Raw genomic sequence first — 57,671 nt, 5'->3', positions numbered from 1 at the left:
CGGCCGCCTCCCAGTTGATGGTGCGGACCGGGCTGCTAAGTACGACGTCGTCGCCCAGTTCCGCGGCGATCAACAGGGAGACCTGCTGCATCCCGCCGATAACCCGCTTGTCAAGGATGAAGTCTTCGTCCGTCAGGTTGGAGAAGGAGCCTGCCGAGGCTGCCATCAGCACCGCTTGCAGGGCCGAGAAAGCGTGGGCCGGCTTCGTCAGCATGCCGCCGGCGATGAAGAGGCCGATATTGTTGCAGGCCTCCTCGTCCGTGGAATTCTGGCGCAGCCAGTGGTGGAAGGAAATGGTGTCCAATTCGCGGGCCTTCGGGTGGGCCCATGGCTCCTCCGGGCCGATCTCCGCGGCGAGGCCGTCCAGGATGGCGGTGAGCTTCTCCATTTCGGCCGCAGTGGTCTCGCTTACGGGGAAGGACGCACCGGTGTAGCGGGTGCGGGTGCCGTCCGGCGAGAGGTACACCGATTCGCCGTCGCGGTAGCGGGAGTACATTTTCAAGCCCAGCTCGTCCAGGAGCCCCATGAGGGCGGTCTGGTCCGGGGACACCCACTGTCCGCCGATTTCCAGCATGGCGCCGTCAATCGTGTCGGTCCACGTACGGCCACCGACGCGGTCGCGTGCTTCGAGCACGGCAACGCTGAGCCCGGCCTTCTTCAACTCGCGGGCGGCCGTCAACCCCGACGGACCGGCACCGACAATTACGACGTCGCGATCAAGATTCAACATGATGTCCTTTCTGTGGCCGTCCCCGTTGGCTGACCAATAAATGAATGACGTTCATTTATCTCAACTGTAGCTGGATTGGCCCCGGCTGTGAAGACCCAAATGGAATAATGCTGATGACACTGCTTCCAGAAAGGTCAGCGATGCCTGAACCCACCCCCACTCCCGGCGAGACCAAAGCGCGCCGCAGGGCGGGTCGGCCAATGGCGGCGGTCCTCGACCAGGACGGCATCACTGCCGCGGCCCTGGAACTGATCAGCAAGAAGGGCTACGACGGCCTCACGATGGCCGCACTCGCGCGCTCCCTGGGCGTGGCGCCGTCGGCCCTTTACAACCACGTCTCCTCCAAGGACGAGGTCCTTAAGCTGGTTGAAGAGGACCTGATGTCCAAAGTCGACTTCGGGGGTTTCAGCACGCTCCCGTGGGAGGAGGCCGTCCGGCAATGGGCCTATTCCTACCGCGGCATCTTCGCAAGGCACACCCCGCTGATCTCGGTGATCGCGGTTCTTCCCGTGACGGACGCCCCACAGACCCTCGCCATGTACGAGGCCGTTACCGAGGGCTTCCTCCGTGCCGGCTTCCCGGAGCAGCAGATCATCCCGAGCATCGTGGCCCTTGAGGCCTACATTTTCGGCGCCGCTTTCGACGCGAACGCGCCGGCGGACATTTTCGATTCCGGCCGCTTGGCCGACTCCACGCCGCACTTCACCTCGGCTGTCCGTAGCCTCGGGCCCGAACGGAACAACTACCCGTCCGACCTCGCGTTCAGCATGGGCTTGGATGCGCTGATCACCGGCCTCGGCGCGCTGCGGGTGTAGCCCAACTGACTCGCAGTTGTTGTCGTTATGAGGGCTCATAACGACAACAACTGCGAGTCAGTTGGGAGTTACGGGGTTTGGTGAGTTAAACAAAGGAACCCCGGTCAGAGACCGGGGTTCCTTTGAATTGCGTGCGCGAGGGGGGATTTGAACCCCCACACCCTTTCGGATACTGGCACCTGAAGCCAGCGCGTCTGCCGTTCCGCCACTCGCGCGCAACTTCCTTCGCCCGGGCCGCACCAGGTTTCCCCGGCCTCACCCCTGCGAAAGCAGCGAGATCAAGCATAACGGACAACCTGTTGAAAACGCCAATCGCCCAAGGTCGGGGCAGTAAAACCCCGGGATCCCCCGCTTTGCCGGTCCCCCGCACGGTGCTGAAATCACGCGAGAAGCGTCGCGAAATGATGCGGGCCGCCGAACTTTTCCGGCCTTCCAGGCGTTGTGGAATAAGGCCATTCACAGTCTTGCCCAGTAGTATCGGGGTTGAAGACAGGCTCCTTGCGTGCGCTCCGGCCACTGCGGGGATTCGTCTTGGCTACTGATATCGCAGAGTCAACGAAACGGAAGGAGAAGGACCATGGGCTTGCTTGACAGGGTTGAACGTGGCATAGAAAAGGCCGTCCGCGGCGTCTTCTCCACCGGCTCGCGGGCAAAGGTGGAGCCGGTGGAGATAGCCAGCAAGCTACGCCGTGAACTGGACAACAAGTCCATCACCATTTCGGCCGGCCGCACCTTGGCTCCCAACATCTTCGATGTCCTCTTGAGCGATGCGGACTTCACGCGCGCCCAGGAATGGGGAACCCCACTGGCCGAAGAATTGTGCGACGTCGTCATCCAGCACGTGCGCAGCCAGGGTTACATCCTGCAGGGTCCGGTACGGATCTCTTTCCGTCACGACGAGGCCCAGCGCGAAGGCCATTTCGAAATCACGTCCAGCACCGAGAAATCCAACGGGGCTGCCGCGCCCGCTGCTCCCCGGCCAGTCGTTCCCGCCGCGCCAAACCGCGAACCCACACGGCTCCAGCCTGTCCTGGACATAGGCGGACAACGCTATTCCCTCAACGCGCCTTCGATCGTGCTGGGCAGGTCCTCCGAGGCCGACATCCTGGTGGACGATACCGGCGTCTCGCGCAAGCACTTGGAAATCCAGACGGCAGACGGGGTCATCCACGCCGTCGACCTCGGTTCCACCAATGGAAGCTACGTCAACGGCCACAAAGTGGACGGCAGTGTGGAATTGACTGACGGATCCACCATCACCATGGGACGGACCAAGATCATCTTCAGACTTCTCCCCCAGCCTTCTGGTGGGCGCCCGTGAGCGACATCAGCGAACTGACCATCACCGCACTCCGCTTCGGCTTCCTGCTGTTGCTGTGGGTCCTGATCTTCAGCATCGTCTCGACCATGCGCCGCGATCTCGTGATCGGCCGCAAAGCCGCAATGGGGACTCCGACGGCACGCGAGTTACGCAAGAATCCGGAACTCGCCCCCGCGCCGCCCCAGCCCGTGAAGCAGCAGGCGCACCAGCTCGTCGTCGTTGAGGGACCACTCAAGGGGACCACGCTTCCTCTGGCCGCGAGCCCCATTTTGCTGGGCCGCGCACAAGAGGCCACCTTGGTCCTCGAGGATGATTATGCTTCGGGCAGGCACGCACGCTTGTTCCCGCAAGGCAGCCGCTGGTTCATCGAAGATCTCGGTTCCACCAACGGCACCTACCTCGCCGATCAGCAACTGACCCGCGCCCTGCCGGTGGAGCTTGGCGTCCCCGTGAGGATCGGCAAGACGGTCATCGAATTGAGGCCGTAGCCCATGGCTTCCCCGCATGCCTCCGAGGGCAAGTCGCTGCCTCCGGAACTTCCCCTCATCATGCGCTACGCGGCGCGGTCCGACGTCGGGCGTGTCCGCTCGAAGAACGACGACTCCGCGTACGCCGGCCGGCACCTTGCCGTCGTCGCGGACGGCATGGGCGGGCATGCGGGCGGGGACGTCGCCTCAGCGTCCACCGTGCTGGACATGATCCACCTCGATCATGATTCCTACCCGGACGGCGCGGAAACAGTCCTGGCAGATGAAATCCAGACCGCCAATTCCCTCCTCTCCGAGCTTGTCCACGTTGACCCGAAGCTCGCAGGCATGGGCACCACGGTCACTGCCCTGCTGCTCGAAGGCAGGCGGCTGCACTTCGCGCACATCGGCGATTCCCGGGCCTACCGCTTGCGCAATGGCAAATTCGAACAAGTCAGCGTGGACCACACCTTCGTCCAGAGGTTGATTGACGAGGGCCGCCTGCGCCCGGAGGAAGCCGAAACCCACCCGCACAAGAACGTCCTCATGCGCGTTCTGGGGGACGTGGACGCCAGCCCCGAGCTGGACCTGGACGAGCTCGACGTCGAACCCGGCGAACGCTGGCTCCTTTGTTCCGACGGCCTGAACTACGTCCAAGGCGCCGTCGTGGAGCAAGTAGTCCGCGAAACCAAGGACCTTGCCGAATGCGCAGAGCTCCTCATTGAGCTGACCCTCGCCAACGGCGCTCCGGACAACGTCACCGTGGTGCTGTTGGAAATCGTGGAGGAGACAGGCGACAACCTCAGCACGGCCGCCGTCGACGTCGTCCCGGAAGCGCCGGCGCCAGCGAACGCGGCCGAAGCGGCGAAAGCCGCACCGCGCAAGGACGGGCACGGCAGCGATGCCAGCGCCCCGGCTAAAGAGTCCGGGACCAACGCCCCCGCAACGGGCCGGGTCCCGCCGCGGGAAACAACGTCCGACGCCGGGCCTTCCGCCGCCGCGGCAAAGCCCACCGCCGCCGCGGAGCCCGAAGCGGGCGCTCCCGCAAATCCCGCCGGGACTACCGAACCTCCGACGGCGACAGACCCCCACCTTGGCGAGCACTTGTCGGCCGAGATCCTCCGCGAGGAGCTTTCGAGCCGCCCGCACGAACTGGTCGGTGCCGCCGCAACCGCCGCCGATACGGGTTCGATCCCCACCATCGCAGGGCGCAGTGTTGCACGCCGTGCCGCCACTGTACTGACCCACAAGGCTGAACAGGACCGTCAGGATCCCCAGCCCATTGTCGCCCGGAAGCGGCGCTGGTTGACCCCGGCCATTGCAGCGGTCTTGGCCATTTTCGTGATCGCCGGGCTGTGGCTCGGTTATGCGTGGACCCAGACCCGCTACTACGTCGGTGAATTCAACCAGCACGTCGCGATCTTCAACGGCATTTCGCAGAGCCTTGGCCCGTTCCAGCTGTCGAAAGTAGAGGCCACGACGAATATCCGCATGGACTCTTTGCCTGAATACACACAACAGACACTTCGCCAGACCGTTCCGGCACGGGATCTCTCCGATGCCCAGCAGATTGTGAAAAGCCTGCAGGAGAACGGCACCACAGGGCTGCCGGCCAATTGCCCGACGGCTACCGCCACACCGACGGCAAGCCCCACCCCTACGGCAAGTCCCACGCCAAGCCCGAGTCCTTCGAACCGGCCAACATCGTCACCGACGTCCACGCCGGTCCCTTCGTGCGCGGTGTCCCGATGATTCTGGCCATTACCGCACCCCAGCCACGCCGCAACGTCGAGCTCGTCCTGCTGGTCCTTGCCCTCGCGGTGGGAATCGGCGCCAGCGCCATGGTCGGGCTCAATAATGCGACCGCGTTCGACGGCGATTTCTGGTTCCAGTCGAGTCTCTTGATCGTGGCAGCATTCGCTTTCCACATGGTCCTCAGGTTTCGCGCAAAATATGCCGACCCGATCATGCTCCCGATCGTCGTTGCCCTCAACGGCTTGGGACTGGCCCTCATCCATCGCATGGATCAGCCTGGCGAGGACACGGGTAACAACCAGTTGCGCTGGACCCTCCTGGCCATGGCGGTGTCAATCGTCGTGATCTGGTTCGTCAAGGACCACCGCCTCCTTCGCCGCTTCACCTTCATCGCGCTGGCGGCCAGCGCAGTTCTCCTTGTGCTGCCGCTCGTTCCGGGCATCTCAGCCGGCGAGGTGCTTGGCGCGAGCGTATGGATCCGTCTCGGTCCCATGACCTTCCAGCCAGGCGAAATCGCCAAAATCACCCTGGCTATCTTCTTCGCAGGTTACCTTTCGTCCAACCGCGACCTCATCCTGCTGGCCGGCCGCAAGATCGGCCCCATGCAATTGCCGCGCTTCAAGGATCTCGGCCCCATGATCACGGCCTGGCTCGTGAGCATCGGCATCCTCGTCTTCCAGCGGGACCTCGGCACGTCGATCCTTTTCTTCGGCTTGTTCATCGTCATCATTTACGTGGCAACAAGCCGGATCAGCTGGGTGGTCATCGGGGGCGCCCTGATCCTCGGTGGCGGATTCCTCGCGTCCAAGTTCTTCTCGCACGTTGCGTTCCGGCTGGACAGCTGGTGGAACGCCTTCACCCCGGAAGTCTTCGACCGGTCCCCGGGCGGCAGCGGCCAGATCGTCCAGGGCCTCTTCGGCATGGCCGACGGCGGCCTCGGCGGCACCGGCCTCGGACAGGGCCGGCCGGACCTGGTTCCGTTTGCGAACAGCGATATGATCGTGGCCCTCATCGGTGAGGAACTCGGACTGGTCGGCCTCTTTGCCGTCGTGCTGCTCTACATGCTGCTCTTCACGCGCGGGTTCCGCGCGGCTCTTGGCGCGCGGGACGCGTTCGGCAAGCTCCTGGCGTGCGGGCTCTCCTTTGCCATCGCACTGCAGTGCTTCGTGGTGATCGGCGGCGTCACGCGGCTCATCCCGCTGACCGGGCTCACCACTCCCTTCCTGGCGGCAGGCGGTTCCTCACTGCTTGCCAACTGGATCATCGTGGGTTTGCTGCTCATGATTTCGAACACCGCGCGCGGCCCGGTGGACACCTCGCCCATTACCCATGCCCCCACAGAGGCGGTGCAGACCTCATGAACCATTCCATACGCAATTCGTGGATGGCAGCCGTTGCCATGTTCGCCCTGCTCTTTGGCGCGATCAGCTATGTCCAGGTCATCGGCGCCGGCGACCTCAATGACAATCCGTGGAACCAGCGCGCTGTCCTGGCGAACTACTGCAACGACCGCGGTGCGATCATCGTGGGCGGCAAACCAGTCGCGGAATCCGTTGCTGGAGACGAAACCTGCAAGTACCAGCGCAGCTACGCCCAGCCGGAGCTCTATGCCGGAATCACGGGCTACTTCTCACGGACCTATGGATCCACCGGGCTCGAGCAGCAGCTCCGGGACGAACTGGCCGGCAGTTCCGACCAACTCTTCCTGGACCGTGTCAGCCAGATTTTCCTCGGCAGCCAGCCAAAGGGCGCCTCGGTGGAACTGACCCTCGATCCCGTGATCCAGAAGCTCGCCTACGACCTCATTCCTGACGGTCAGCGCGGCTCGATCGTTGTCACCAACCCCAAGACGGGCGCGATCATCGCGATGGTCTCCAAACCGTCCTACGATCCCAACCTGATCGCCACGCACGATCCCGCCAAGGAAAAGGCCGGCTACGACCAAATCAACCAGGTTCCCGGCATCAACCTCAACCAGTCCGTGAGCGGACCCACCGGCGAGTTGCTGGCGCCCGGTTCCGTATTCAAGCTCGTCGATACTGCCGCTGCATTGAGTTCCGGGAAGTACAACAAGGACAGTGTCTTGCCGAACCCGGACAGCCTGCCCTTGCCCGGTTCGAACGCTTCGCTGCCCAACTACGCCGGCGGCAACTGCTCAACCCGCAACACGGCCGATTTCCCTTTCGCCCTTGAGCAGTCGTGCAATACGCCGTTCGCGAGCATCGCCCTCGACCTGGGCCAGAAGGCCATCGCGGACCAGGCCAGCAAGTTCGGCTTCGGCCAGGATTTCGGGGACCAGCTCAAGCTTCAGTCCGCGGTCAGCGTCTTCCCCACGAATCTGGACCAGGCCGCGCTGGCCCAGTCCGCCGTCGGGCAGCGTGACGTCAGGGCCACTCCGCTGCAAATCGCAATGATGACGGCGGCCATCGCCAACAAGGGCGTCCAGATGAAGCCGAACCTCATCAAGACTGTGCGGGCACCGGACCTGCGCGTCATCAGCGAACCCAAGCCCGAGGCGCTGCGCACGTCCACCACGCCCGATATCGCCAGCCAGATCACTCAATGGATGACCGACGTCGTATCGCAAGGCATTGCGAGTGGTGCCGCAGTACCGGGAATCCAGGTGGCCGGCAAGACCGGTACGGCGCAACTCGGAGATACAGGTTTGAACAACTCATGGTTTACCGGGTTCGCCCCGGCCAACGACCCGCAGGTAGCCGTCACCATTGTCATGGAAGGCGTTGATGTGTCTACCGGCGCAAAGCTAACCAGTCCGAACGCGAAGAAGATTTTTGAGGCGGTGTTGAATAAGTGAGGCCTACGTCAGGAATCACCCTCGGCGGCAGGTTCCAGCTGACCAGTCGCATTGCGATTGGCGGCATGGGAGAGGTCTGGAGGGCAAAGGACCAGATCCTTGGCCGGATCGTCGCCATCAAGGTACTCAAGGAGGAATACACGGGTGACCCCGGGTTCCTCCAGCGGTTCCGTGCCGAGGCCCGCCACACCGCGTTGCTTAATCACGTGGGGATCGCCAACGTCTTCGACTACGGAGAGGAAGACGGCTCCGCCTACTTGGTCATGGAATTGGTGCCAGGCCAGCCGTTGAGCAGCATCCTGGAACACGAGCAGGTTCTTTCGCCGGACCGCACCATGTCCATCATTTCCCAGACCGCCCGGGCACTGGCCCCCGCGCACGCCCAGGGCCTGGTGCACCGCGACATCAAACCGGGCAACCTCCTGATCACGCCGGACTTCCGCGTCAAGATCACCGACTTCGGCATCGCCCGCCTGGCAGACCAGGTTCCGCTCACGCAGACCGGGCAGGTCATGGGTACCGCCCAGTACCTCGCTCCGGAGCAGGCCACGGGGCAAACGGCCACGGGCTCCTCGGACATATATTCCCTCGGGGTTATTGGCTACGAGTGCCTCACGGGGCATCGCCCGTTCTCCGGCGAATCCCAAATCGCCATTGCGCTGGCCCAGGTCAACGACGCGCCGCCGCCGCTTCCCGAAAGCCTGCCCACCCCGGTACGCGCCCTGCTGATGTCCATGCTTGCGAAGGATCCGAAGAACCGTCCTGCGGATGCCATCAAGCTGGCCGAGGCCGCGGAAGCGATCCGCGCGGGCGATATAGCCGCGGCACACGTCGCAGTGCCGGGAATGTTGCTCTTCGAATCCGCCACGGGCCCCATCACAGCGCCGACCGACATCGCCACCGCTCCCACCGGGATTGTGGCCTCGCCGTACGGCAGGGAAGCCCGTTCGACGTCGACCTCGGCACTCCCGGTGATCGGCGCCGCAGCAGCAGGCGCCGCAGCGGTAGGGGCTGCCGCTGAAGGTGGAAACGCGTTGGCCCGCGCCAATGCCCTGGCCGCCGAGCGCAGTTTGAACGAGGCCGACGAGCACAACCAGTACATCCATGAGGAAGAGGAGTACCGGGAAGAGCCGCCGCGGAAGAAACGCAGCCCATGGACGTGGCCGCTCATCGCGCTGATCGCGCTCGTGCTGCTCGCCATAGCGGGGGCGATCCTGACCCAGTCGGGGCTGTTCTCGCCGAGCAGTCCCGCGCCAGCGACGACGGCCCCTCCAAGCCAGGTCTCGAGCGCGCCCCCAACCTCGGAAAGTCCGAGCCCCACGGAGACATCCGCTAGCCCGACGCCGACAACGCCGACTCCCGAGACCATCAACCTGATCCCGGATCAGTACAAGGGACAGCCGTACGACAAGGTGCGCTCGGACCTCAACGCGCTCGGCCTCGTGGTCAGCGGAAGCCAGGTCTTCGATCCGTCCGCGCCCGGCACCGTCATCGACATCAATCCTTCCGGCCCCGTGGCCAAGGGATCGACCATCACCGTCACCTACTCCAAGGGACCGCAGATGGTCACTGTGCCGACCATCGGCAAGGGTGCCACCGAGTCGCAAGTGCAGGCTGCCATCGAGGGTGCCGGCCTCCGTTGGGTCACGGGAGATCCCGTTGACGGGGCAACCGGCCAGGCGCCCGGAACATTCGTCAGTTCAGATCCTGCGGCCGGGCAAAAGGTGAACGCCGGGTCCGTCGTGACCTACCACTTGTCCAAGTCGGCCGCGTCCGCTTCTCCCTCAGCCAGCCGCTAAGACACCATGCCAACCGGACGCTCCACCCCTGCCCACAGAGAGGACAGCACTCCAATGACATCCCAGCGCGTCCTCAACGGGCGGTACGAACTCGGTGAATTGCTAGGCCGTGGTGGCATGGCCGATGTCTACAAGGGCACCGACACTGTGCTCGGGCGGACAGTGGCCGTGAAGCTGCTGCGTGCCGATCTTGCCCGGGATCCGCAGTTCCATGCGCGCTTCAAGCGCGAGGCACAGGCGGTGGCGGCCCTGAACCACTCCTCGATCGTCGCCATCTACGACACCGGCGAGTACACGGTGTCCGGCGGACCGGGCGAGGACGTCCGGGTCCCTTACATCGTCATGGAATACGTGTCCGGCCGGACCCTCCGCGACTTGATCCGCGCCAAGGAATTGGACATTGATCAGGCCATCGAGTTCATCCTTGGGGTCCTCGCCGCGCTCGAATACAGCCACAAGGCCGGAATCGTCCATCGCGATATCAAACCTGCCAACGTCATGGTGACCGGGGACTCGAACGATGTGAAGGTCATGGACTTCGGAATCGCCCGGGCGATGGCCGATTCCGCGGCAACCATGACCCAGACGCAGGCTGTCGTTGGCACGGCCCAGTACCTGTCGCCCGAGCAGGCCCTCGGCGAAACCGTGGATGCCCGCAGCGATCTGTACTCCGCGGCGTGCCTGCTGTTCGAAATGCTCACGTCCCGCCCGCCGTTTACGGGCGACAGCCCTGTCTCGGTGGCCTACCAGCACGTCCGCGAGGTCCCGGAGCCGGCCAGCACGTTCAATCCGGCCGTTTCGGAAGCGCTGGACAGTGTCCTGGCCAAAGGCCTGCAAAAGAACCGGGCCGATCGTTTCCAGGATGCAGCTGCGTTCCGCCGCGCCTTGCGTGCTGCCAAGAACGGCGTGGCCGTCCCGGCCGTTGCCGCCGGAGCACCCACGGGCGTCCAGGACGTCGTGCCGCCGACGCGGCAGATTGCGGAAGGCACTTTGGCGCGGGGCCTGACGGGCGCCGAATTCCTCGACACCACCCTCGCCGGAAGGTCGGGAAACGGTCAGAACGCCGCCGACCAGGACATGCTGGCCCTGCAGGCTGGCGAAGCGGAATCCGAAGCAGACCACGACGGCGCCATGCCGCTTGGTTTCACCCCCGAACGCGAGCGGACCGCCCGGCAGAAGTCCCGCCGTCGGGCATGGACCGCGGTAGTGGTTGTTCTCGTCCTTCTGGTCTTGGCCGGCGGCGCATTCTGGGTGTACAGCACGGTCAACCAGAAGCCGGCTCCGCCCGCGTTGATCGCAGTGCCACAGGTGGCCGGCATGACCGAAGCCGCGGCATTGCAGACGCTGTACGGCGCCAACCTCAGCCCGGAGTCAAACCACGTCCCGGATGACAAGGTCCCCAAGGGAACGGTGATCGGCAGCGATCCCGGCGTGGGGTCCCAAGTGGCCCCGAAATCGCAAGTCATGCTTAATGTTTCAGACGGCCCGGTCTCGGCGACTGTCCCGGCAGGCCTGAGCGGCCTCACCGAAGCCGCTGCCCGCGATCTCCTGCGTCAGGCCGGCCTTGTGGGCGGGTCGAGTACCTTGGCCAACAGTGCCACGGTTCCGGCGGGCTCCGTCATCAGTACCAAACCCGCTTCCGGGGCCGTAGTTGGCGTAGGCAGCACCGTTGACCTGGTGGTGTCCACGGGCAAGGTAGCCGTGCCTCAACTCGTCGGTTTGACTGAGGCCGATGCAGAAGCGCTACTCAAGGCGAACGGCCTGGCCATTGCGGTCACCGAACAGGAGAATTCGCAAGTAACCCCTGGAAAGGTGACGAGCCAGGGCGATGCTTTCAATTCGCTCGTGGAGCAGGGCAAGACCATCAGCGTGATTGTCGCGAAGGCTCCCGCCCCGCCGCCGAGCCCCTCTCCGACGCCCACGCCGTCTCCAAGCGACACCCGGGGCGGTGGCGGCGGAGGATCCGGCCTGGGCGGATTAGGCGGCTAGCGCTGGATCAGGGGGCTAAGGGTGGCCGCACGCGCGGCCGCTCCGGACATCCCTAGTGATTCAAGCCAGTTGCCGAGCATGAGGTAACCACCTTCGGTGAGCACCGATTCCGGGTGGAACTGCACACCGCACAGCGGCGCAGTGCGGTGCTGTAGGCCCATGACAACTCCGCTGGCGGTTTCGGCGGTGATTTCCAGAACGTCGGGAATGCTTTCCCGGACAGCCGCCAGGGAGTGGTAGCGGGTGGCCGTCACCGGCGAAGGCAACCCGGCAAAAACGCTCTTGCCTTCGTGCTGCACGGGCGATGTCTTGCCGTGCATGAGCTCGGGGGCATGTGTGACGATCCCGCCATAAGCCTCGGCCAAGGCCTGGTGTCCCAGGCAGACCCCGAACATCGGCTTGTTGTTGTCTCCGCACCATTTGATCAACTCAATGCAGACGCCGGCTTCGGCAGGGGTGCCGGGGCCCGGGGAGATGAGCACGCCGTCGCGCGCGTCCGCCAGCTCGATCGCTTCGGCAAGGGTGACGTCGTCGTTCCGGACCACCGTGGTTTCAGCACCGAGTTCCTGCAGGTAGCCGACCAGGGTGTAGACGAAGCTGTCGTAGTTGTCCACGACGAGGATTTTTGTTGTGCTCATGGCTGCTGTGCTGAACCAATCGTTGAGTCGGTGAGGGTAGTGAACTGTGACATCCAGGGGAAAAGGAACTGGACCATCAGGACAATCGCGCATGCCACGAGTGCAGCTGATGTCAGGATACGCACCCACAGTGGCCCCGGGAGGTGGCGGAAGATCCATCCGTACATGGCTTAGCCCTTTCCGGCCGTTTGGGCGACTTGCTTGGCGATCTCCTGCGGCGGCCCGGCGGAGGCAGGTTGCCAGCTTTCCAGCAGGGAGTAGGCGATGATGCGTTCCTGGGAACCAAAGCGCGGATTGCAGCTGGTCATGGTGAGGTAGCTTTCGGTGGGCTCCACACCCGGCTGCGTGGGGACCGGAAGAAGGACATCGGTCCGCGACGGCATCACGATCTGGTTGTTTCGGAAGACATACGTGTAATAACCGTCTTTGGTCTGCACATATATTTTGTCGCCCGGAACCAGGAGATGGATGTTGTCCAGCACGGCGCCATGGGTCTGGCGGTGTCCGGCGACGGCGAAGTTGCCCGGCGCTCCCGGCATGCTCGTGGATCCGTAGTGGCCGAGACCCAGCGTGTCCAGAATGTCGGAACCGGTTCCCTCGATGATGGGCCGCGAATAGTCAGGGCCGAACCGGGGAATGTACATGATGCCGATCATGCCGCCGTGTTCGGGAGCCTGGGCAACCACAGGTTTCCCGTAGTTCGGCGGTGCAGCAGGATTGGCAGGGGCAACAGGTGCCACCGGTCCCGCAAAACTCTTCGCAAATCCCTGGACGGCCTGGCTCTGCTTGGCGTCCGCTTCGACGTTGGTCCACCACAGCTCCCACGCCACAAAGAGCAACAGGATGATTCCCGCGGTGAGGAGGAGTTCGCCCACGATCTGGACGATCCTGCGCACGACGTCGCCTTTGCTTGGCCGTCCCTTTGGCCGCGGCGGGCGGGACTTGCGTCCTCCCCGGCGCGTACCCTCCGCACCCGTTCCCGTGCCGTCGTCCGGCACGGCAGCGGCTTGCTGCGTCTGCTGCTGCGCCACTGGATCTCCTCTTGACAGGCGCGGATGCCCGACGACGAGCAGTCTCCGAAATCCGGCTAGACTTGGCTGCTAGAACGAACCCCGGAATTGCCGCGTGCGCGTTGACCGCTGGAATTTTCCTTCCTGCAGGATATCAAGCTGACGCGCGGCCTTTCATTCAGCCGGCCAAGGAGGATCCGTGCCCGAGTCCAAGCCCCGCAAGAGGGCCGCCCGCCCCACCGAAGCGGCCACCGCGCACCAGTACAAGCCGAACCCCATCTGGTACAAGCCCGTCATGTTCGGTCTCATGATCATCGGCCTGCTGTGGATCATCACGTTCTACATCACGAGCGGCCAACTTCCCGTACCTGCATGGGCGTCCTGGAACATCGTGGCGGGCTTCGGCATCGCGATCGTTGGCTTCTTGATGACTACCCGCTGGCGCTCCTGAGCGGCGACCTCACATTCCGGCCGCCTGCCGCGTCTACTAGGCATGACCATCAGGCACACCACCATTGATTCCCCACTGGGTCAGCTCACGCTGACCGCCCGGGACGAGTCGCTGACCGGTATTTTCTTCGAGGGCCATTGGCATATGCCGCCGTCGGAATTCTTCGGGGAAGCCGTATCCGCCGAGGATCCCGTGTTCCAGCAAGCTGCGCGTGAACTCGGCGAATACCTGTCTGGCGAGCGAACGGTGTTCGACGTCCCTTTCCAGGTTTCAGGGAATCCGTTCCAGCAGCGGGTATGGGCCAGGCTGGAACACATTCCGTATGGCGAAACCGTCAGCTATGGAGAATTGGCCACCGAACTGGGCGACCGCAATCTTTCGCAAGCCGTCGGTTCGGCGGTTGGCCGCAATCCACTCAGCATCATCATCCCTTGCCACCGGGTTGTGGGGCGCGACGGGAGGCTCACCGGATACGCCGGCGGCCTCGACAACAAGCGCTTCCTCCTGGACCTCGAAGAACCGGCCTCGGCGAAGGAAAGCAAGCTCTTCTAATGGAGCCCAAGAAGCCGTTCGAACTTGTCGTCCGGGAACACGGACCCACGGTTCTTCGCGTGTGCCGCGCGGTTCTGGGCGCCCACGACGCCGAGGACGGCTGGTCGGAGACTTTCCTCTCCGCTTTGAAGGCCTACCCCGAACTTCCCGCGGGCGCCAACGTGCAGGCTTGGCTCGTCACCATCGCCCACCGCAAATCCATCGACATCGTCCGCGCCAGGAACCGCCAGCCGCTTCCCGTGGATGAACTTCCTGTGCGACCATCCGGACTCGGCATCCCCGGTGACGGTCATCGGGAGGTGCTCGACGCCGTCGGGCAGCTCCCCCCGAAGCAGCGCCAAGCGGTGGCCTACCACTACCTCGCCGGGCTCCCCTACAAGGACGTCGCCGGGCTTCTAGGCGGAACCCCCGACGCCGCGCGTCGAGCGGGAGCCGACGGCGTCAAGGCGCTGCGCACCATTCTCGTTGATAGCTCCGAGAGCTACGTGAAAGAAGAAACCCCATGACCATCCATCATGACGAACCGGACGTCTCCGCGCTCCTCGCACCCCTCGAGTCCGTGGAACCGGGCCTCATGCAGCGGCTCCACGACCGCCTCGCAGCGGCGGCCGCCGAACAGGACACCCTCGACATTGCCTACCGCACCGTGGATTCGCCGATCGGCAAACTGCTGCTCGCAGCCACGGAACGCGGCATGGTGCGCGTGGCCTTCGAAGTGGAAGACCACGACGCCGTGCTGCAGCGCCTCGCGGAAAAGCTCAGTCCGCGGATCCTCTTCTCAGCGAGCCGGCTGGATCCGGCCGCCCGCGAGCTGGACGAATACTTCGCGGGCACCCGGCACCGGTTCGACCTGCCCTTGGATTTCAGCCTTTCGCGCGGCTTCCGACTGAGCGTCCTGGAACATTTGCCGCAGATCGCCTACGGCCACACGGAAAGCTACGCGCAAGTGGCCTTGGCTGCCGGCAGCCCGCGGGCCGTTCGTGCCGTCGGGACCGCTTGCGCCACCAACCCGCTGCCGGTGATTGTTCCGTGCCACCGGGTGGTGAAGTCCGATGGATCGTTCGGGAACTACCTCGGCGGTGCGGAAGCCAAACGCGCCCTGCTGGCTCTCGAGGCGGCATGACTTCGGGATGGACGGAACCGCTGTTTCCGCTTGAGTTGCCGGACGCGCCCGACGCCGGTCCACGGGAGATCGCGCCCGGCGCGGTGCACGTTCCGGGCTGGCTGAGCCTTGAGCAGCAACAGTGGATAGCGGCCCGTTTCGAGGAGTGGACGCAGGGTCCCGTCCCCTTGCGTGCCGCGGTGCTTCCCGGTGGGCACCCGATGTCCGTCCGGACGGTCTGCCTCGGCTGGCACTGGCAACCCTATAGATACACACGCGAGGCCTTTGACGTCAACGGGCGCCGGGTCCTCGACCTTCCTGATTGGATGGTGCGCCTGGGTCGCAAGGCACTGTTCGAGGCCTACGGTGACGCCGCAGAAGCCGCAAGCTACACGCCGGACACTGCGCTCGTGAATTTCTACGACGAGGCGGCCAAAATGGGAATGCACCAGGACAAGGACGAAAAGTCGCGGGCCCCGGTGGTGTCGCTCAGCATCGGGGACAGCTGCGTCTTCCGCTTCGGAAACACGGAGACGCGCACCAAGCCGTATGCCGACGTCGTGCTCTCCTCAGGCGACCTCTTCGTGTTCGGCGAAGCGTCCCGTTTTGCATACCACGGAGTCACCAAAGTGCTCCCCGGAACGGCGCCGGAAGGTTGCGGATTGCCGAAGGGACGGATCAACATCACCATGCGCGTCACGGGAATGTCGTAGGGCCGGGGCACAATGGCAACAACAGCTTCTACCCGTCTTCCTGTGGAGGATTACCTATGACCCCGGCCGAGAACGGCACCATCATCGGCGACGACGGCCTTGCTCGTCCGCCCTGGGCTTCCGTCGACCCGCTCATGCGCGAGTACTACGACCACGAGTGGGGAATGCCCGTACGGGATGAACGGGGACTGTACGAACGCATCAGCCTCGAGGGTTTCCAGGCGGGACTGTCCTGGGCCACCATCTTGCGCAAGCGCGACGCGTTCCGGTCCGCTTTCATGGACTTCCACCCTGAAAGCGTCGCGGCCTTCACGGAGGCGGACGTCGAACGGCTGATGCAGGATTCGGGAATTGTGCGCAACCGCCTCAAGATCCGTGCGGCCATCACCAACGCCAAGGCGACGATCGGCTTGCGGAGCGAGGGCGGCTTGGTGGACTTCGTGTGGTCCTTCCAACCGGAGTCGACGCCGGAACCGCGGACGTTTGCCGACGTCGCCAGCCAATCGCCGGAATCGATTGCGCTCTCCAAGGCCCTGCGCAAGAAGGGCTTCGCTTTCGTGGGGCCCACCACGATGTACGCACTGATGGAGGCGATCGGCATGATCGACACCCATTTGCTCGACAGCCATCGCCGCGGCAGCTCAGGAGTCTGGCTCTGATTCCCGCCTTCTTTCCACAGAAGTGCGTAACTTTATCCACAGCTGTGGACAATTCATGTGGACATCCACGTACATGAGGCCAAGATCCCCGCATTCGGGCGATGACCGGACCCGTCCTCCTTGATCCGTGGTTTTACCCAGTGTGCACAAGCCTGTGGATAGTGTCCGCGGGTTCATTGAGAGTTCACTCCCGAGGCATTGAGAACTTCATTTCGCGCCCCGCCGGTCGCTGCGGCTCGCTGGCTCCGGTTCGCTGTCCCGGGTCCGCGTCCCGGGTCCTTGTCCCGGGTCCTTGTCCAGGGTCCTTGTCCCGGGTCCTCAAATGTGGGTGTGGCCGGAATATGTGAAAGAATTTGCGTATGAATGCAGATAAGAGTGCCTGCTCGCTCGGAGTCGACAGCCAATACGTTGAATTGGCCGTCGAAGTGTTCGCGATGCTGGCTGACGCCACGAGGGTCCGGATCGTCCTCGCGCTGCGGGACGGTGAAATGGCCGTCGGAGCGCTGGCCGACCTTCTAGGGAAGTCCCCCGCGGCAGTGTCGCAGCACCTTGCCAAAATGCGCTTGGCCAGAATGGTCTCCACGCGGCAGGACGGGACCAGGGTCATGTACCGCCTGGAGAATGAGCACGCCCGCCAGTTGGTTGCGGATGCAATATTCCAGGCGGAACACGCCTTGGGCGGCACCCCTGCACACCACCGCGTAGAACAGGAATCGGCATGAGCGGCCACCAGCAAGTCGGTCATCACGAGCACGACGTGCATGAGCACGACGTGCATGAGCACGACGTGCACGACCACGACCACGACCACGACCACGACCACGACCACGACCACGACGGACACTCCCACAAGCATCACAAGGGTCTCAAGGGGTGGCTGTATGAGCTCTTTGTCCCGCATACCCACGATTCCGCCGATTCCATCGACGATGCGCTTGAGTCCAGCACACAGGGCGTTCGGGCGCTGAAGATCAGCCTCTTCATACTCCTTGGCACCACGGTCCTGCAGTTCCTTGTGGTCCTTATCAGCGGCTCTGTCGCGTTGCTGGCCGACACCATCCACAACTTTTCGGACGCACTCACCGCAGTGCCACTCTGGATCGCGTTCATTCTGGGACGCCGCGCAGCAACCCGCCGATACAACTATGGATACGGGCGGGCGGAGGACCTTGCCGGATTGTTCATTGTCGGCGTCGTAGCGCTTTCGGCGGTGGTCGCCGCATGGCAATCCATCGATCGCCTCTTCCATCCGCAGCCCCTGCACAATCTGTGGTGGGTCCTTGCGGCCGGGCTCATTGGCTTTGCGGGCAATGAGATCGTGGCCGTCTACAGGATCAGGGTGGGCCGGCAGATCGGATCCGCTGCACTGGTCGCCGACGGCGTGCACGCGCGCATTGACGGATTCACCTCCCTCGCAGTGGTGATTGGCGCCGGCGGCGTGCTGCTCGGCTTCCCGCTGGCGGATCCGATTGTCGGCCTGCTGATTTCAGCAGCCATCATCGTCCTGCTCTGGGGTACGGTACGCAGCATCGGGCGACGCCTGATGGACGGCATAGAACCCGAACTTCTCGATACCGCCCAGGCGGCCTTGGACAGGGCACCGGGCGTACTCTCCGTGCCGCGGCTCCAACTACGTTGGGTCGGCCATCGCCTGCAGGGTGCCGCCACCATCGTCGTTGCCGACGCTTCCCTGTCAGCGGTGGAGAAGACGGTCAGCGAGGCCAGGCATCGGCTTGAGCACGCGCTTCCGAAGCTCGACGACATGGCGATACAGGCCGTTACCGAAGCTGGCCGCTGATCGACGGGTCCTGTTCCCAACCGCTGCCCAGCCGCTGCGGCTATGATGGCCCACTGAACCTTATGTTGTGAGCCACTTACCCGATCTTGGGCCACTGACCGGACCCGCCCGGCAGTCCGAGATCCACGAAAGAAGATGCCCATGAGCCAGCAAGCGATTCCGGCGAAGCCTCGCCGAAACGTGGAAATGGTGCTGTTGGTGCTGGCACTTGGCGTCGGCATCGGTGCCCTCGCAATGACCAGCGTGGACAAGAAGGAAGCCCTTGACGTTGGATTCTGGCTTCAGGCGGGTGCCCTGACGGCGCTGGCCGGAATCTTCCACGTCGTCCTGCGTTTCAAGGCCAGATATGCGGATCCGGTGATACTCCCGATCGTTGTCGCTTTGAACGGCCTCGGCATCGCCATGATCCGACGCCTCGATGCGTCAAACGGCACTAATGCGGGGGGCAACCAGCTGACGTGGACGATCGTCTCGGTGCTGGTCGCGGCCGCCGTGCTGTGGCTCTTGAAGGATCACAGAATCCTGCGCCGGTACACGTTCATCGCACTCGCTGTCAGCGCCGCGCTCCTCATTCTTCCGCTTGTCCCGGGCATTTCCGCGGGAGACATCAACGGCGCGAATGTCTGGATTCGCCTTGGTTCCCTGCAGTTCCAACCCGGCGAGATCGTGAAGATTACGCTCGCAATCTTCTTCGCGGGCTACTTGTCCTCCAACCGGGACTTGATCCTGTTGGCCGGTAGGAAATTCGGGCGCTTGCAGTTCCCCAGAATCAAGGACACCGGGCCGATGATCACTGCCTGGGCAGCGAGCGTTGGCGTACTGGTCTTCCAGCACGATCTCGGCATGTCCATACTGCTGTTCGGCCTGTTCATCGTGATGATCTACGTTGCCACGAGCCGGGCCAGCTGGCTCGTCCTCGGCGTCGTGCTCATGCTTTTGGGCGGATACGCCGCGGCAAAGATCTTTTCCCATGTCGGCTTGCGCATCGACGCCTGGATCAATGCCTTCGACCCCCAGGTTTTCACCCGCTTCCCCGGAGGCAGCGCCCAGATTGTCCAGGGCCTCTTCGGAATGGCCGACGGCGGCCTGATCGGAAAAGGCCTCGGACTTGGAAGCCCGGACCTTGTGCCTTTCGCGAACAGCGACATGATCATCGCTTCCCTTGGCGAAGAACTCGGCCTGATCGGGCTGTTCGCGATCGTCCTCCTCTATTTGCTGCTTTTCACGAGGGGATTCCGGGCCGCCCTGGGCATCCGGGATGCGTTCGGAAAGCTCCTTGCCTGTGGGCTGGCCTTCTCCATGGCTCTTCAGTGCTTCATCATTATCGGCGGCGTCACGCGCCTTATTCCCCTCACTGGACTCACGACGCCGTTCCTCTCCGCGGGCGGGTCCTCCCTCCTTGCCAACTGGATCATCGTGGCTTTGTTGTTGCGGATCAGTGACGCTGCCCGCAGGCCCCAGACGGTCGCTTCCCAGACCGAACACGTCCCGGTCTGACGCCGGTCCGACCTTCAGGCTCCCGCTACCCCCTTCGTTCGTACGCTCGACCGTATCGCCTCACAATAGGGCCTCTCTCAGAGGGCGGTATCGGCCTGCCTGCGCACCCGCTTCTGCGGCGCGCACCCGCTTCTGTGCCCGCTCCCGACGTCAGGCAGCATGGCATCAAAGCTACGTAGCGATTGACCATCCTGGCCGTCCCCGCGCCAGTTACACACTTAACAACAGGCAACTACCCACAAGTTATCCACAGTTGGGGAAAAACTGTGCCTACAAAGTGGAAAACTCCCAGAACGGCGGGCTTCAAGGTCCAGGAAGGACAACGAACTACAGCGATGTGAGTTATTAACAATGTTGATAACTCTGTTGATACCGCTCTCTTACGGCTCCTGACGGTGAGGTTGTCCACACACCGTCGAAAAACGCGATTCTTATCCACATACCCACAAGCGTGTGGCCAAAAGTTATCCACAGATGTGGACGTTAATTCCCAGAGAGACCCGCTGCCCCTGCTATCTAGGCGCGGAAGGTCCATCCACCGTTGAACTACACGGTTGTAAGTTACGCACACTGTGGATAACAGCTGTGGAAAACATATCCGAGGGGGTATTGACGCGCCTGAACGCACAGACATAAGCTGGCGATATTCAATCACTTAGTTGATAAACCATCTGATTGAGTACTGTCAAGATTCGGAATTCCGCAAGGCTTGGGACTGGAGCCAGACAGGGGAGACGCATGCCGGACACGATCGGCACAGCCGTGCTGGATCCTGAAGACCAGCTCAACAGGGCATTCATGGCCCTCGCCGATCCTGTCCGGCGCAAGATCCTGGCGCGGTTGGCCCTGGGCGATGCCACTGTCAGTGAGATCGCCCAGCCCTTCACCGTCACCCTCCAAGCCATCTCCAAGCACCTTCAAGTGCTAGAGGGCGCAGGGCTCATCACGAGGAGCAGGGAAGCGCAGCGCCGTCCCTGTCACCTGAACACCGCGGCGCTGGGACCTTTGGCCGGGTGGATTGAGAACTACCGTCTCCAGGCAGAGGAACGTTTCGCCCGGTTGGACGAACTACTGGCCAGCACAGCCCAAAAGGACAATCCGGAAAAGGAGAAGGACAATGAGCACCAACACAACAATCATTGACGTCGCGGCGGGCACGCCGTTCATCGACACGAGCCGCGACTTCGATGCCGCCCCGGATCGAGTGTTCCAGGCTTTCACGGATCCCGAACTGGTGGTCAAATGGTTGGGTCCGCGTCGCCTGGAAATGCGCCTGGAGGCGTACGACGCGCGGACGGGCGGCAGCTACCGCTACACGCACCTGGACGGGCAAGGCAACGAGTTCGGCTTCCGCGGGGTCTTCCACGAGGTCCAGGAACCGTTGCGGATCATCCAGACCTTCGAATTCGACGGCGCCCCGGGGCAAGTCACCTTGGATACCACCCGGTTTGAAGACCTTGGGGGCCGCACACGCGTTGTGCAGCGCTCCGTGTTTCCCTCGGTGGAGGCCCGTGACATGGCAGTGGCCAGCGGCATGGATGCGGGCATCAAGGAGTCGATGGACCGCTTGGCGGCGCTCCTAGGGTAAGAAAAGCGTAAAGAGCTGTCAGCCCGCGGTGGCCCCAAGGACGGTAGCCAGGACAAGAATTCCGGCCACCAGTGCCATGCCGGCAGTTTGCAACAGCGCCTGGCGCGGTCCACGCGGAGCAAAGGCGATGACGGCGGCACACAGGCCGCCCGTGATCAGGCCGCCCAAGTGGGCCTGCCAGGCGATTCCCGGGACGACGAAGCCAATCACCCCGTTGATGACGATAAGGATCCACAACTGCCGGGTGTCTCCGCCGCGCCGGCTTTGGATCACGAGGAGTGCGCCAAAGAGGCCGAAGATCGCGCCTGACGCACCTTCAACGGGGGTTACAGGGAAGACCGGCGTCAGCAGCATGAAGCCAACGGAACCACCAACGGCGGAGAGCACGTAGACGGCGAGGAAGCGAATGCGCCCCAGAACGGGCTCCAGCACCTGGCCGAAGATCCAGAGCATGTACATGTTGAGCACGATGTGCAGGACGAAACCTTGTGAGTGGACGAAAGCGCTCGTCAGCATCCGCCATGGTTCGAAGGCCCCATATTGGGGAGAGGCATAGGCGGAGGCGAAAACGAGCTGGCCCTCCACGACACCGCCGGGAATCAGCCATTGCAGCACGTACACCAAGGCACACAACCCGATGAGTACGTACGTCACCAAAGGACGCCCGGTCGCGACGGCGCCGCCATAGGCGGAACGCACTGCCGGCGTCGAACGCTTCATTTCATTGACACAGTCAATGCATTGGAACCCGACGGCGGCCGCCCGCTGGCATTCGGGGCATGCAGGACGCCCGCAACGCTGGCACCGCACGTAGGAAGGCCTGTCCGGGTGCCTGGGGCACACCGGAATGTCTGCTGACGGCTCTGCCGCCGGGATTCCGTAACTCATATGCTGCTCAAACTCCGGGGATCAGAGCTGGACGATGTCAATGCTGTTGATGACGACATCCTCAACAGGACGGTCGCCCATGCCGGTGCGGACAGCCTCGATGGCGTCTACAACCTTCTTGGACTCTTCGTCAGCCACCTCGCCGAAGATCGAGTGCTTGCCGAAAAGCCAGTCGGTGTTGACCGTGGTGATGAAGAACTGGGAGCCGTTGGTGCCCTTGCCCATCTGGACACCGGCGTTGGCCATGGCCAGCTTGTAAGGGGCGTTGAAGTTGAGTTCCGGGTGGATCTCGTCGTCGAACTTGTAGCCCGGTCCGCCGATGCCGCGGCCGAGGGGATCGCCGCCCTGGATCATGAAGTCTTTGATGATGCGGTGGAAAATGGTGCCGTTGTACAGGGGGGTACCGGTCTTGTCTTCGCCCGTTTCCGGGTGGGTCCAGGACTTTTCGCCTGTGGCCAGGCCAACGAAGTTGGCGACCGTCTTGGGCGCGTGGTTGCCGAAGAGGTCAACCACGATGTCACCGAGGCTCGTGTGGAAAGTTGCTTGTGCGGTTGCGATGGTCATATCGCCATTCTTCCATGCAGGGTCAACGCCGGTGCGGCCAGGAAGGCGGTTCCGCGCTCGGTGAAATCTTCCATGAATCCGCTGGATGAATAGCCGGTGCCGATCAAGCGACGTAGGCTAACAACAAACGAGCATGTTGATCGGGAGGTAGTTGTGAAGAAATCGGACCGGATTGCCCGCGAACTTGAACACACCGTCGTGAATGGTGTCGAAAATGCCAAGGACTGGGCGACACCGCGCGTCGAGGCAGCTGTGAACTGGGCGGTTCCCCGCATCCAGCACGGAATCGACACCGCTTCGCCGAAGCTTCAGGAAGGCCTGAAGTCAGCTGCGTACAACCTCGCCGACGGCGTTGCGACCGTCACCCCTAGGCTCCAGGAAGGCCTGGCGAACCTCGCACCGAGGATCCATGACGTCGTCGAGGATGCCTCACCCAAGATCCAGGAAGCCCTTAACAAGGCAACCCCGGCACTCAGCCACGCCCGGGACAAAGTTGTTGAGGAATACCTGCCCAAGCTCTCGGAACAGCTCGGGCAAGCCTCCGGGGTTGTCCACCAAGCCCTTGAGAATGCACCCGCTCAGGTGGACGCCGTGGCCCAGAGGCTGGTGGACTCGGGAGTGGTTCACAATCTGCAGGAGCAAGCACAAGCCACAGGCGCCCAGCTGAAAGCCGCGGCCGAGGAAGCATCCAAAACAGTCTCGAAAGAGCTCGCCAAGACCCGGAAACCCAAAAAGCGGGGCTTCCTGATCTTCACGGTTGTAGCAGCGGCTGCAGCGGCCGGCATTGCGGCGTGGAGGGCCAGCCGTCCTGTAGAGGACCCATGGAAGACCCCGGTCCCGGTCGTAACACCCTCGCCGGTGCCGGCCGCGGCTGTAGCCGAGAAAGTGGCTGAGAAGGCCAACGAAGCCGCCGGCAAGGTAGCCGACAAGGTTGACGACGTGAGGCTCGACGTAGCCGACAAGAGCGAAACTGTAGCCGAGAAGGCAAAACACGTCGTCGAGGACGCCACGGACACCGCAGCGAACGTGGCAATCGACGCCAAGACGGCGGTAAAGAACATCGCCGCCAGCCTTCACAAGGACGAGGCGGACAAGGACCACGAGGCCTCTGACGATGCAGGCAAACACGAGGCCTAGGCGAAAGCCGGATTCGCGCCGCGTTGAAGGGATTCCGGTTAGCCGGGATCCCTTCAATTGTTTGGCCACTTGTCACCGGAGACTTCCTCAAGGGATACCGGCCTGATGTTAGATTTATGGAGATGCCAGCCGATAGATCTTTCGTAGATGCAGCCACCAACGCAGCCGTCGCACCCGTGAAGCCGAGCGTTTCAATCATCATCCCGGCGTACAACGAGGAAAGCGTCATACGGCAATGCTTGATCGCGGCCATCTACCAGTCGGTACCTGCGGATGAGATCATCGTCGTGGACAACAGGTCCACAGACCGCACCGCTCAGATCGTCCAGCAGATGCAACAGGAATACCCTGAGAGCCCCATTATCCTGTTGAGCCAGGACAAGGCCCAGGGACTCATTCCCACCCGCAACTTTGGCCTCAACAGCGCCACGTCGGATGTCCTCGGCCGGATCGACGCCGACTCCGTCCTGGAACCTGACTGGGTGGAGCAGGTCCAAAAGGCCTTCGCCGACCCCTCGGCGCAGGCTGCAACCGGTCCCGTGGTCTACTACGACATGCCCATGCGCCGCTTCGGGCTCAAAGCCGACGACAAAATGCGCCAGCTCATGCTCCGGCTCGCGAAGCACCAATATCATTTCCTTTTCGGATCCAACATGGCGCTTCGCCGTTCCGCCTGGGAAACCATCCGGGACGAAACCTGCCTGGACGAGAAAGACGAGATGCATGAGGACATCGATCTTTCCCTGCACCTTGCCGACCACGATCTCAGGGTCCAGTACTGGCCGCAGATGGTCTCGGGCATGTCCGCCCGCAGGCTCGAGGATTCACCGCGCGACTACCGCTATTACGTGACCCGCTTCGACAGGACCTACAAGGCCCACAACGTCAAGAAGATGGCGCTCAAGGCCCCCATGGTGGTGTTCTTCTCGGTCTACTTCCCGGCCAAGCTGCTCCGGGCCATCCACGCGGCCAACGCGAGCCAAAGCGTCCGCCGCGGCGGCCTGTAGCCGCTCAGTCAGTGCCGAGCTCGGCGATTTTTCCGTCAACGTCACCCTTGCCGCGCCGCTGACCAGCGACGACGACGGCGAGACCACCCAGGATCAGGGCTAGCCCCGCATAGGTACCGGCCGGCAGGGTCTCGTGCAGGAAGACCGCAGCGAGAAGCGCCGCCCCCGGGATCTCCAGCAGGATGATCATGGAAACCAGCAGCGGGCTCAGGGTGGCCAGGAGATGGTTGAAGGCGGTGTGGCCCACCAGCTGTGCGCACACAGTGATGGCCACGATCCCCAGCCAGCCTCCGGCGTCGAACCCCACGAGCCGCTGGCCGCCCATGAGGGCCAGCACCGCGACAATGGCGGCGCAGATCCCGTAGCAGAGCGTCGTGTACGTTCCGATGCCCATGCTCTGCCGGGCTTTGCCTCCGGCCAAGGTGTACAGCCCGGCCAAGGCGCCACCGGCGAGAGCGAGGATGTCGCCAAGGAGGGCCTTCGGTGAAGTCCCCATGTCGAAGCCCGTGATGGCGGCGACGCCGCCTAACGCGATGCCAAGCCCCACCAGGACCGGCCAACGGTGCCTCGTCCCGCGGAGGAGCTGGAAAACGGCGATCCACGCCGACTGCAGGCACACCAAGGCGGTGGCGGCCGCGACTGACGTGAGCTCCAGCGCAGTGATGAAGCAAGCGAAATGGAAAGCCAGCGCCACTGCCGCGACGGCGGACCACGTGAACTCGCGGCGGGTGATCTTGCGGAATTGTCGGGGCTCGCGGATCAGGACCGGCGAGGCCATGACGACGGCGGCGATTGCGTTGCGCCAGAAAGCGATGGCCAGTGCCGTGACGGAGGTCGCCCCAAGCGTTCCGGCGATGAGGGGTCCGGATGATGCGACGCCAAGCACACCCAAAGCAGCAACGATGAAGTTCACAATTCAACCTTAGTGGGGCGGCTTAACGCAAAGAGTCCCGGTCATTTCTGACCGGGACTCTTTCTTATGGTGGAGGCACGGGGACTCGAACCCCGAACCCCCTGCTTGCAAAGCAGGTGCGCTACCAATTGCGCCATGCCCCCATAAGAAGCAACCCGTCCATACTACCCTAGTTCCATCGATGGTTTTGATCATCTCCAGACCGGGTGCCTTCGCTACTCAACCGTATCGGTTGCCTTGCTCCAGACCGTTTTCCGGGCTTCGGATTCCTGCACTTTTTTGTAGAGCAGGACGCCTGCGACCGCAGCTGCAACTACCAGCAACTTCTTCACACGCACCCCGTTCCGACTCGGTTTCCCGAACCTTTAGCAAAACCTGTGCAGGTTCCGTGGGCGTACCAGGACTTGAACCTGGGACCTCTTCGTTATCAGCGAAGCGCTCTAACCGCCTGAGCTATACGCCCCGATACCTCTTCGGGCCGAGACATGACTTTACAGCACATCCCGGCCCGATCTCAAATCGAGGTATTTTCACCACTGTTTTCCAGCAGTTTCCCCCAATTTCCGAGCGTTTGGGCTAGTCGTCGGTGAGGGTCACGCCGATGCCGCCAACGAGTGTTGCGGCAATGTTATAAAGCACGGCGCTCAGCATCGACAGGGCAGTCAGCAGCACGACATTCACTACGGCAATGATGGTGGCAAAGGAAGCCACCTGTCCCAGCGATGCGACCTTCTTGAGTTCGAAGCCACCGCTTTCCGAGCCCGCCAGGGTGCCCAGAAGGCTGTCCACCTGGTTGAAAATGCCGGTCAGGTCCAGAACGGTCCAAAGCACGACTGCTGCGATCACCGTCACGATGCCCAAGGCAACGGACAGCAGGAACGCCATTTTCAGGACAGACCACGGATCAACCTTGCTCACGAGCAGGCGGGCGCGGCGGACCTTGGCCTTGGGTGCCGGCTTAACGAGCCCGGGAGCTCCCGAGGCGGGACGCTGCTGGCCCTGCACGGGCCTCTGGCCGGGCGCGGCGGGACGCTGCCCTGCCGGGCGCTGTGTTCCCGCAGGACGCTGTCCCGGAACGGCCGGGCGCTGGCCGGGAACCGCAGGACGTTGGCCCGGGACCCTTTCCGCGCCGGTTCCTGCCGCACCCGGCGTGGATGCCGCAGGGCGCTGCTGGGGACGGGCCGGTGCGTCTACCCGCGGAGTCGCCGACGGCTGCCGCAATCCTCCAGGGACACCCGTACTCGGCTTGGGATATGAGTCCGAATTGCTCACTCGTTACCTCCGGTATTGTGTTCGTTCAGCTCGACGCCGGACCCATTACCGGATCCTGCGGCCGATCCCGATTCGGCCGTTGCGGTCGCCTGATCGGCGCCGCCGTTTGCAGCCAACGTTACGTCATCGTCCGCCCCGGACGTTCCTCCGGAGGGATTTTCGACGCTATTGACGGCTGAGGCATCGTCCGCGCCCTGGCCGTGTTCGTCGTCGGACTCCTCGACATCAAGGCCGCGTTCGCTGTTGCGGGCCACCTCGATGATGCGGTCGTTCTTGTCAGGCTTCGCGAAGATGACGCCCATGGTGTCACGGCCCTTGGCAGGAACCCCTGCCACCGCGGAGCGGACAATCTTGCCACCCTCCATGACCACCAGGACTTCGTCTTCTTCATTGACGATCAGCGCACCGACAAGGTCGCCGCGTTCTTCCTGAAGCTTGGCCACTTTGATGCCCAGCCCGCCACGGCCCTGGAGACGATACTCCTCGACGGCGGTGCGCTTGGCGTATCCGCCTTCAGTCACCACGAAGACGAACGAGCCGTCCTGGACGACGTCGGCCGCGAGCAATTCGTCGTCTTCACGGAACTTCATTCCGGTCACGCCCGAGGTGGCGCGCCCCATGGGACGCAATGCCTCGTCGGTGGCCGTGAAGCGGATCGACTGGCCCTTGCGGGAAACCAGGAGGAGATCGTCCGTTTCGGACACGAGCTGCGCCGAGACGAGCTCGTCCTCATCCCGCAGGTTGATGGCGATGACGCCGGCCGTGCGGTTGGTGTCGTAGTCTTCCAAACGCGTCTTCTTCACCAGGCCGTTCTTGGTGGCGAGCACCAGGTACGGGGCTTGCTCATAATCGCGCAAATCAAGGACCTGGGCGATGTGCTCGTCCGGCTGGAAGGCCAACAGGTTTGCCACGTGCTGTCCCTTGGCGTCCCGGCCGGCCTCCGCCAGCTCGTACGCCTTGGCCCGGTAGACCCGGCCCAGGTTGGTGAAGAACAGCAACCAGTGGTGCGTGGTCGTGACGAAGAAGTGTTCCACGACGTCGTCGCCGCGAAGCTGGGCGCCTTTGACCCCCTTGCCGCCTCGCTGCTGCGAACGATAGTTGTCGCTGCGGGTGCGCTTGACGTAGCCGCCGCGGGTGATGGTGACCACCACTTCTTCCTCGGGGATGAGGTCTTCCATGGACATGTCACCGTCGAAGCCCATGAGGATGTGGGTCCGGCGGTCGTCTCCGTGCTTGGCCACAATCTCAGCCAATTCCTGGCTGATGATGTCGCGCTGGCGCTGCTCGGAAGCCAAGATCGAGTTGAACTCCGTGATCATGGCTTCAAGCTCGGCATGCCTGTCCTGGATCTTCTGGCGTTCCAACGCGGCGAGCCGGCGGAGCTGCATGTCAAGGATGGCGCGGGCCTGGAGCTCATCGATCTCCAGCAGTCCCATCAGGCCGTCGCGGGCGGCCTCGGTGGTGTTGGAGGCCCGGATGAGCGCAATGACCTCGTCCAGCATGTCCAACGCCTTGAGAAGTGCGCGCAGGATGTGCGCCTCTTCCTCGGCCTTGCGCAGGCGGTAGCGGGTCCGCCGGACAATGACGCTCATCTGGTGGGCCACCCAGTGCCGGATGAAGGCGTCCAGGCTCAGCGTGCGGGGTACGCCGTCGACGATTGCCAGCATGTTGGCACCGAAATTGTCCTGCAGCTGAGTGTGCTTGTAGAGGTTGTTGAGCACCACCTTGGCCACGGCGTCGCGCTTGAGTACGATCACGAGCCGCTGGCCGGTACGGCCGGACGTCTCGTCGCGGAGGTCCGCGATGCCTTGGATCTTGCCGTCCTTGACCAGTTCGGCGATCTTGATGGCCAGGTTGTCCGGGTTTGCCTGGTACGGCAATTCGGTGACCACCAGGCATGTGCGGCCCTGGAGTTCCTCGACGTTGACCACAGCGCGCATGGTGATGGAGCCCCGGCCCGTCCGGTACGCGTCCTCGATGCCCTTGTGGCCGAGGATGGTTGCACCGGTCGGGAAGTCCGGGCCCTTGATGCGCACGAGCAACGCTTCGAGCAGCTCTTCACGGCTTGCAGTCGGGTTGGCCAGGTACCACTGCACACCGTCGGCGACTTCGCGGAGGTTGTGGGGCGGAATGTTGGTCGCCATGCCCACGGCGATGCCGGAGGAACCGTTGACCAGCAGGTTGGGGAAACGCGCCGGCAGGATGGTGGGTTCCTGGTTCTTGCCGTCGTAGTTGTCCTGGAAATCGACGGTTTCCTCGTCGATGTCGCGGACCATTTCCATGGCCAGCTGGGCCATTTTTGTCTCGGTGTATCTCGGGGCCGCGGCGCCGTCGTTGCCCGGGGAACCGAAGTTGCCTTGGCCCAGGGCCAGCGGATAGCGCATCGTCCAGTCCTGGATGAGGCGGACCAGGGCATCGTAGATCGCGGTGTCACCGTGCGGGTGGTACTGGCCCATAACCTCGCCCACCACGCGGGCGCACTTGTTGAACGAGCGGTCCGGGCGGTAGCCGCCGTCGAACATCGCGTACAGCACGCGGCGGTGGACGGGCTTCAGGCCGTCGCGGACATCCGGGAGCGCGCGGCCGACGATGACGGCCATGGCATAGTCCAGATAGGAACGCTGCATTTCCGTCTGCAGGTCCACCTGGTCTACGCGGTCCGTCAGTACATCGCCCTCGAGAACGGGTTCCGGAATGCCGGCCGATTCAGCGGGAACCTCAGGTGTTTCTTCACTCATAGTCTATGATTTCCGTTTCAGGTATATGTCAGTACTGGAATATTTCTAGGGCTTTGAAGTCTCTAGATATCCAGGAACCTGACGTCCTTGGCGTTCTGCTGAATGAAGTTCCGGCGCGATTCCACGTCTTCACCCATCAGTACGGAGAAGGTCTGGTCCGCTGCCAAGGCATCGTCCATGGTGACTTGCAGGAGCGTGCGGTGGTCCGGGTCCATGGTGGTGTCCCAGAGTTCGGTGTAGTCCATTTCACCGAGGCCCTTGTAGCGCTGGATGCCGTTGTCCTTCGGGATACGGCGGCCGGCGGCCTGGCCGGAAACCAGCTTGGCGTCACGCTCACGGTCGCTGTAGACGTAGTCGTGGGGGGCGTTCGACCACTTGATGCGGTACAGCGGCGGCTGGGCCAGGTAGACGTACCCGTTCTCAATCAGCGGACGCATGTAGCGGAACAACAGCGTCATCAGCAGCGTGGTGATGTGCTGGCCGTCCACGTCGGCATCGGCCATGAGGACGATCTTGTGGTACCGCAGCTTGGAGATGTCGAAGTCCTCGCCGATCCCGGTTCCGAAAGCCGTGATCATGGACTGGACTTCATTGTTGCCGAGGGCCTTGTCCAGCCGTGCGCGCTCCACGTTCAGGATCTTGCCGCGCAGCGGCAGGATCGCCTGGGTCTCGGGGTTCCGGCCACGCTTGGCCGAACCGCCGGCGGAGTCACCCTCCACGAGGTAGACCTCGCAGCGCGAGGGGTCCTTCGAAGAGCAGTCGGACAGCTTGCCCGGCATACCGAAGGATTCCAGCGGGCTCTTGCGGCGCGCGTTGTCGCGAGCCTTCCGGGCGGCCATGCGGGCTTGGGCGGCCTGGACAGCCTTGCGGATGACGTCACGGGCCGGACCGGGGTTGCGTTCCAGCCAGTCGCCGAGCTGGTCGGTGACCACCCGTTGGACGAAGCCCTTGACCTCGGAGTTACCCAGTTTGGTCTTGGTCTGGCCCTCGAACTGGGGTTCGGACAACTTCACCGAGATAACGGCGGTGAGGCCTTCGCGGATGTCGTCACCGGTGAGGTTGTCATCCTTTTCCTTGATGATCGTCTTCTCGCGCGCGTAGCGGTTGATGAGCGACGTCATCGCGGCGCGGAAGCCTTCTTCGTGGGTTCCGCCCTCGTGCGTGTTGATCGTGTTGGCGTAGGTGTGGACGCTCTCGGAATATGCCGTGGTCCACTGCATCGCGACCTCGACGGCGATGTGCCGCTCAGTGTCTTCGGTTTCGAAGGCGATGACGTCCTCGTGGACGACGTCCACCTTCTTGTTCGAGTTCAGGTGTTTTACGTAGTCGAGGAGACCGTCGTTGTACTGGTAAACCACCGTGCGGTGTTCTGCCGCGACTTCGCCGTCGGTGGCAACAGCGTCGAGATCCAGGTCATCGTCGCCTGCTCCCGCGACAGGACGCTCGTCCGTGAGGGTGATGCGCAGCCCCTTGTTGAGGAAGGCCATCTGCTGGAACCGTGCGCGGAGGGTTTCGAAATCGAATTCGGTGCTCTCGAAGATGGTGCCGTCCGGATAGAACGTCTGGGACGTTCCGGTCTGCTCCGTTGCTTCGCCCTGGACGAGTCCGCCTTGTGGCTTGCCGCCGTCGGCGAAACTCATTCGCCAAACGTGGCCCTGGCGACGCACCTCGGTGTCGACCCTGCGCGACAGTGCGTTGACGACGGAAATACCGACGCCGTGGAGGCCGCCGGACACCGCATAGCCGCTGCCGCCGAACTTGCCGCCCGCGTGCAGGATGGTCATGACAACTTCGACGGTGGGCTTCTTTTCCGTGGGGTGCATATCCACCGGGATGCCGCGGCCGTCGTCCACCACTTTCACGCCGCCGTCGGCCTGGAGGGTCACTTCAATGTGGCTGCAGTACCCCGCAAGAGCCTCGTCCACCGAGTTGTCCACCACTTCATACACCAAGTGGTGGAGGCCGCGCGGGCCCGTGGATCCGATGTACATGCCCGGGCGCTTGCGCACCGCTTCGAGACCTTCAAGGACGGTGATGTCGCTCGCACCGTATTCCTTGGACCCCGAGGGTGTGTCAGGCTTGTGGGCGTTCTCCTTCGCGGGCTCTACTGCCAAGGTCTCTGCATTGTCGTTAGCCACAGGCGCTTTCGACTCCTCCGTGTTCGATGGTCGCCGGCCGTCACCGCACCAAGGAAGCACGTCCGTCAGGACACACCACAGGGACACGGCAGCCGCCAACAGGGACGTCACTGCTAACGCCGGCTACTTCGCGATTGGCAGATCCGCTGTTACAAGTGCTGTTCAGCGGAGCCAATCAACGTTCACCGGCGCCCAGTTGTCTATGCCGATTCTATCGTGACTGAGCGCAGTTCCTCGCAAAACCCGGCCCATATGCTCAGGAAAGTAGCTGTAGGAGGCCGTGGGCCCCATCTGCAAGGTGCCAAAACGGCCCCCTCTAGGGAGCTATACGGTCCGGGGAGGTTTCTCGCCCCTGTGCGCCCTTCAAGCAGAATGCGCCGGCGAGGGTGCACGGAAGTTACCCGTAGGTATCCCGGGGGCCCCGCCCATTGACGCTTCGGCCGCCCTTGCGCCAGCTCGGCGCGGTGGGTGCGAGAACCTGGATGGACGTCACCACTCCTTCTCCGAGTTCCCTTCGGAACATGTCCAGGAGGCTGGTGCTCAGGAGCCTGAGCTGGGTTGCCCACGCGGTGGAATCGCAGCGGACATGGAGCGTGGTGTCGGTAAAACTCTCAGGAGTGCAATGCGCGGAAATCTCCGGTCCCACCAAGGCATCCCACTCAGCCATCACGGAACCAACTGCCACTGGAGAGGTCCAGCCCCGTTCCGCCACGAGCCTTCCAACGACTTTCCCCAGGCCAAGCGGATCCCTGCCGCTGCCGTGGAATTGGCTGAATCCGCGGGTGTCGCGGACGCCCTTGCGTTTGGGAGCGGCACCCGTCCGTGGGGCGGCGCGGCGGATTTCGCCCCGTGCAACGGCCGCTTCCCGCATCCGGTTCAAAGCTGATTGGGCAGCATCAATCTCGTCGGGGTCCCTGCCCGGCTGGCGTCCGCCGGGGCTATCCTTCTCCATCAATGCCTCCGGGCACAACCTTCACGCGTCGCCCCGCCAGTTCCTCGGGAATGTCCGCGTCGACGGCGGCCGTCACCAAAACCTGTTCGGCGCCGGCCACTATTGCAGCCAGTTTACGCCGACGCTGTACGTCCAGTTCGGCGAACACATCGTCGAGAATGAGGATCGGAGCAGAACCGCCGGTACGCGTGTCGTCGAGCATGACGTAGTACGAGGCCAGGCGCAGGGAGAGGCACATGGACCATGTTTCGCCATGGGAGGCATAGCCTTTTGCCGGTGCCTGGCCCAGAACCAGTTCGAGTTCGTCGCGATGGGGTCCCACCAGGGAAATTCCGCGTTCCAACTCCTTGCGGCGCGAGGCCGCGAAGGCCTGGATGTAGCGCTCCGTGAGCTGATCCACGGACAGGGAGCGCAGGTCCTCCACCCCCTCTGAACCTTCAGCGGGACGCTCGGCAGGACCGCCGTCGTCGTCGAGCACGCCCTGGATGGTGGAGCGGTAGACCGCGCCTGCTTCCTTCGATCCGTCCGTCAGTTGCGCGTAGGCGTTCTTGAGGTGGGGACGGAGCCGTTCCACGAGTTCCAGCCGCGCATGCAGGAGCTCCGCGCCGGCCCTCGCCATGTGCTGGTCCCAGACATCGAGCGTTGCCTCATGGCCCGAGGTGAATTTCCCGGCGCGGGCCGATTTCAACAGGGCATTGCGCTGTTTGAGCACCCGGTCGTAGTCGGTGCGGGTTGCCGCATGGACAGGCATGAGGCTGACCAGCAGTTCGTCGAGGAAGCGCCGGCGGTTGGACGGATCACCCTTGACCAGGGCAAGGTCCTCGGGCGCGAAAAGCACCGTCTGGCAAATGCCCAGGATGTCGCGGGCCCGGGCAGGATTTCCGCGGTTGATCCGGCCCCGGTTGGCACGGCCGGCATTGATTTCGAGTTCGACTACCGTCGGTTGTTCGCCCCGGACAAGCTTCGCCCGGATCAACGCGCGGTCCGTGCCGAAGCGCAGGAGAGGCGCATCGGTACTGACGCGGTGCGAGCTCAGGGTAGCCAGGTATCCGATGGCTTCCATGAGGTTCGTCTTGCCGATGCCGTTGGACCCAACCAGGACCGTGACGCCGGGGCCAAGCTTGAGGTCAACCTGCGCGTAGCTGCGGAAATCGGTCAGCGAAAGATGTTCGAGGTACACGCGTACTGCTGGTCGGCCGGGGCCTAGTTGGCCGGACGGGTGGCGTGTCCGCCGAACTGGTTGCGCAACGCAGACACCATCTTCATGGCCGGTGAGCTGTCCTCGCGGGAGGAGAAGCGGGCGAAGAGCGCAGCGGTGATTGCCGGCGCGGGAATCGCGTTGGCTATGGCTTCTTCCACCGTCCAACGGCCTTCGCCCGAGTCCTCGACGTAGTCCCCGATGGACGCCAGGCCCGGGTCTTCGTCCAATGCTTTGACCATGAGGTCCAACAGCCAGGATCGGACGACCGTGCCCTTTTGCCATGCCCGGAAGGTACCGGGAAGGTCCTTGATGATGTCCTTGGCCGCGAGCAATTCGTAGCCTTCGGCGTAGGCCTGCATCAGACCGTATTCGATGCCGTTGTGGACCATCTTGGCGTAGTGGCCTGCCCCCACGCCGCCCACGTGGACGAAGCTGTCGGCACGGTCGCCTTCGGGGCGAAGCGCATCGAATACCGGCATGGCGAGTTCGATGTCTTCGTCCGAGCCGCCTGCCATCAATCCGTAGCCGTTCTGCAGTCCCCAGACGCCTCCGGAAACCCCGCAATCGGCGAAACGGATGTCCTTGGAGTCCAGGAACGCCGCGTGTTTCTGGTCTTCGGTGAAGCGCGAGTTGCCGCCGTCGATCACCATGTCTCCGGCCGAAAGCTTCTCGCCGAGTTCGCTGATCACAGCGTCGGTGATATCTCCGGAGGGCACCATGACCCAGACGAGGCGCGGCGTCGGAAGGGCAGCAATCAGCTCGTCAACGGAGGCGACGTCCGCGATGTCCTGATTGCGGTCAAAGCCGGTGACCTCGATTCCGCCTTTGCGCATGCGTTCCCGCATGTTGAAACCCATTTTTCCAAGGCCGATCAGTCCGATGTGCACGGTGTGAACTCTTTTCTGCGTTGGTGGTTGTGGTATTGACCCGACTGACTCGCATTTGATGTCGTTTTGAGCGCCCGGAACGACAACTAATGTCAGCTAGTTGGGGAGGCGGACGGGCATCACGAGGTAGCGGTAGTCGCCCTTGTCGTCGCCGTCGGCGTCAACCTGGGCGGTGATCATGGCCGGCTTGGGCGCCGTGGTGAAGGAGAAGCGTACGAACTTGGTCTCGATCACGCTCAGGCCCTCCACGAGGTAGTGCGGGTTGAAGGCGACAGTGATGTCTTCGCCGCTGAGCTGGGCTTCCAGTTCCTCGGATGCCTGCGCGTCTTCGCCGGTACCGGCGTCGAGGTTCAACTGGCCCTGGGTGAACGCCAGGCGGACCGGGGTGTTTCGCTCCGCTACCAGGGACACGCGGCGAACGGCTTCAACGAGTTCCTGGGTTTGGACCGTCGCGTGGATCGGCGTGGAATCCGGGAACAGGGACCGGATCTTGGGGTAGTCGCCGTCGACGAGCAGGGACGTGGTGGTGCGCCCGCCGCTTTCGAAGCCAATCAGGCGGCTGTCGTCGTCTGCGAGGGCGAGATGGATGTCTCCGCTGCCGCCCAGTGTCTTGGCCACTTCGTTGAGGGTCTTCGATTTCACCAAGGCGCTCGTGGAAATTCCCGGGGTGACGGGCTTCCACGGTACTTCCCGCATGGCCAGGCGGTAACGGTCAGTGGCGAGGAGGGTGATCATGTCATCTTCGATTTCCATCCGGACACCGGTGAGGATCGGCAGGGTGTCATCCCTACTGGCAGCGATGATGACCTGCGAAACGGCCTGCGCGAAAGCGTCGCCGGGCAAGGTTCCACTGATGGCGGGAAGTGCCGGAAGCGGCGGGTATTCGGATTCCGGCATCGTGGCGAGATGAAAGCTGCTTCGACGGCACGTCAGCGTGACTTTGCTGCCATCGGTTTCGATGTCGACAGGAGCCGACGGCAGGCTGCGGCAGATATCGGCCAGGAGGCGTCCGGAAACCAGGATGGTTCCTTCGGTGGTGATGTCAGCCGGGATCTCGAGACGGGCGGAGGTCTCGTAGTCGAAGCTCGAGAGACTCACTGTTCCGGCTTCTGCCTTGAGGAGGAGACCTGAAAGTACCGGGACGGGCGGCCGCGGAGACAAGGACCGGGCTGTCCATGTGACGGCTTCTGCCAGGACATCCCGCTCGACTCTGAACTTCACGGAAGGGTGCCGCCTTTCATTGCTGCTGCCAGTGTTCCACCGGAAACTCCCCCAGGAGCCCGGAAATCCAGCGTCCGGAACCCGAAAGCTGCATGGTCCGCAGGGAGCGAACTACAAAGCAGCACCAAGGATGGACGCGATGCAGACAGCTTAGCCGGAAGTTCGGGCATTAACCCATCCCCGGCCTGCTGGCGCGTGGTTCGAAGCAGCCATGGGCTGCGTCGCTGGGTGGGCGGAAGGAGATTGTTATTTGAGGGAATTCATTTTTTTGGGATTAGTAGTGTTAATAACCCCTGTGGAAACTGTGGATAACCGGCTCTGGAGCCGCAGTTCCGGGGTTAAGCCCTGTTCACGACATGTGGGTGACAGGGGTTTTAAACAGGGTGTGGACGTGGATAACCCCCAGGGCCGTTTTTAACGATCCACAGACGGCTTAAGGGTTTTAAGCCCATTAACCGCGCTTGTCCCCTTAAGTATCCACAGGCTTATCCACATGTGCCTGTTAATAAGGTATGTAGTGGCCCGAGGGGATCGACTCAGGAATCGCGTTGCTGCTGCTTGATGCGGTTGGTCAGCTCGGTCACCTGGTTGTAGATCACACGGCGCTCGGCCATCAGTTCGCGAATCTTGCGGTCCGCGTGGATCACCGTTGTGTGGTCGCGGCCGCCAAGCTCCTGGCCGATCTTCGGCAGGGACATGTCCGTGAGCTCGCGGCACAGGTACATTGCGATCTGCCGAGCGGTCACCAACGTGCGTGTGCGGGACTTGCTGCAAAGCTCTTCCATGCTGAGCTTGAAGTACTCGGCCGTCTGCTTGAGGATCTGGTCGGCCGTGATCTCCTGGGCTCCGTCATCGGTGATCAGGTCCTTCAGCACCATTTCGGCGAGGGCCACATCGACGGGCTGGCGGTTGAGGCTGGCGAACGCGGTGACGCGGATCAGCGCGCCTTCGAGCTCGCGGATGTTGCTGGAGATCTTGGAAGCGATGTACTCCAAAGCGTCGTCCGGGGCGGACAATCCCTCGCTCTGGGCCTTCTTGCGGAGGATCGCGATGCGGGTTTCGAGTTCCGGTGGCTGGATATCGGTCAGCAGGCCCCACTCGAAACGGGACTTCATGCGGTCCTCGAATCCGGCCAGCTGCTTCGGCGGGAGGTCCGAGGTGATGACCACCTGCTTGTTGTTGTTGTGCAAGGCGTTGAAGGTGTGGAAGAACTCTTCGAGCGTCCGGTCCTTGCCCGCCAGGAACTGGATGTCGTCAATCAGGAGCACGTCGACGTTGCGGTACGTGGTCTTGAAGCTGGCGCCTTCGTCGTCGCGGATGGAGTTGATGAAGTCGTTCGTGAACTCCTCGGAATTCACGTAGCGCACCCGGATTCCGCTGTAGAGCCGGCGGGCGTAGTGGCCGATCGCGTGCAGCAAGTGGGTCTTGCCGAGCCCGGAGTCACCGTAGATGAACAGCGGGTTGTAGGCCTTGGCCGGTGCCTCCGCGACCGCGACGGCGGCGGCGTGGGCGAAGCGGTTGGAAGAACCGATCACGAAGGTGTCGAAGACGTACTTCGGGTTCAGCCGGCCGAATTCGTGCGAAGTGCTCGGCGGAGTGGGCTGCGGCTTCAGTTCCACGGCGAGGTCGTTCGCGGAAGAGAGTTCGACGGCGGGGGCCGGCTCTTCGTGGATGGGCACCAAATCCGTGTCGACGTCGATCGCGCACCGGATGTCGTCGGAAAAGACGCTCCGGAGGGCGTCATCGAGGGCGTCCTTGACTTGCGTCTGGAGAACCTCGCGGGTCAGTTCGTTGGGCACGGCCACCAGGAGGGTGGAACCGATCAGGCCTTGCGCCTGCGCAAGGATAACGAAACCACGCTGCCGGGGTGTGACGCGATCGTCTTGTTCCAGCAGGCTCAGCACCCGCCGCCAGGAACTTCCGACCGTGTTGGCGTGGTTGGCTTCGTCTACCGTCATCAATTGGTTCCCTCGAGTGCTTGCTTGCCTGGATTGCGGCAGCCGAAGGTCCGTGGCCGATCAAAGGGCGTGGATTCCGAACCGAATCCACAGGGTTATGCACAGTCCGTGGATAATCGGCTACTGAGACACTCTAGGGGATGGAAACTCCAGAAGATAGCTGGGAACAAGCTTGTGGATAATTACACCGTTGTGGTTCTGAAACGGGGCCTGTGAGCCACTTCATCCACAGGCTGATGCGTGTACTTAGCCACAGCTGGGGATAACGGGCACGACGGCTCCCGGTTTGACCTCGGGGGTCTTTTTGCCCTAACGTTGTGAAGTCCTATGTGTCCGCTTTTTGACCACCCGCACCTCCGGTAAATCCGGCGTTGGGCGGCGGCGGATACTCAATAAACTTAGCGTCGGCCAGTTCTTCCCCTTTTGATCGGGTGGGCGCACCTTTGATCCACTGGAGTAACTAACGTGAGCAAGCGGACTTTTCAGCCGAATAACCGCCGTCGGGCCAAGAAGCATGGCTTCCGCCTTCGTATGCGCACCCGTGCCGGCCGTGCCATTCTGGCCGCCCGTCGTGGCAAGGGCCGCGTCGAACTGTCGGCCTAAATAACTGACTCGTCGGTCAGCCTTCCAAGCGAGTCACTAGGTGCTAGCCACCCGTAACCGTCTGCGGACTTCTACCGACTTTTCAACAACTGTACGTTCCGGCGTCCGCAATGGACGCCGGAACTTAGTGTTATATACGGCACCTATCGGTGCCGGCGAACCGAGCCGCATCGGCTTCATCGTTTCCAAAGCTGTCGGGAACGCTGTGACCAGGAACCTCGTTAAGAGGAGACTGAGAGAAGCAGGTGCTTTGTCTTTGAATAGGCATGGCACGGGTCTTGCTGTGGTGGTCCGGGCGTTGCCCGCGGCCGCTACGGCAAGCTGGGACCAGCTGCTGACGGATTACAACGCCGCCTTGGCGGCAACCACGAAACGGCTCGGCGGATCCTCTCCGCGGGTTGTTTCGCCCACCCAGGGCACCACAACGGAAGGGACACCGCGTGCATGAGCTGAGCTCCGCCGTCGTCCGTTTCTTTAGAGTCGCTCCGGGGATCCTCGGAACTTTTCTGTGGGAGCTGCCGCGCAACGTCCTCATCATCTTGCTGAAGACGTACCGCAGGATCATTTCTCCCTTATATGGCCAGGTGTGCCGGTTCTTCCCCTCCTGCTCGGCTTATGCCCTCGAAGCGGTGACGGTCCATGGTGCCGTCAAGGGAAGTTGGCTCGCGGTGCGGCGCCTTGCGCGTTGCCACCCCTGGAACGCCGGCGGCGTGGACCACGTCCCCGCCGGACATCGTCATTGGCCCGAAGGCCAGACGCCCACAATTGTTGTACTGAACAACCCGGACCAGTTCCTGGCTGTGTGGTCTGATGAAGACGGTCGCCGCACAGCGGCCTGAGGAAATAGGGAAAACGTATGGACATCTTTGGAACAATTCTGGCCCCGTTCAAGTGGCTAGTGTCCGCGATCATGCTGGGGTTCCACGACGGGCTGAGTTTCATCGGCCTGCCTCCGGAGAACGGCTGGACTTGGACTCTGTCCATCATTGGCTTGGTGCTGGTGATCCGTGCTGCCCTGATCCCTGTCTTCGTCAAGCAAATCAAGGCACAGCGCGGCATGCAGCTGCTTCAACCTGATCTGAAGAAGATGCAGGCGAAGTACAAGGGCAAGACCGACCAGCTCTCCCGCCAGGCGATGGCGCAGGAACAGATGGCGCTGTACAAGAAGCACGGCACCAACCCGTTCTCCGCTTGTTTGCCAATGCTGATCCAGATGCCGTTCTTCTTCGCGCTGTTCCAGGTGCTCTCCGGTATCACCCAGGCCCGACAGGCCGGCACGGGCATTGGAGCCCTGAGCCATGAGCAGGTGGTGCAGTTCGACGAATCCAGCATCTTCGGCGCTCCCCTCTCCGCGTCCCTGCTTCACGGCGGCCCTGCAGGCACCGACCAGACGGTTGTCTGGGTCCTGTCCATCGTGATGATCCTGGCCATGACGGCGTCGCAGTTCATCACGCAGAAGCAGATCATGGCCAAGAACATGTCCGACGAGGCGATGGCCAGCCCGTTCATGCGCCAGCAGAAGATGATGCTGTACATCCTGCCGCTGGTGTTCGGTGTGGGTGGCATCAACTTCCCGATCGGTGTCCTGATTTACTGGACCACCACCAACCTGTGGACCATGGGTCAGCAGTTCTTTGTCATCCGCCGCATGCCGACGCCGGGTTCCCCTGCTGCGAGGGCCCTCGCTGAGCGTCGCGCCGCCAAGGGCTTGCCGTCGCACCCGCTTTTTGGCGGTAAAAAGGACGCCGACGTCGCTGCCGAGGTGGCCGCCGTCGAGGTCAAGGCACAGCAGCGCACCCAGCCACAACGTAAGAACAGGAAGAAGAAGTAATGTCTGTTGAAAGCACCGAAGAGGCAACGGCCGCTGCCTCCGCCGAGGAACTGGTAGAAGCCACAGTAGAAACTTCGGAAGAGGACGCTGCTGCCGGCAAGGGTACTTCCGTGAGCCGCCTCGAGGAAGAGGGCGACGTCGCCGCAGACTACCTCGAGGAACTTCTCGACATTGCCGATATCGACGGCGACATCGACATCGAGATCCGGAATGGCCGCACCTACATCTCCATCGCAGCCGAAGACGATTCCGAGGGGCTGGAGAGCCTGGTAGGCCGCGACGGCGAAGTGCTCGAAGCCCTTCAGGAACTCGCTCGACTCTCAGTGCTCTCGGCAACCGAGAACCGCTCGCGCCTGGTGCTCGACATCAACGGTTACCGCAAGGAACGTGCCGGCGATCTGCAGCAGATTGCCGAAAACGCCGTGGCGAAGGTCAAGGAAACCGGAGCTCCGGTGGCACTTGAACCCATGAGCGCGTACGAACGCAAGATTGTGCACGACGCTGTCGCGGACCTCGGTTTTGTATCCGAGTCCGATGGCGAAGGCGCCGGCCGCCACATCGTGGTTTCGGCCGACTAACGGATCATGGTTGAAATCACGGCAGCCGAACTCCAGGCAGCAGAGAAGATTTTCGGTGACCGGCTCGGTCTCGCCCAGCGGTACGTAGAACATCTGGCGACGTCGGGAACCGAGCGCGGGCTGATTGGCCCGCGCGAGGTTCCCCGCCTGTGGAGCCGGCACGTTCTCAATTGCGCCGTCATCGAATCGGTGATAGCCCACGGAAGCCACGTTGCAGACGTTGGATCCGGGGCGGGACTTCCGGGCTTGTGCTTGGCAATTGCGCGTCCCGATCTTGAACTCACGTTGATCGAACCCCTGGAGCGGCGGGTCATCTGGCTTCAGGAAGTAGTGGACGACCTTGGACTGGGCAACGTCACGGTCATGCGCACCAGAGCCGAACTCGCAGTGGGAATGGTCGACGCGGATGTCGTCACGGCGAGGGCGGTCTCTGCCCTGTCCAAACTCGCCGGACTGACCATACCCTTGCTTAACGGCAAGGGTGAAGTTGTGGCGATCAAGGGCCGCAGTGCTGCCGAGGAGATTGAGCAAGCAGCTAAAATCATCCGTAGGCTCGGCGGCGTGGAAACGTCTGTTGTGGTTTGCGGGCAGGAGCTCTTGGAGGAACCCACCACTGTGGTGAGGATCGTCGTTAACAAACAGCGGAAGATCGCCTAGCTTCGGCGCTGTGTCCCGCGTGTCCGCAACTGAGCGGTTAAGCTAGAGAACGGCAGCTAGAGCCGAATGAGAGTGAGAGTGTGACAGTGGGCAGTAGCGAAACCTCCACCCAGCGGATCCCGCCATTTATTTCCTTGGGGTCGGCTCGGGCCATGGCTGCACCCTCGGCATCCTTTGAATCTGCACTGATGCGCACGAATTCGGTTGCAAACGCCGCTGTTTCACGTGAAACCGTGATTGTCGGACATGACAACGTCATGGACTCCATTGATGATTCCAGCCCGATTGCACGCCAGCTCGCCAACGAGACCCGACGGCGTGAACGACTGGTGGGACGTGAGCTTCCCAAGCCGGAAAAGACCCGCATTTTCACGGTGTCCAATCAGAAGGGCGGCGTGGGAAAGACCACCACGACGGTCAATATTGCGGCAGCCTTGGCCTCCGCGGGACTCAATGTCCTCGTGATCGACATCGATCCTCAAGGAAATGCATCCACCGCTCTGGGTATTGAGCACCACGCCGACGTCGACAGTATTTACGACGTGCTGATCAACGACCTCCCGCTGCGTGACGTCGTGGCTCCGTGCCCCGATATCCCGAATCTCATTTGCGCGCCGGCAACCATTCACCTGGCGGGCGCTGAAATTGAACTGGTTTCCCTCGTTGCACGCGAGCAGCGTCTGCGCCGCGCCATCGATGTCTACTCGAAGGAACGCGCCAAGAACGGTGAAGGTCGCCTGGACTTCATCTTCATTGACTGCCCGCCCAGCCTGGGCCTGCTGACCGTCAACGCCTTCTGCGCGGCGAGCGAGGTACTCATCCCCATCCAGTGTGAGTACTACGCATTGGAAGGCCTGAGCCAGCTTCTCAAGAACATCGAAATGATCCAGAAGCACCTCAACGCCGATCTGGTCGTTTCCACCATTCTCCTCACCATGTATGACGGCCGCACCAACCTGGCCGCGCAAGTGGCTTCCGAAGTCCGCCAACATTTCCCGGATCAGGTTCTCGGCGCTGTGGTTCCTCGCTCGGTGCGCATCTCGGAGGCCCCAAGCTACCAGCAGACGGTGATGACCTATGATCCGTCTTCCAGCGGCGCGTTGTCCTATATGGAAGCCGCTGCGGAAATCGCCGAGCGCTAGACTTCCTTAATCACTGCAATATCCTTGGCGGGCTCTATTCTTGCCATTCCACCGGAGGGACATACTAATGAGCGAAAAGCGACGAGGCCTGGGTCGGGGTCTTGGGGCTCTCATTCCCAGCTCCGCTTCGGCTGGTGCATCGGGGAACGGCGTCCCGGCGTCCCGCCCTGTGGACCTCTTCTTCCCTGAGGCGCGGAAGGCACCGGAGACGGTGGACGCTCCCGAGGCGCCTGAAACGGAAGTAGCGAAGAGTTCCCCCTCGCGCGGCTCTTCGTCCAAGAGCACGACGGCGGCAAAGAGCCCTGCTGCGAAGTCACCCGCGGCGAAGGTCACCCCCGCGAAGACCACCGACGCTGACCGATCGGCCGGATCCAAGCCAGTCGGGGCCGCTGCTGCTACTTCAGGAGAGGCCGTGGCTGACTCGCTTCCCTCGGAATCGTCCGGGGTCCAACTGGTCGAGGTTCCCGGGGCGCGCTTCGCCGAAATCCCTGTCGGGGACATCCATCCCAACCGCAAGCAGCCGCGCAGTGTCTTCGATGAGGACGACATGGCGGAGCTGGTTCATTCCGTCAAGGAAATAGGCGTCCTCCAGCCAATTGTTGTACGTACTTCAACCGAAAAGGGTGGAGAACCGTATGAACTGGTGATGGGTGAGCGGCGATGGCGGGCAGTGCAGGCCGCCGGGCTCGAAACCATCCCGGCGATTGTTCGCGATACCACTGATGACGACCTCCTTCGTGATGCTCTGCTGGAAAACCTCCACCGCAGTCAGCTGAACCCTTTGGAAGAAGCTGCCGCCTACCAACAGCTCCTTGAGGACTTCGGTACCACCCACGAGCAGCTGGCCGATCGGATCGGCCGTTCGCGTCCGCAAGTGTCCAACACTCTCCGCCTCCTCAAACTTCCTCCGCTCGTGCAACGGCGCGTAGCGGCCAGCGTGCTCTCGGCCGGCCATGCGCGGGCATTGCTCGCTCTCCCGGACGCAGCCTCGATGGAGCGTCTCGCGCAGAAGATTGTCGCCGAAGGAATGTCCGTACGGGCCACCGAGGAAGCTGTCGCGTTGTACCAGGATCCTACGGTGCCGCCGAAGAACAGCATTCCGCGTCCCAACGCACGCCATGAGCGTCTCGACTACCTTGCTTCTTCACTTTCGGATCGCTTGGATACCAATGTGAAGATCACCCTGGGTGCGCGAAAGGGTCGCGTGAGCATTGAGTTCGCTAGTGTTGAGGATCTGAATCGCATCATGGATGTTTTGTCACCTGGGGACGAAAGCTAGTCGCTAGGTTTCCACGGAACCGGGGTTTGCTTCTCTCGAGGCAGGCCCCATTTTCGTTTAATGGTTTCCATGCGGCGCTTGCAGGGGTCCGTTTGGTCCTTTTTCGTTGCTCTCTCATAGAGGCCCGGCTCCCATGGTGCGCTCCCATGGCGTGTGCTGGTGGACTCGTTCCCTGGGGCCGGAGTGAGGCGTGGTGCTTTTGGGACGGTGTTTCACGTGAAACGGGCAGTCGTATAGGCCTGAGGTACTGGAAGATCAGTACCTTTTCGCACCCAACGGGGTCCCCCATGTCGCTCGGAGAAGCCAGTATCGAGTTCAGTTGGCCGCTGCTTTAGAAGTCGACACGATCGCGCATCGAGACGATGTCCCTTAACCTCGCGCTAGCCACCGTTGCCTCGTGGCTACATTCTTGATTCCTGCATTGACTAACAAGGTTTGCCCATGGTTGACGGTTCCCTTGATCCTCCGCATTCGAAGTTCGGGCAGCACGCGCAATTGTTTGCCAGAGAGCCTGACGTCAGCCATCCCGGAGGCTGGGCCTTGTTCTTTGAGTGATACATCTCCACAGACTTCTCGGATGATGCCTCTCGAGCGTGGGCAGCCTGCGAATGTTTCACGTGGAACAGCCGAGTCTGCCGACGTGTGCCGGGGAAATCCGTTTGACAGCGCGTGAATCTTCCGGTTGATGGGGCCAACTCTATGGATCGCCGCCAGGCTAGGTTTCACGTGAAACAGGAGCGGCGATGGAGTCCATCGCAATCGAGCCAAAGCTCGGCGTACCAGTAATTGGTAGTCAACTCGCAGTTCGGAGCAAATTCCCTGCAACGTGGCGGTGTGCCCTGGGCGCAAAGTAAACAGTTGCTCGGAGTATCGATGGTTTCAACTAGGCCATCTGCCCCTCCGGAACTCGAGCCCACCATTTCAGGATGCGGTGGCACATCACTTTATGATGCGGTGTGTCTTGGCCTGCTTGTGCTCCCCTTTCGGCGTTGGTTGCACCTCGACGGGCGTAACAGGTCCGGCCATCCCGCTGCGTGCGATGTTGCCAGGACGCGGGCCTTCCAGTTTCCAGCTAGTTGTTGGGTATCAGTACCCCAGCCACTGTCTGCTTTCACCTACGGTGGGCCGTACTCGGCGCGAATTCAGTGGCGGGTGCATACGTCTGTCTGCGGTCTTAGGGGGCTATCTGTGTGTCTGCGCCAGTGACAGCCACGAACCACCATTTCCCGGTGACCAAATGACGACGGGTGCGCCGAACCGAACGATGCCGAACATCTTCAGGATCTTATGGACGCGGTATTGGTCGACTTCGACGATCGTGTTGCGTTCCCGCCTTCACGGCGACATAGGACCGGCGGGTGGCAAACCGTTCCCTGAGCTCGTTTGAGTGTGGCAGTGTGGCAGTGCGGCTGGAAGGGAGTCCGCCTGGAAGGGAACAGATCCCTGGGAGCTCGATCGTCGTCCGGCTGCCGCGTGGCAACAGCCCCTGAGCTCGTGGATTGCGGCGAGGCGGCATGGCTTGGGCGATGTCCTATCCGGACTAGGAGCCCATTCCATCATCCATGTTCGGAGGCGTCCAAGACGGTTCGCGGGTCCCCCGGACCTTGTCATCGAATTCCAGAGCTCGGGAAGTGCGATTGGACCCCGAATAAGTCAGCACCGCAAGACGGCCTCAGGGAGAATCTGATCGAAGTCCTCCTGTGGACCACGGAACTCACAGGAGAGACTGGATCTCGTGGTGTGTGGTGTGTGGTGTCGGCACTGGCTCCAGTCGCCGGTGCCTGCGCCTACGCGGACTTAGGTGCGTGCCCCGACCGGCGTCTGGACGCAGCACAGAGGACCCCTGTACCTGGTGTGCCGACTTGCGGTGAACTTGGATCGAGCGGTGGTGGGACGCCGGCTCCCCCGGAGACGTCGTGCGACGGGATTGAAATCCTGGCATCCTGGCCGCGGTCGTCCTCGTGCCGCGCTGTCCTCAGGTGAGGCTCGCTTGCTGTACTGCTTGCCGGCGCGGCGACAAGCGCGCCGAGGATGTCCGGATGGCTCTCAGTCCTGGTTGGCAGCGCACAGAATCTCTTCATGGACACTCCACACACTTCGGTCTGCCGAATGATCCAGCCCACGGGGCGTCCGTGGCTGGGGCGTCCTGAGTTCGATTCCTGCAAAAGATTCAGAAGGGGTTCGTCTTAGCGGGCATCCATCCCCCGAGCTCCGGCTAGCTAAAGCGCGAGAGTTAGGAGGACCCGATGTGGCTTCGGCTGAGCTTGCCATCGGATCGCCGACGCTACAGGCCAATACTTCCACGGGCGGGCGGGGCGGTATCGACGAATCTGAACGCAGACGATCCGAGAAAGCTTAGCCGTGTGGAGTGTGTATCTCGCTGTTGAAAAGTCTGAGAGCAGCGGTGGATATCGCTGTGGATAACTTTGTTGATAATTCGGTGGGACTGCGGGAGCTCAGGCCTGAGCTCTGTGGGTATCTCGTCGGTCGGCGTCGGTATTCGTGTGGTCCTGAGGTCGCTCGCTGGCTCTGTTTCACGTGAAACAGAGCCAGCGCCTGTAGATCAACCAGATTTACCCCGTTTGGGACCAATATTGGCAGATTCACGGGCTTCTGAAAGCTTTCCGGTCCGTATCAAATCTGATCTCATCTGGCTGGCTAAGCTTTGCTGCGTTCCGCGCCGGACATGCTCCCCAACCGTCCGGGAGAAGCTAGTCGAAGTGGTTCTTTGCGCCCGTGGATATCGTTGTGGATAACCGTGTGTATAACTTTTGGCCGGTCGGTGGATATCCCTCCCAGCGAAGAGCCAGATGAAGTGGAATCTTGCCTCCATGTTCCTCGCCAGTGCCCGGCTCGACTCGGCTCGGCTTGGTGCTCTCGGGATCTTCTATTCCGCCTGCGCCCCGTGTGAGCGCTCTTGAATTCGACGGTCGCTGCATGTTTCACGTGAAACGCGACCGAATCGAAGGCTGCCGATCACCCGACACCTTCCACTGTCGGTGGGCAAGGGCCGGTGGCAACGACCGAGACCGGAGGACTCCAGGAGCGTGACTGCAGCGGGAGCGCCTGCTGACATTCGGAGAAGCACTGCTGGCATCTATTGGCCCGCGGGTTACCTAATCGGGCGCGGTTCAGTCACGCGGAAACGCGGTTGAGCCACTAGATTGCGGCCAGCCTTGGTTTCTAAATCCCGGACCGGGCGGCCGTGTAGGCATGTCGCTTCTCGTAGTTCAGCTTCGTTCATGAGGGTAGTCGGGCCAATCATTGCTCCCGGTTAGAGGGACCTCCTCCGTTCTCTTGGATTGAGCAGGCGCTCCAGATCGCCCCGTCTACCCCGGACAACCTCGCCAAAAGCAACCAACCCCACCTTGGCCGGTCGAGTTGACCTGCCTTGGGGTTCAATTGTTAGCGCTTCTCGCCTCGTTGCAGGAAGGGGCTTGTGTGAGGGATGCCCAGGGAAATTGCTGCCTCCAGGCTGATCATTTGGCGGCGCTCCGCCTTGCCGGACTTCTTGTCCCGCTGAGGCGGGCTTGAACCCAGGCTCTCGTGCTGGGAGGCAATTTCCGTGGACGTAGCTCTAGTTGCTCGTTTGAGACTCTGTCTCCCCCATTGCCATACGTCCACGATCCTCGGGTGCAGGAAGACGTCAGGGCCACCCCGGCGCGGCTCAGGCGAGTTTGTGTACGGGGAACCAATGCCCAAAGCTGTGGGTGGCGGGTTCAAGATAGCGTAGTCGGCTGAGTCGAGTCTGACTGCAAGACAGCCCGCCCAAGGTACTTCACCGTGTCGGCAGGGATCCTGGATGGGTACTCCCACAATCAGTCTGAATCCCTCGAACGGACCACGTGATTGCCTAACGGCCCGCTCTGGGACCACGTGCGCCGGCGAGCGAAGAAGGCCTGGCCGTCCTAGGGCCTGACATGTAGTGTGTGGCTGCGACACCTTTGTCCTGACTGTGCAGCCGCTGGCCTCAGGTCCTGCCGTCTGAGAGGGTCTGATGCCGCACACTTCGGCTCATTCAGCCACGTTCACGTCTACGCCGTTACGGATCGGCGTTACGGATCAATAGGGGGCTGTCGATAGAGCCACCCACAACCCGGCACCCATAGTCCGTCGACCTTCTCACGCCGTGAGGATGAAGGCGTCCACACGGCGCCTGCTCCCAAGCCTCACGGTGCCAAGGGGCCATTCCAAGGAACTGTATTGTGGCGCAGGGCAATGGCGAACTCCTCCCCCGATTGACGGCCAACAAGCGGCCTCCTCAGCCTCGATGCATGTCCAAGGGTTACTGGGATCGAAGGCTACTCGTGATGACGGACGGAGCAATGGACGGGGTGGGCCGCGTCCCAAGGGACGAAGCAACCTGAATTAATTGTTTACGGACCTATTAGTACTAACGGTCGGGCCTTCTGCCGGCCGACGTCGCCAGGCACTCGTTTGTCCGGTGTCCGGATAGCTTTACGCCTTGCGAGAGTTGCTGGTAGCCACTTGACGCGCCTGTCTGTCACGTGCCGACGGAAGTGTCCGTATTGATCGCAGGCCTGAAGAAGTGCCCGGCCGGCTCTCGGGACACCGCGGTGTTTCACGTGAAACATCGCTGATATGGGGATTTTCAATAGGACGTTCATCCCGTGCCAAGGAGGGTGGTTTGCGGCGACCCCCGGTGCGCCGGTCATGGCCTAGCACCGAACAAGCCGCGGCGTGGTTCTTGACGGGGGTTGATCGACCTGGAAAGCCGCAATGAATAAGGGACGACGCCCCGGCTCGGCGGCAAGCCGTAACCCCCGCACCCAGTAGTACCAGCGCGGTTTCACGTGAAACCGTCCAATCGCCACTGTCCCGCGATCTGCCTGCGCGAGGCTCAGGTCATCCAGCAATGAACCCGGCACCCAAAGCACTTTTACTCCCTCATCAACGAGCCGTGTTTCACGTGAAACAGTGCATGTGTTGAACGTATGGTTCGACCTGTTTCGAATTCAATAGCGAGGGATCGTGGGCTCCAACGCACGGGTAGCACGGTTTCACGTGAAACGACCGGATCACATACTTGCCCTTCGTATCGAACGTAGTGACTCGGCAGCCTGAATGGAATCTCCCTGCGTCCGCGGCGATGCATGAGTCAGTCGGGCGCAACTATTGCTTAGTAAACATTCCAGCATTCGAAGGCGGAATTAGTTCACCCACTCCGGCCCGTCTCCGGGGGCCGAAGTTTCAGTGGCCGTCTGGGCCGTTCCAGCGAAGAACTGCCCCTTTTGAAAGTGAAAAAGGTTCAGAAATAGGAATAAAAACCGAGACTGGCAGCGGGCGTTCACTGCGCCTCTCAATATCACCAGCCGAAACCACGAGGCTCGGGTCTCGAACTCAATAGCGTGTACCCAAAGACATGAAAAAGCCGGCGGTCTCGCTCAACAGCGAAACCACCGGCTCAATCGGGAAGCAGGCCTTACAGGCGCGCCGCATGTCCTAGGACAGGACGGATTCAAATTCCTTTTCGAAGAACTGCTTCGGCTTTGCACCGATAACTGTGCTCTTCACTTCTCCCCCGCTGAAGAGGTAAACGGCTGGGATGGACGTGATGCCGTACTCGGCGGCTATGGCGGGGTTGTCGTCGACATTCAGCTTGACGACATCGACCTTGTCTCCGTATTCAACCGAGATCTCATCGAGGATTGGACCCAACTTACGGCACGGGCCGCACCACTCTGCCCAGAAGTCCACAATGACCGGCTTTTCAGCGGCCAGGACGTCGGTGCTGAAACTGGCGTCGGTAACGTTTTTCGCGTTGCTCATAATTCTTTCCCTTCGAATGGATGGCTGCTGTGCCGGTTAGGCGTGCAGGTCTGCAAGATAGTGCTCGACGTCCAAGGCAGCGACACAACCGGATCCGGCTGCCGTGATGGCCTGGCGGTAGGTCGGGTCCACGACATCGCCGGCGGCGAAGACGCCCTTGATGCTGGTCTTGGAGCTGCGGCCGTCGACGGCGATGGTGCCTTCAGGAGCGAGCTCCAGTTTTCCCTTGACGAGTTCGGTGCGGGGATCGTTGCCAATGGCCACGAAAACTCCAGTGACGGCGAGCTCCGACTCGGTGCCGTCGACGAGGTTCTTCAGCTTCAGGCCAGTGACCTTGTCCCCGCCGATGACGTCCTCGACGGCGGTATTCCACACGAAGTTGATCTTTTCGTGGGCCTGGGCGCGGTCACCCATGATCTTGGAAGCCTTGAGGGTGTCGCGGCGATGTACCACGGTGACCGACTTGGCGAACTTGGTGAGGAAGAGGGCTTCCTCCATGGCAGAGTCGCCACCGCCGATCACTGCGATGTCCTGGTCTTTGAAGAAGAAACCGTCACAGGTTGCACACCAGCTCACCCCGTGGCCGGAAAGGCGTTTTTCATTCTCGAGGCCGAGCTCACGGTATGCGGAACCCGTGGACAGAATGATGGCGCGTGCCATGAACTTCTCCCCCGTGCCGATAGTCACGGACTTGATGTCGCCGTCGAGGTCCAGTTCGGTGACATCCTCAAACTGAATCTCCGTCCCAAAGCGTGCCGCCTGCTTTTCGAAGTTCTCCATGAGATCGGGTCCCATGACGCCTTCGGGGAAGCCGGGGTAGTTCTCGACGTCTGTCGTGTTCATCAGTTCGCCACCGGCCGTCACGGAACCGGCGATGAGAAGCGGGTTCATGTTGGCCCGTGCCGTGTAGACGGCCGCCGTGTAACCGGCAGGCCCGGAGCCTACGATAATGACATCACGTACGATGGACGCGGTGTTTTCTGCGTTGCTCACTGTTGGGTGAACCTCTTCCTTAATCGATGCACCGGTTCCTTGCGGCCGGCCACATGGCACAACCCTATGGCGGCGCGGAATATTCCGATGTTTCCGGGGACCCTAATATCCACCACCATTCAGGGTACCTTCTGGCAGTGCAGGGCATGGAAGCGAGAAGCGTCGGCTACTGGACCTTGATCTCCGCAAGGCGCAGGCCGTAGCCGTAGCGCGTCTTGGGGGCGGTCAGTTTGGGCAGGGCCTTGATGGAGATAATCACGTATTGGGCCGTTACAGGGGCACTGAGCGGCATGGTGAGCTCCGGTGAGGTGAAGCTGTTGGTGCCCACCAGCTTGGCACCGTCCAAGGCCGGACGATCATTGGTGTAAACGCTGATGTTTCCACCGGATGCGCCCAACTGGCTCAAAGTGACGGACGTCACCTGCGAGGGTGTCTTGAGCTTGACCAGCAGCGACACTCCATCGGGTGCGAGTCCACCCCAGTCCGCCGTGGCGAATTCCATGTCCGACCAGTAACTGGCGGCATTGCCGTCGTATGCCTTGACCAGGTCCTTGTCGTAAGTTGCTGCGAAATCGAAATCGCCCATACGGGTGACTCCATCGATGACCGGCGGCGCTGCGACCGGCGGCGCCGAGGCGGTACCTGTGCTGCTCGGCTGTCCAGTTACGGTTTGAGACGCCGAAGAGGACTGCTTGGCCGCGGGAGCCCCGCCGGGGATGAGGTTGCCGAGATTGGTGACAGCAAGGATCAAACCTACGATCAACACGGCGGCAAGGACCCCGCCTACGAGCCAACGGAAGGAACGGGGCTCGCGAACCGGCTCCTCGTCGTAATATTCGTCCTCGTCGAGGGGCCCTGCTTGCTCGCGCGCGTTCGACGGGAAGCTCGAGGCTCCCCGGCTGTATCCGGCGGCAGCCGCGGCCGCATCGCGGGAAGCGCCCGTGCCGCGCGCTCCGCCGTCGTCGTTAACGAAGCCATAGTCGTCCTCGGACCAGAGAGAGACTTTGGATTCCTGGGCCGGGGTTGCAGAAGTAGGCGCCTGAGGAGTGGATGCTGGAACAGCCTGGGTGGCGGGCGCCGCTTGGATTTGCTGGGGAGCGGTCCGGCTCGCCTCGGCGGTCGAAGTGGACGCGGGCCTCCCCGAAGGCGCGGCTTGGCCGTCGTCGCTGTTTGACTTGCCGCTGCCGTTTACGGCGGCCGCGGCCGCTGCGGCAGCAGCCCCTGCCCCCGCTGCCGCAGCAGCGATGCGGGAACCAAAGCCCCCGGAGGCCGACGCCGGCCGGCCAGCGGGCATGGGAGGAACCACCGGGCGGTGCGGGTCAGCGGCAGCCGGCAGCGATTCGCCAGCGGGATGGGGCTCGACCTCGTCGTAACTGATGTACTCGGCGTCGTGCTCGTCGTCGTCGTAGAGTCCGTCGTAGGTCTCGGGTTCGTGGGAACGGGCCTGGCCGAAGATCTCGCTGCCAAGCGTGTCCGTGAAGAACGGTTCGACGTAAGGAGGGTTGGTGGCCACCACCAGGTCCAGCAGGTCGGGCGCGCTGCTGTGGTTCGTAATGAGGTACGTGGTGCTGTCGCTGACCCCGAGGTCGAGGATCTGGACATGTCCGGGCCGTTCGCCGGTGGCGACCTCGCGGGCGCTCTTGGCAACCTGATCGGCGTTTCCGGGGCCAGCCACGAGGATGCTGACAGGCCTGTTGAGGACCTGGTCCATGCCGTCGAGCACCAGATCCTGGTCGTGCGAAGTCAACACGGTGGCTGTGACTTTGTAGCGGCCGCCAAGCACTGATCCGACATCGATCGGGTGGGACACGGGTTCCTCCTAAGACTGTCCGGAAGCTGCGGGTCCTGAATACGGGATCCGGCCAGCCGGGTGACCCGTGGTCTGCAACTACCTGTATTAGTTTCTGATCCTAGCTGATTGGGCCGTTCCGGCTCCCGGTTTGCGCGGATCCGTCACCTTTTGCGGCGTGATCCACCGCGGAAATAGGGGTTGTTTCCCAGTGTTCCCTGATAGGTGCGGCGACCGGGCAACGGGATCCCTGGGCGGCCTGCGCCCCGTTGCGCGGTGCTGGGGAGGTCTTCATCGGGCAGGTATGACTTCTCGACGTCGGACCAGGCATCCACCTTGTCCTTGCCCTCCGCAATGGCTCCATCGGCATCGCGGTTGTCATCCCACCCGTCCTTCGAAGGCATGGTCTGCACGGCCGGACCGGCGCGGAAGGATGCTGCGTCGAACTCCCCCGAGATGCGCGGAATGAGTCCGGTGTCGTCGGAAACCGTGGCGCGGGCCGCCGTCGGGGTCTGCTCTCCACCCGCGGACGGTGCTTTCGCAACCGGAACGCCCCGGCCGAGCCGGCCAAGCACCGGACGGAGCAAATCGCGGAGCTCACTGACGTGGAAGACGCGCAGCAGGAAAAGGTATGCAAGCAGCATGACGGGCCCGACGACGACCACCGTCACCAATGCGGCAGGCCGGCTGCTCCAGGCGAAGCCGTCGGCGTGATAGCTGCCCAGGAGCCACAGTGCCACGGCGCCGGCGATCGCCGAGCCCAACGCGGCGTAGCCCATGCGGATGTACGAGTTTGCGATGCGCGGACCGTCCACGTGGCCGAGAAGTCGTCGCAGGAACCAGACGCTGATCACCACGGAAAGGATGTTTCCGAGGGTATACAGGACGGCGATCGCGAAGATGATCCGCCCGACCGGCAGGAACTGGATGATGAACGCGCCCACAACGTTGACCAGCGCAAGGATGAGCTGGATGTAGAAAGGGGTCCGGGCGTCTTCATTGGCGTAGAAGACACGCGACATCATGAAGTTGGCGCTCATGAACGGGGTGCTCAGCGCGAGGATCGTCAGCGTCTGGGCGAGCATGACGCCGTCCTGGGGTTTCCCGCCGGAGAAGAACATGCCCAGCGGTCCGGCGAGGGCGAACAGGGCCAGTGCCCCGAAGACAGTGGCGACGGCCATGGTCCGCAGCCCGTGCGACAGGGCTTCGCGCAGTTCGGCTTTGTTGCCCGCCTGGGAGGCATGGGCCATCCGGTTGAACAGCACAGTGGCGAGCGACAACGCAATGATCGAGTGCGGGAGCAGGTAGAGCTGGCTGGCGACTTCCAGGACCGCGTTACCCGGGAGAGTGGCGGCCGCCGGGTCTTGCGCATGCTCCAGCCGAAGCCGCTCGGAGCCGGGAATCGTGGCGATCCTCATGACGTAAAGGAACGCGAGCTGCCCGACGGCGGCGGTCAGGAGCGTCCACACGCTCAGTTTCGCTGCCTGGCCCAGTCCGACGCCCCTCCAGCCGAAGCGGGGCCGGAGCCCGAGCCGCAGGCGGATCACCGGGACAAGGAGTATGGCGGTCTGAGCGAGCACGCCGACAGTGGAGAGGCCGGCGATCAGGAACGTCTGGACTGGCCCCCAATTGTCCAAGGTGTGGGGGTTGGTGTTGTTGGCGCCGAGGATCCAGATGAACATGCCCAGTCCGGCGATGGCCACCACGTTGTTCAAAATGGGAGCCCACATCGCGGGGCCGAAGGCACCGTTGGCGTTGAGGACCTGGGTCAGCAGCGCATACAGACCGTAGAAGAAGATCTGCGGCAGGCAATAGAACGCGAAGGTTACGGCCAGCGATTTCTGCTGGGGTGAATAGCCCTGGGTGGTGAGGTCGATGACCATCGGCGCGGCCAGGGTGACCAGGGTGGTCAGCGTCAAGAGAACCAGCACAGCGAGGGTCAGGAGCCGGCTGATGTAGTCCGCGCCGCGGTCCGGACCCTTGCTGGCTTTGATGATCTGCGGGACCAGCACAGCGTTGAATACGCCACCGGCCACCAGGAGGAAGATCAGGTTCGGCAGGTTGTTGGCATTGATGAAGGTGTCGTTGACCGTCGATCCCAGGCCCAGTGCGGCGCCAAGCATCCAGGTTTTGGCGAAGCCGAGGAACCGTGAAACAAGCGTCCCTGCGGCCATGACGGCGCTGGAACGGGTTTCTCCGGACTGGGGTGACTGGGTTGTTTTGGCGGCAGACATTGTCATTATCGTCCCATGAGCCGGGCTGCCTGTTGCGTCAAACCGGCGTCCGCCGGAAGGAAAGGCCCGCGTTAGAGGTGTTCGGGCAGGACTTCCCGGGCGAGATCGGCGATGCGCCGCTCATTGGGAAAGGACAATTTGCGGGCCAATTCCTGGAGGGGAACCCACGCGGCATCGATGGCCTCTTGGTCGGGATCGTTCTCGATGGTCAGCTCCCCGCCCGTGGCGCGCAGGAGGAAATGGTGCACGGTTTTGTGGACGCGGTGCCCGCTCACGGTGAACCAATAGTCGATGCTGCCGAGCGGAGCGAGGACGTCGCCCTCGATTCCGGTTTCTTCAGCGATCTCGCGGACGGCTGCTTCCTCGTTGTTTTCCTTGCCCTCCGGATGCCCTTTCGGCAGGCACCACTCGAGCCGGCCACCCCTATTAAGGCGGGCGATGATCGCAACCCTTAGTTCGCCGTCGGACGTGTCTACGACGACGCCGCCGGCAGAGACTTCCTCCACCGTCGGAAGGGCGGCCTGGGCCGGGTGCGGAGCGGGCGCGACGTGGGCACCAATTGCCGACGGCAATGGTGCGTTCGTCCTCCTGCCAGGAGCACTCGGGATCGGGTTGGCCATGAAGTCCACTCTAACGACTCTTGCCCGTTGGTGATGACCGGGACATGGACTCACGGTGACGTGCGGATGGCGTGAGACCGTGATCCCGGTGTTGTTCCCACCCAATCGCAGCGCAATGACGAGGATCCGGTGTGATGGCGCGGTGAAATCTGACAAGCTTAAGGAACTATGGCGCAAGTATTGGACAGTTCTTCAGTTAATTTCCAGATGGATCCAGTGGTCCTGGACCTCGGTCGGCGTTTCGTGGACGCTGGATTCGAACTGTCGCTGGTTGGCGGGCCGGTGCGGGATCTCTTCCTCGGACGTGTCTCGCCGGACCTGGATTTCACCACTGACGCCTCTCCGGACCAGACCCTCTCGATCATCAAGAGGTGGGCCGACAATTTCTGGGAAATCGGACGCGCCTTTGGAACGATCGGGATGAAGAAGTCCGGCTTCCAGATCGAGATCACGACCTACCGCGCCGAGGCTTACGACGCCGATTCCCGCAAGCCCGCGGTGGCCTTTGGCTCGTCGCTCCTGGACGACCTCCTGCGCCGCGACTTCACCATCAACGCCATGGCGCTCCGGCTGCCGTCGCTGGAACTCGTGGATCCTTTCGGCGGGGTCCGCGACCTCCACGCCTCGGTCCTCGCCACCCCGGGAGCACCCGAAGCGTCATTCTCCGATGATCCCCTTCGCATGATGCGTGCTGCCCGTTTCGCCGCGCAGCTCGGCGTTGCCGTGCACGACGACGTCCGCCTCGCCATGTCCGGGATGGCCGAGCGGATCAAGATCATTTCCGCCGAACGCGTGCGCGAGGAACTCGTCAAGCTCATTAACGGTGCGCACCCGCGTGCGGGCATCGACCTCCTCGTGGAAACCGGACTTGCCGAATTCGTCCTCCCCGAGGTCTCCGCGCTGCGCCTTGAAGCCGATGAGCACCACCGGCACAAGGACGTCTACCAGCACTCCTTGCAGGTCCTGGAGCAGGCTGCGTCGCTTGAGACGGGCCCGGACGGCCCGGTGCCGGGTCCGGACTTTGTGTTGCGCTTCGCCGCGCTCATGCACGACGTCGGGAAGCCGGCGACGCGCCGTTTCGAACCGGGCGGCGCGGTGAGCTTCCGCCACCACGACATGGTGGGCTCCAAACTGACCGCAAAACGCATGAAGGCCCTGCGCTTCGACAACGACACCATCAAGGCCGTGGCGCGGCTCGTGGAGCTTCACATGCGTTTCTACGGTTACGGCGACGCCGGCTGGACCGATTCCGCCGTCCGCCGCTACGTCGCAGACGCCGGCCCCTTGCTGGAGCGCCTGCACCGGTTGACCCGGTCCGACGTCACCACGCGTAACCAGCGCAAGGCCGAGCGGCTCTCCTTTGCTTACGATGACCTTGAGCAACGGATCGAAGTCCTGGCCGAACAGGAATCGCTCAATGCCATCCGGCCGGACCTGGACGGAGCGCAGATCATGGATTTGCTGGGACTCAAGCCCGGACCCGTGGTTGGCCGCGCCTACAAGTTCCTCTTGGAGGAGCGCATGGAAAACGGTCCGCTGTCCCAGGAAGAGGCCGAGTCCAAGCTCCTGGGATGGTGGAC

The 57,671-nt window shown here is 62.6% G+C and carries 50 protein-coding genes and 3 tRNA genes (2 of these 53 only partly in view); 30 read left to right on the top strand and 23 right to left on the bottom strand.

The window, feature by feature from the left end; all coding sequences use genetic code 11:
- Positions 1-730: the 5' portion of a flavin monoamine oxidase family protein gene (locus KNN17_RS04455; RefSeq protein WP_241707658.1), read on the bottom strand. The gene continues 659 nt to the left of window position 1, outside the view; 730 of the gene's 1,389 nt are visible here — the first part of the coding sequence; it begins with the start codon at positions 728-730; its stop codon lies beyond the left edge, outside the window.
- A gap of 107 nt (positions 731-837) precedes the next feature.
- On the opposite strand from KNN17_RS04455, the gene KNN17_RS04450 reads away from it, so the two are divergent.
- Positions 838-1,545, top strand: a complete 708-nt coding sequence (locus KNN17_RS04450; RefSeq protein WP_241707657.1) for a TetR/AcrR family transcriptional regulator — start codon at positions 838-840, stop codon at positions 1,543-1,545.
- A 132-nt stretch (positions 1,546-1,677) separates the two neighbouring features.
- Here KNN17_RS04450 and KNN17_RS04445 read toward each other — a convergent pair.
- A tRNA-Leu gene (locus KNN17_RS04445) sits at positions 1,678-1,760 on the bottom strand.
- Between the two features lie 362 nt (positions 1,761-2,122).
- Between KNN17_RS04445 and KNN17_RS04440 the strand changes: the two genes are divergently transcribed.
- The 7 genes from KNN17_RS04440 to pknB are packed head-to-tail and all read left to right on the top strand — an operon-like array spanning position 2,123 to position 11,691.
- Positions 2,123-2,866, top strand: a complete 744-nt coding sequence (locus KNN17_RS04440; protein WP_241707656.1) for an FhaA domain-containing protein — start codon at positions 2,123-2,125, stop codon at positions 2,864-2,866.
- Positions 2,867-2,871: 5 nt separating this feature from the next.
- Positions 2,872-3,354, top strand: coding sequence for an FHA domain-containing protein FhaB/FipA (locus tag KNN17_RS04435; protein WP_241707711.1), 483 nt, complete (start codon positions 2,872-2,874; stop codon positions 3,352-3,354).
- A gap of 3 nt (positions 3,355-3,357) precedes the next feature.
- Complete coding sequence (locus KNN17_RS04430; RefSeq protein ID WP_241707655.1) at positions 3,358-5,085, top strand: PP2C family protein-serine/threonine phosphatase; 1,728 nt, start codon at positions 3,358-3,360, stop codon at positions 5,083-5,085.
- Positions 5,082-6,449, top strand: coding sequence for an FtsW/RodA/SpoVE family cell cycle protein (locus tag KNN17_RS04425; RefSeq protein WP_241707710.1), 1,368 nt, complete (start codon positions 5,082-5,084; stop codon positions 6,447-6,449). The genes KNN17_RS04430 and KNN17_RS04425 overlap by 4 nt, the downstream gene beginning before the upstream one ends.
- Positions 6,446-7,903: a penicillin-binding transpeptidase domain-containing protein gene (locus KNN17_RS04420; protein ID WP_078107034.1), complete on the top strand. Its 1,458-nt coding sequence runs from the start codon at positions 6,446-6,448 to the stop codon at positions 7,901-7,903. Before KNN17_RS04425 ends, KNN17_RS04420 begins: the two co-directional genes overlap by 4 nt.
- Entirely contained in the window at positions 7,900-9,702 is a 1,803-nt protein-coding gene (locus KNN17_RS04415) for a protein kinase domain-containing protein (RefSeq protein ID WP_241707654.1), read from the top strand. Before KNN17_RS04420 ends, KNN17_RS04415 begins: the two co-directional genes overlap by 4 nt.
- A 54-nt stretch (positions 9,703-9,756) precedes the next feature.
- Entirely contained in the window at positions 9,757-11,691 is a 1,935-nt protein-coding gene (pknB, locus tag KNN17_RS04410) for a Stk1 family PASTA domain-containing Ser/Thr kinase (RefSeq protein WP_241707653.1), read from the top strand.
- On the opposite strand, the gene KNN17_RS04405 is transcribed toward pknB, so the two are convergent.
- The gene (locus KNN17_RS04405; RefSeq protein ID WP_241707652.1) at positions 11,688-12,329 is read right to left on the bottom strand and encodes an aminodeoxychorismate/anthranilate synthase component II; all 642 of its coding nucleotides are present in this window, start codon (positions 12,327-12,329) and stop codon (positions 11,688-11,690) included. The two genes, pknB and KNN17_RS04405, sit on opposite strands and share 4 nt — an antisense overlap.
- A gap of 170 nt (positions 12,330-12,499) precedes the next feature.
- Positions 12,500-13,225, bottom strand: coding sequence for a class E sortase (locus KNN17_RS04400; RefSeq protein WP_241707709.1), 726 nt, complete (start codon positions 13,223-13,225; stop codon positions 12,500-12,502).
- A 313-nt stretch (positions 13,226-13,538) separates the two neighbouring features.
- Between KNN17_RS04400 and KNN17_RS04395 the strand changes: the two genes are divergently transcribed.
- The 11 genes from KNN17_RS04395 (at position 13,539) to KNN17_RS04345 (ending at position 21,699) form a co-directional block, all read left to right on the top strand.
- On the top strand, positions 13,539-13,790 hold the full coding sequence (locus KNN17_RS04395) for a cell division protein CrgA (RefSeq protein WP_241707651.1): 252 nt from the start codon (positions 13,539-13,541) through the stop codon (positions 13,788-13,790).
- A 42-nt stretch (positions 13,791-13,832) separates the two neighbouring features.
- Entirely contained in the window at positions 13,833-14,342 is a 510-nt protein-coding gene (locus KNN17_RS04390) for a methylated-DNA--[protein]-cysteine S-methyltransferase (protein WP_241707650.1), read from the top strand.
- Positions 14,342-14,848, top strand: a complete 507-nt coding sequence (locus KNN17_RS04385) for an RNA polymerase sigma factor (RefSeq protein ID WP_241707649.1) — start codon at positions 14,342-14,344, stop codon at positions 14,846-14,848. The genes KNN17_RS04390 and KNN17_RS04385 overlap by 1 nt, the downstream gene beginning before the upstream one ends.
- Positions 14,845-15,465: a methylated-DNA--[protein]-cysteine S-methyltransferase gene (locus tag KNN17_RS04380; RefSeq protein WP_241707648.1), complete on the top strand. Its 621-nt coding sequence runs from the start codon at positions 14,845-14,847 to the stop codon at positions 15,463-15,465. The genes KNN17_RS04385 and KNN17_RS04380 overlap by 4 nt, the downstream gene beginning before the upstream one ends.
- Positions 15,462-16,157: an alpha-ketoglutarate-dependent dioxygenase AlkB family protein gene (locus tag KNN17_RS04375; RefSeq protein WP_241707647.1), complete on the top strand. Its 696-nt coding sequence runs from the start codon at positions 15,462-15,464 to the stop codon at positions 16,155-16,157. Before KNN17_RS04380 ends, KNN17_RS04375 begins: the two co-directional genes overlap by 4 nt.
- 56 nt (positions 16,158-16,213) lie before the next feature.
- Entirely contained in the window at positions 16,214-16,816 is a 603-nt protein-coding gene (locus KNN17_RS04370; protein ID WP_241707646.1) for a DNA-3-methyladenine glycosylase I, read from the top strand.
- 359 nt (positions 16,817-17,175) lie between these two features.
- Positions 17,176-17,538, top strand: a complete 363-nt coding sequence (locus KNN17_RS04365) for an ArsR/SmtB family transcription factor (RefSeq protein ID WP_078107045.1) — start codon at positions 17,176-17,178, stop codon at positions 17,536-17,538.
- Positions 17,535-18,614, top strand: coding sequence for a cation diffusion facilitator family transporter (locus tag KNN17_RS04360; RefSeq protein ID WP_241707645.1), 1,080 nt, complete (start codon positions 17,535-17,537; stop codon positions 18,612-18,614). The genes KNN17_RS04365 and KNN17_RS04360 overlap by 4 nt, the downstream gene beginning before the upstream one ends.
- 141 nt (positions 18,615-18,755) lie before the next feature.
- Positions 18,756-20,111, top strand: coding sequence for an FtsW/RodA/SpoVE family cell cycle protein (locus KNN17_RS04355; RefSeq protein ID WP_078107047.1), 1,356 nt, complete (start codon positions 18,756-18,758; stop codon positions 20,109-20,111).
- Between the two features lie 738 nt (positions 20,112-20,849).
- Entirely contained in the window at positions 20,850-21,254 is a 405-nt protein-coding gene (locus tag KNN17_RS04350; protein WP_241707644.1) for an ArsR/SmtB family transcription factor, read from the top strand.
- Positions 21,229-21,699: an SRPBCC family protein gene (locus KNN17_RS04345; protein ID WP_241707643.1), complete on the top strand. Its 471-nt coding sequence runs from the start codon at positions 21,229-21,231 to the stop codon at positions 21,697-21,699. Before KNN17_RS04350 ends, KNN17_RS04345 begins: the two co-directional genes overlap by 26 nt.
- Before the next feature lie 18 nt (positions 21,700-21,717).
- On the opposite strand, the gene KNN17_RS04340 is transcribed toward KNN17_RS04345, so the two are convergent.
- The gene (locus KNN17_RS04340) at positions 21,718-22,587 is read right to left on the bottom strand and encodes a rhomboid family intramembrane serine protease (RefSeq protein WP_241707642.1); all 870 of its coding nucleotides are present in this window, start codon (positions 22,585-22,587) and stop codon (positions 21,718-21,720) included.
- 21 nt (positions 22,588-22,608) lie between these two features.
- On the bottom strand, positions 22,609-23,151 hold the full coding sequence (locus tag KNN17_RS04335) for a peptidylprolyl isomerase (RefSeq protein WP_078107051.1): 543 nt from the start codon (positions 23,149-23,151) through the stop codon (positions 22,609-22,611).
- A gap of 153 nt (positions 23,152-23,304) precedes the next feature.
- On the opposite strand from KNN17_RS04335, the gene KNN17_RS04330 reads away from it, so the two are divergent.
- A complete protein-coding gene (locus tag KNN17_RS04330) occupies positions 23,305-24,288 on the top strand; it encodes a hypothetical protein (protein WP_241707641.1) in 984 nt (327 codons plus the stop codon).
- Between the two features lie 122 nt (positions 24,289-24,410).
- Complete coding sequence (locus KNN17_RS04325) at positions 24,411-25,295, top strand: glycosyltransferase (protein ID WP_241707640.1); 885 nt, start codon at positions 24,411-24,413, stop codon at positions 25,293-25,295.
- Between the two features lie 4 nt (positions 25,296-25,299).
- On the opposite strand, the gene KNN17_RS04320 is transcribed toward KNN17_RS04325, so the two are convergent.
- The 12 genes from KNN17_RS04320 to dnaA form a co-directional block, all read right to left on the bottom strand.
- Positions 25,300-26,208 carry a DMT family transporter gene (locus KNN17_RS04320; protein WP_241707639.1) on the bottom strand — a complete coding sequence of 303 codons (909 nt, stop codon included), beginning with the start codon at positions 26,206-26,208 and terminating at the stop codon, positions 25,300-25,302.
- A gap of 67 nt (positions 26,209-26,275) precedes the next feature.
- Positions 26,276-26,351 (bottom strand) — tRNA-Ala (locus KNN17_RS04315).
- 72 nt (positions 26,352-26,423) lie between these two features.
- A complete protein-coding gene (locus tag KNN17_RS04310) occupies positions 26,424-26,540 on the bottom strand; it encodes a DLW-39 family protein (RefSeq protein ID WP_216353810.1) in 117 nt (38 codons plus the stop codon).
- Positions 26,541-26,597: 57 nt separating this feature from the next.
- Positions 26,598-26,671 (bottom strand) — tRNA-Ile (locus tag KNN17_RS04305).
- A gap of 113 nt (positions 26,672-26,784) precedes the next feature.
- Positions 26,785-27,480, bottom strand: coding sequence for a DUF3566 domain-containing protein (locus KNN17_RS04300; RefSeq protein ID WP_078107061.1), 696 nt, complete (start codon positions 27,478-27,480; stop codon positions 26,785-26,787).
- On the bottom strand, positions 27,477-30,218 hold the full coding sequence (gene gyrA / locus KNN17_RS04295; RefSeq protein ID WP_241707638.1) for a DNA gyrase subunit A: 2,742 nt from the start codon (positions 30,216-30,218) through the stop codon (positions 27,477-27,479). Before gyrA ends, KNN17_RS04300 begins: the two co-directional genes overlap by 4 nt.
- Positions 30,219-30,280: 62 nt before the next feature.
- Entirely contained in the window at positions 30,281-32,356 is a 2,076-nt protein-coding gene (gyrB, locus tag KNN17_RS04290) for a DNA topoisomerase (ATP-hydrolyzing) subunit B (protein ID WP_078107063.1), read from the bottom strand.
- A gap of 397 nt (positions 32,357-32,753) precedes the next feature.
- Positions 32,754-33,308: a DUF721 domain-containing protein gene (locus tag KNN17_RS04285; RefSeq protein ID WP_241707637.1), complete on the bottom strand. Its 555-nt coding sequence runs from the start codon at positions 33,306-33,308 to the stop codon at positions 32,754-32,756.
- Positions 33,295-34,488 (bottom strand): DNA replication/repair protein RecF, encoded by a 1,194-nt coding sequence (gene recF / locus KNN17_RS04280; protein WP_241707636.1) that lies wholly within the window; start codon positions 34,486-34,488, stop codon positions 33,295-33,297. The genes KNN17_RS04285 and recF overlap by 14 nt, the downstream gene beginning before the upstream one ends.
- A 23-nt stretch (positions 34,489-34,511) precedes the next feature.
- Positions 34,512-35,432: a phosphogluconate dehydrogenase (NAD(+)-dependent, decarboxylating) gene (gene gnd / locus KNN17_RS04275; protein WP_139359626.1), complete on the bottom strand. Its 921-nt coding sequence runs from the start codon at positions 35,430-35,432 to the stop codon at positions 34,512-34,514.
- Between the two features lie 60 nt (positions 35,433-35,492).
- Entirely contained in the window at positions 35,493-36,617 is a 1,125-nt protein-coding gene (gene dnaN / locus KNN17_RS04270; protein ID WP_078107067.1) for a DNA polymerase III subunit beta, read from the bottom strand.
- Positions 36,618-37,153: 536 nt separating this feature from the next.
- Positions 37,154-38,575, bottom strand: coding sequence for a chromosomal replication initiator protein DnaA (gene dnaA / locus KNN17_RS04265; protein WP_078107068.1), 1,422 nt, complete (start codon positions 38,573-38,575; stop codon positions 37,154-37,156).
- Positions 38,576-39,040: 465 nt separating this feature from the next.
- On the opposite strand from dnaA, the gene rpmH reads away from it, so the two are divergent.
- From rpmH to KNN17_RS04225, 8 genes are all read left to right on the top strand, one after another.
- On the top strand, positions 39,041-39,178 hold the full coding sequence (gene rpmH / locus KNN17_RS04260) for a 50S ribosomal protein L34 (protein WP_011776797.1): 138 nt from the start codon (positions 39,041-39,043) through the stop codon (positions 39,176-39,178).
- 40 nt (positions 39,179-39,218) lie between these two features.
- Positions 39,219-39,626 carry a ribonuclease P protein component gene (rnpA, locus tag KNN17_RS04255; RefSeq protein WP_078107069.1) on the top strand — a complete coding sequence of 136 codons (408 nt, stop codon included), beginning with the start codon at positions 39,219-39,221 and terminating at the stop codon, positions 39,624-39,626.
- Positions 39,619-40,017 carry a membrane protein insertion efficiency factor YidD gene (gene yidD, locus KNN17_RS04250; RefSeq protein ID WP_370873887.1) on the top strand — a complete coding sequence of 133 codons (399 nt, stop codon included), beginning with the start codon at positions 39,619-39,621 and terminating at the stop codon, positions 40,015-40,017. Before rnpA ends, yidD begins: the two co-directional genes overlap by 8 nt.
- Before the next feature lie 17 nt (positions 40,018-40,034).
- On the top strand, positions 40,035-41,009 hold the full coding sequence (yidC, locus tag KNN17_RS04245; protein ID WP_078107071.1) for a membrane protein insertase YidC: 975 nt from the start codon (positions 40,035-40,037) through the stop codon (positions 41,007-41,009).
- Positions 41,009-41,587 (top strand): Jag family protein, encoded by a 579-nt coding sequence (locus KNN17_RS04240; RefSeq protein WP_078107072.1) that lies wholly within the window; start codon positions 41,009-41,011, stop codon positions 41,585-41,587. The genes yidC and KNN17_RS04240 overlap by 1 nt, the downstream gene beginning before the upstream one ends.
- Before the next feature lie 6 nt (positions 41,588-41,593).
- Complete coding sequence (gene rsmG / locus KNN17_RS04235) at positions 41,594-42,244, top strand: 16S rRNA (guanine(527)-N(7))-methyltransferase RsmG (RefSeq protein WP_241707635.1); 651 nt, start codon at positions 41,594-41,596, stop codon at positions 42,242-42,244.
- Between the two features lie 86 nt (positions 42,245-42,330).
- Positions 42,331-43,386 (top strand): ParA family protein, encoded by a 1,056-nt coding sequence (locus KNN17_RS04230; protein WP_241707634.1) that lies wholly within the window; start codon positions 42,331-42,333, stop codon positions 43,384-43,386.
- 67 nt (positions 43,387-43,453) lie between these two features.
- On the top strand, positions 43,454-44,665 hold the full coding sequence (locus KNN17_RS04225) for a ParB/RepB/Spo0J family partition protein (RefSeq protein ID WP_241707633.1): 1,212 nt from the start codon (positions 43,454-43,456) through the stop codon (positions 44,663-44,665).
- A 5,463-nt stretch (positions 44,666-50,128) separates the two neighbouring features.
- Here the strand turns inward: KNN17_RS04225 and trxA are convergent.
- The 5 genes from trxA to KNN17_RS04200 form a co-directional block, all read right to left on the bottom strand.
- Positions 50,129-50,455 carry a thioredoxin gene (gene trxA, locus KNN17_RS04220; RefSeq protein ID WP_078107075.1) on the bottom strand — a complete coding sequence of 109 codons (327 nt, stop codon included), beginning with the start codon at positions 50,453-50,455 and terminating at the stop codon, positions 50,129-50,131.
- A 36-nt stretch (positions 50,456-50,491) separates the two neighbouring features.
- Entirely contained in the window at positions 50,492-51,448 is a 957-nt protein-coding gene (gene trxB / locus KNN17_RS04215) for a thioredoxin-disulfide reductase (protein WP_241707632.1), read from the bottom strand.
- 166 nt (positions 51,449-51,614) lie between these two features.
- On the bottom strand, positions 51,615-53,258 hold the full coding sequence (locus KNN17_RS04210) for an ABC transporter substrate-binding protein (protein WP_241707631.1): 1,644 nt from the start codon (positions 53,256-53,258) through the stop codon (positions 51,615-51,617).
- A gap of 143 nt (positions 53,259-53,401) precedes the next feature.
- Positions 53,402-55,471 (bottom strand): murein biosynthesis integral membrane protein MurJ, encoded by a 2,070-nt coding sequence (gene murJ, locus KNN17_RS04205; protein ID WP_241707630.1) that lies wholly within the window; start codon positions 55,469-55,471, stop codon positions 53,402-53,404.
- A 71-nt stretch (positions 55,472-55,542) separates the two neighbouring features.
- Complete coding sequence (locus tag KNN17_RS04200; RefSeq protein ID WP_241707707.1) at positions 55,543-56,043, bottom strand: NUDIX hydrolase; 501 nt, start codon at positions 56,041-56,043, stop codon at positions 55,543-55,545.
- Between the two features lie 216 nt (positions 56,044-56,259).
- On the opposite strand from KNN17_RS04200, the gene KNN17_RS04195 reads away from it, so the two are divergent.
- Positions 56,260-57,671 carry the 5' portion of a CCA tRNA nucleotidyltransferase gene (locus KNN17_RS04195; RefSeq protein WP_241707629.1) on the top strand. The gene runs 85 nt beyond the window's last position, so only the first 1,412 of its 1,497 coding nucleotides appear in the window; the start codon lies at positions 56,260-56,262; its stop codon lies off the right edge, out of view.

Source organism: Arthrobacter bambusae (assembly GCF_022606295.1).
Classification (GTDB): domain Bacteria; phylum Actinomycetota; class Actinomycetes; order Actinomycetales; family Micrococcaceae; genus Arthrobacter; species Arthrobacter bambusae_A.
This window is presented reverse-complemented; position numbering and strand designations above follow the sequence as displayed.

Excerpts from the sequence above, each read along its gene's own strand:
- KNN17_RS04450 (WP_241707657.1), top strand. The coding sequence starts at position 838 with ATGCTGATGACACTGCTTCCAGAAAGGTCAGCGATGCCTGAACCCACC.
- KNN17_RS04440 (WP_241707656.1), top strand. The coding sequence starts at position 2,123 with ATGGGCTTGCTTGACAGGGTTGAACGTGGCATAGAAAAGGCCGTCCGC.
- KNN17_RS04430 (WP_241707655.1), top strand. The coding sequence starts at position 3,358 with ATGGCTTCCCCGCATGCCTCCGAGGGCAAGTCGCTGCCTCCGGAACTT.
- KNN17_RS04425 (WP_241707710.1), top strand. The coding sequence starts at position 5,082 with ATGATTCTGGCCATTACCGCACCCCAGCCACGCCGCAACGTCGAGCTC.
- KNN17_RS04420 (WP_078107034.1), top strand. The coding sequence starts at position 6,446 with ATGAACCATTCCATACGCAATTCGTGGATGGCAGCCGTTGCCATGTTC.
- pknB (WP_241707653.1), top strand. The coding sequence starts at position 9,757 with ATGACATCCCAGCGCGTCCTCAACGGGCGGTACGAACTCGGTGAATTG.
- KNN17_RS04405 (WP_241707652.1), bottom strand. The coding sequence starts at position 12,329 with ATGAGCACAACAAAAATCCTCGTCGTGGACAACTACGACAGCTTCGTC.
- KNN17_RS04390 (WP_241707650.1), top strand. The coding sequence starts at position 13,833 with ATGACCATCAGGCACACCACCATTGATTCCCCACTGGGTCAGCTCACG.
- KNN17_RS04385 (WP_241707649.1), top strand. The coding sequence starts at position 14,342 with ATGGAGCCCAAGAAGCCGTTCGAACTTGTCGTCCGGGAACACGGACCC.
- KNN17_RS04380 (WP_241707648.1), top strand. The coding sequence starts at position 14,845 with ATGACCATCCATCATGACGAACCGGACGTCTCCGCGCTCCTCGCACCC.
- KNN17_RS04375 (WP_241707647.1), top strand. The coding sequence starts at position 15,462 with ATGACTTCGGGATGGACGGAACCGCTGTTTCCGCTTGAGTTGCCGGAC.
- KNN17_RS04370 (WP_241707646.1), top strand. The coding sequence starts at position 16,214 with ATGACCCCGGCCGAGAACGGCACCATCATCGGCGACGACGGCCTTGCT.
- KNN17_RS04365 (WP_078107045.1), top strand. The coding sequence starts at position 17,176 with ATGAATGCAGATAAGAGTGCCTGCTCGCTCGGAGTCGACAGCCAATAC.
- KNN17_RS04360 (WP_241707645.1), top strand. The coding sequence starts at position 17,535 with ATGAGCGGCCACCAGCAAGTCGGTCATCACGAGCACGACGTGCATGAG.
- KNN17_RS04355 (WP_078107047.1), top strand. The coding sequence starts at position 18,756 with ATGAGCCAGCAAGCGATTCCGGCGAAGCCTCGCCGAAACGTGGAAATG.
- KNN17_RS04350 (WP_241707644.1), top strand. The coding sequence starts at position 20,850 with ATGCCGGACACGATCGGCACAGCCGTGCTGGATCCTGAAGACCAGCTC.
- KNN17_RS04345 (WP_241707643.1), top strand. The coding sequence starts at position 21,229 with ATGAGCACCAACACAACAATCATTGACGTCGCGGCGGGCACGCCGTTC.
- KNN17_RS04340 (WP_241707642.1), bottom strand. The coding sequence starts at position 22,587 with ATGAGTTACGGAATCCCGGCGGCAGAGCCGTCAGCAGACATTCCGGTG.
- KNN17_RS04335 (WP_078107051.1), bottom strand. The coding sequence starts at position 23,151 with ATGACCATCGCAACCGCACAAGCAACTTTCCACACGAGCCTCGGTGAC.
- KNN17_RS04325 (WP_241707640.1), top strand. The coding sequence starts at position 24,411 with ATGCCAGCCGATAGATCTTTCGTAGATGCAGCCACCAACGCAGCCGTC.
- gyrA (WP_241707638.1), bottom strand. The coding sequence starts at position 30,218 with ATGAGTGAAGAAACACCTGAGGTTCCCGCTGAATCGGCCGGCATTCCG.
- KNN17_RS04285 (WP_241707637.1), bottom strand. The coding sequence starts at position 33,308 with ATGGAGAAGGATAGCCCCGGCGGACGCCAGCCGGGCAGGGACCCCGAC.
- dnaA (WP_078107068.1), bottom strand. The coding sequence starts at position 38,575 with ATGACGGTAGACGAAGCCAACCACGCCAACACGGTCGGAAGTTCCTGG.
- yidC (WP_078107071.1), top strand. The coding sequence starts at position 40,035 with ATGGACATCTTTGGAACAATTCTGGCCCCGTTCAAGTGGCTAGTGTCC.
- KNN17_RS04240 (WP_078107072.1), top strand. The coding sequence starts at position 41,009 with ATGTCTGTTGAAAGCACCGAAGAGGCAACGGCCGCTGCCTCCGCCGAG.
- rsmG (WP_241707635.1), top strand. The coding sequence starts at position 41,594 with ATGGTTGAAATCACGGCAGCCGAACTCCAGGCAGCAGAGAAGATTTTC.
- KNN17_RS04225 (WP_241707633.1), top strand. The coding sequence starts at position 43,454 with ATGAGCGAAAAGCGACGAGGCCTGGGTCGGGGTCTTGGGGCTCTCATT.
- trxA (WP_078107075.1), bottom strand. The coding sequence starts at position 50,455 with ATGAGCAACGCGAAAAACGTTACCGACGCCAGTTTCAGCACCGACGTC.
- murJ (WP_241707630.1), bottom strand. The coding sequence starts at position 55,471 with ATGTCTGCCGCCAAAACAACCCAGTCACCCCAGTCCGGAGAAACCCGT.